The sequence below is a fragment of the uncultured Albimonas sp. genome (genome assembly GCF_963977235.1).
GTDB lineage: Bacteria > Pseudomonadota > Alphaproteobacteria > Rhodobacterales > Rhodobacteraceae > Albimonas.
In genome coordinates, this window is the sequence record NZ_CAXBOD010000003.1 from 55,854 (window position 1) to 111,909 (window position 56,056).

General features: G+C 71.8%; 49 protein-coding genes and 2 tRNA genes (2 of these 51 only partly in view). 32 read left to right on the forward strand and 19 right to left on the reverse strand.

The genetic code is table 11. The features are described from left to right. The 3 genes from AAC134_RS03915 to AAC134_RS03925 all read left to right on the forward strand — a co-directional run. A protein-coding gene (locus AAC134_RS03915; RefSeq protein WP_339947749.1) for an NAD-dependent succinate-semialdehyde dehydrogenase crosses the window boundary here: on the forward strand, positions 1-1,407 show its 3' portion. The gene continues 72 nt to the left of window position 1, outside the view; the window shows 1,407 of its 1,479 coding nt (coding positions 73-1,479); its start codon lies off the left edge, out of view; the stop codon is at positions 1,405-1,407. Between the two features lie 337 nt (positions 1,408-1,744). Further along, positions 1,745-2,311 carry a GNAT family protein gene (locus tag AAC134_RS03920; RefSeq protein ID WP_339947750.1) on the forward strand — a complete coding sequence of 189 codons (567 nt, stop codon included), beginning with the start codon at positions 1,745-1,747 and terminating at the stop codon, positions 2,309-2,311. Positions 2,312-2,402: 91 nt separating this feature from the next. After that, positions 2,403-3,275: a DUF1194 domain-containing protein gene (locus AAC134_RS03925; RefSeq protein WP_339947751.1), complete on the forward strand. Its 873-nt coding sequence runs from the start codon at positions 2,403-2,405 to the stop codon at positions 3,273-3,275. A gap of 25 nt (positions 3,276-3,300) precedes the next feature. On the opposite strand, the gene AAC134_RS03930 is transcribed toward AAC134_RS03925, so the two are convergent. The 3 genes from AAC134_RS03930 to AAC134_RS03940 form a co-directional block, all read right to left on the reverse strand. Continuing rightward, entirely contained in the window at positions 3,301-5,325 is a 2,025-nt protein-coding gene (locus AAC134_RS03930; protein ID WP_339947752.1) for a glycosyltransferase family 2 protein, read from the reverse strand. Between the two features lie 89 nt (positions 5,326-5,414). Beyond that, positions 5,415-6,956 carry a gamma-glutamyltransferase gene (locus AAC134_RS03935; protein ID WP_339947753.1) on the reverse strand — a complete coding sequence of 514 codons (1,542 nt, stop codon included), beginning with the start codon at positions 6,954-6,956 and terminating at the stop codon, positions 5,415-5,417. A 110-nt stretch (positions 6,957-7,066) separates the two neighbouring features. After that, positions 7,067-7,954, reverse strand: coding sequence for a cation diffusion facilitator family transporter (locus AAC134_RS03940; protein ID WP_339947754.1), 888 nt, complete (start codon positions 7,952-7,954; stop codon positions 7,067-7,069). Between the two features lie 209 nt (positions 7,955-8,163). On the opposite strand from AAC134_RS03940, the gene AAC134_RS03945 reads away from it, so the two are divergent. From AAC134_RS03945 to AAC134_RS03975, 7 genes are all read left to right on the forward strand, one after another. Then, complete coding sequence (locus tag AAC134_RS03945; protein WP_339947755.1) at positions 8,164-8,457, forward strand: hypothetical protein; 294 nt, start codon at positions 8,164-8,166, stop codon at positions 8,455-8,457. Positions 8,458-9,023: 566 nt separating this feature from the next. After that, positions 9,024-9,407 carry an AtpZ/AtpI family protein gene (locus AAC134_RS03950; RefSeq protein WP_339947756.1) on the forward strand — a complete coding sequence of 128 codons (384 nt, stop codon included), beginning with the start codon at positions 9,024-9,026 and terminating at the stop codon, positions 9,405-9,407. Between the two features lie 53 nt (positions 9,408-9,460). Then, positions 9,461-10,171 carry a F0F1 ATP synthase subunit A gene (locus AAC134_RS03955; protein ID WP_339947757.1) on the forward strand — a complete coding sequence of 237 codons (711 nt, stop codon included), beginning with the start codon at positions 9,461-9,463 and terminating at the stop codon, positions 10,169-10,171. Positions 10,172-10,248: 77 nt separating this feature from the next. Further along, the gene (locus AAC134_RS03960) at positions 10,249-10,485 is read left to right on the forward strand and encodes a F0F1 ATP synthase subunit C (protein WP_275765459.1); all 237 of its coding nucleotides are present in this window, start codon (positions 10,249-10,251) and stop codon (positions 10,483-10,485) included. Positions 10,486-10,651: 166 nt separating this feature from the next. Further along, the gene (locus AAC134_RS03965) at positions 10,652-11,236 is read left to right on the forward strand and encodes a F0F1 ATP synthase subunit B' (protein WP_339947758.1); all 585 of its coding nucleotides are present in this window, start codon (positions 10,652-10,654) and stop codon (positions 11,234-11,236) included. Positions 11,237-11,240: 4 nt separating this feature from the next. Then, the gene (locus AAC134_RS03970; RefSeq protein ID WP_339947759.1) at positions 11,241-11,726 is read left to right on the forward strand and encodes an ATP F0F1 synthase subunit B; all 486 of its coding nucleotides are present in this window, start codon (positions 11,241-11,243) and stop codon (positions 11,724-11,726) included. Positions 11,727-12,258: 532 nt separating this feature from the next. Beyond that, entirely contained in the window at positions 12,259-12,738 is a 480-nt protein-coding gene (locus tag AAC134_RS03975; protein ID WP_339947760.1) for a hypothetical protein, read from the forward strand. A gap of 86 nt (positions 12,739-12,824) precedes the next feature. On the opposite strand, the gene AAC134_RS03980 is transcribed toward AAC134_RS03975, so the two are convergent. Next, the gene (locus AAC134_RS03980; RefSeq protein WP_339947761.1) at positions 12,825-13,607 is read right to left on the reverse strand and encodes a cell cycle transcriptional regulator TrcR; all 783 of its coding nucleotides are present in this window, start codon (positions 13,605-13,607) and stop codon (positions 12,825-12,827) included. Between the two features lie 328 nt (positions 13,608-13,935). Here AAC134_RS03980 and AAC134_RS03985 point away from each other — a divergent pair, with 328 nt between their 5' ends. Beyond that, positions 13,936-14,163, forward strand: coding sequence for a hypothetical protein (locus AAC134_RS03985; RefSeq protein ID WP_339947762.1), 228 nt, complete (start codon positions 13,936-13,938; stop codon positions 14,161-14,163). 83 nt (positions 14,164-14,246) lie between these two features. Here AAC134_RS03985 and AAC134_RS03990 read toward each other — a convergent pair whose 3' ends face one another. Continuing rightward, complete coding sequence (locus AAC134_RS03990; RefSeq protein ID WP_339947763.1) at positions 14,247-15,245, reverse strand: NAD(P)H-quinone oxidoreductase; 999 nt, start codon at positions 15,243-15,245, stop codon at positions 14,247-14,249. A gap of 195 nt (positions 15,246-15,440) precedes the next feature. Here AAC134_RS03990 and AAC134_RS03995 point away from each other — a divergent pair, with 195 nt between their 5' ends. The 5 genes from AAC134_RS03995 to AAC134_RS04015 all read left to right on the forward strand — a co-directional run bounded on the left by AAC134_RS03995 (position 15,441) and on the right by AAC134_RS04015 (position 18,948). After that, complete coding sequence (locus AAC134_RS03995; RefSeq protein ID WP_339947764.1) at positions 15,441-15,803, forward strand: LysR family transcriptional regulator; 363 nt, start codon at positions 15,441-15,443, stop codon at positions 15,801-15,803. A gap of 68 nt (positions 15,804-15,871) precedes the next feature. Next, a complete protein-coding gene (gene modA / locus AAC134_RS04000; protein ID WP_339947765.1) occupies positions 15,872-16,681 on the forward strand; it encodes a molybdate ABC transporter substrate-binding protein in 810 nt (269 codons plus the stop codon). 7 nt (positions 16,682-16,688) lie between these two features. Then, positions 16,689-17,384 (forward strand): molybdate ABC transporter permease subunit, encoded by a 696-nt coding sequence (gene modB / locus AAC134_RS04005; protein ID WP_339947766.1) that lies wholly within the window; start codon positions 16,689-16,691, stop codon positions 17,382-17,384. Next, on the forward strand, positions 17,384-18,499 hold the full coding sequence (gene modC / locus AAC134_RS04010; protein WP_339947767.1) for a molybdenum ABC transporter ATP-binding protein: 1,116 nt from the start codon (positions 17,384-17,386) through the stop codon (positions 18,497-18,499). Before modB ends, modC begins: the two co-directional genes overlap by 1 nt. Beyond that, positions 18,496-18,948, forward strand: a complete 453-nt coding sequence (locus AAC134_RS04015) for an SAM-dependent methyltransferase (protein ID WP_339947768.1) — start codon at positions 18,496-18,498, stop codon at positions 18,946-18,948. Before modC ends, AAC134_RS04015 begins: the two co-directional genes overlap by 4 nt. 376 nt (positions 18,949-19,324) lie before the next feature. On the opposite strand, the gene AAC134_RS04020 is transcribed toward AAC134_RS04015, so the two are convergent. Then, on the reverse strand, positions 19,325-19,978 hold the full coding sequence (locus AAC134_RS04020) for a histidine phosphatase family protein (protein ID WP_339947769.1): 654 nt from the start codon (positions 19,976-19,978) through the stop codon (positions 19,325-19,327). Positions 19,979-20,015: 37 nt separating this feature from the next. Continuing rightward, positions 20,016-21,047, reverse strand: a complete 1,032-nt coding sequence (locus tag AAC134_RS04025; RefSeq protein WP_339947770.1) for an NADP-dependent oxidoreductase — start codon at positions 21,045-21,047, stop codon at positions 20,016-20,018. A 421-nt stretch (positions 21,048-21,468) separates the two neighbouring features. On the opposite strand from AAC134_RS04025, the gene AAC134_RS04030 reads away from it, so the two are divergent. Beyond that, a complete protein-coding gene (locus tag AAC134_RS04030) occupies positions 21,469-21,747 on the forward strand; it encodes a hypothetical protein (protein ID WP_339947771.1) in 279 nt (92 codons plus the stop codon). Further along, complete coding sequence (locus tag AAC134_RS04035) at positions 21,744-22,430, forward strand: RluA family pseudouridine synthase (RefSeq protein ID WP_339947772.1); 687 nt, start codon at positions 21,744-21,746, stop codon at positions 22,428-22,430. Before AAC134_RS04030 ends, AAC134_RS04035 begins: the two co-directional genes overlap by 4 nt. Before the next feature lie 304 nt (positions 22,431-22,734). On the opposite strand, the gene AAC134_RS04040 is transcribed toward AAC134_RS04035, so the two are convergent. After that, positions 22,735-25,836, reverse strand: coding sequence for an efflux RND transporter permease subunit (locus AAC134_RS04040; RefSeq protein ID WP_339947773.1), 3,102 nt, complete (start codon positions 25,834-25,836; stop codon positions 22,735-22,737). 10 nt (positions 25,837-25,846) lie between these two features. Next, positions 25,847-26,968 (reverse strand): efflux RND transporter periplasmic adaptor subunit, encoded by a 1,122-nt coding sequence (locus tag AAC134_RS04045; protein ID WP_339947774.1) that lies wholly within the window; start codon positions 26,966-26,968, stop codon positions 25,847-25,849. A gap of 607 nt (positions 26,969-27,575) precedes the next feature. Between AAC134_RS04045 and AAC134_RS04050 the strand changes: the two genes are divergently transcribed. The 7 genes from AAC134_RS04050 to AAC134_RS04080 all read left to right on the forward strand — a co-directional run bounded on the left by AAC134_RS04050 (position 27,576) and on the right by AAC134_RS04080 (position 34,112). Next, the gene (locus AAC134_RS04050) at positions 27,576-29,546 is read left to right on the forward strand and encodes a hypothetical protein (protein WP_339947775.1); all 1,971 of its coding nucleotides are present in this window, start codon (positions 27,576-27,578) and stop codon (positions 29,544-29,546) included. A 124-nt stretch (positions 29,547-29,670) separates the two neighbouring features. Continuing rightward, the gene (locus AAC134_RS04055; protein ID WP_339947776.1) at positions 29,671-30,189 is read left to right on the forward strand and encodes a PEP-CTERM sorting domain-containing protein; all 519 of its coding nucleotides are present in this window, start codon (positions 29,671-29,673) and stop codon (positions 30,187-30,189) included. Between the two features lie 261 nt (positions 30,190-30,450). Beyond that, positions 30,451-30,978: a carbon monoxide dehydrogenase subunit G gene (locus tag AAC134_RS04060; RefSeq protein WP_339947777.1), complete on the forward strand. Its 528-nt coding sequence runs from the start codon at positions 30,451-30,453 to the stop codon at positions 30,976-30,978. A 73-nt stretch (positions 30,979-31,051) separates the two neighbouring features. Continuing rightward, positions 31,052-31,540 (forward strand): (2Fe-2S)-binding protein, encoded by a 489-nt coding sequence (locus AAC134_RS04065; RefSeq protein WP_339947778.1) that lies wholly within the window; start codon positions 31,052-31,054, stop codon positions 31,538-31,540. A gap of 13 nt (positions 31,541-31,553) precedes the next feature. Next, positions 31,554-32,348, forward strand: a complete 795-nt coding sequence (locus AAC134_RS04070; protein WP_339947779.1) for a xanthine dehydrogenase family protein subunit M — start codon at positions 31,554-31,556, stop codon at positions 32,346-32,348. Positions 32,349-32,445: 97 nt separating this feature from the next. Continuing rightward, positions 32,446-32,521, forward strand: a tRNA-Ile gene (locus AAC134_RS04075). A gap of 157 nt (positions 32,522-32,678) precedes the next feature. Then, a complete protein-coding gene (locus AAC134_RS04080; RefSeq protein ID WP_339947780.1) occupies positions 32,679-34,112 on the forward strand; it encodes an NAD-dependent succinate-semialdehyde dehydrogenase in 1,434 nt (477 codons plus the stop codon). Between the two features lie 59 nt (positions 34,113-34,171). On the opposite strand, the gene AAC134_RS04085 is transcribed toward AAC134_RS04080, so the two are convergent. The 3 genes from AAC134_RS04085 to AAC134_RS04095 form a co-directional block, all read right to left on the reverse strand. Continuing rightward, positions 34,172-34,528: a hypothetical protein gene (locus tag AAC134_RS04085; RefSeq protein ID WP_339947781.1), complete on the reverse strand. Its 357-nt coding sequence runs from the start codon at positions 34,526-34,528 to the stop codon at positions 34,172-34,174. A 132-nt stretch (positions 34,529-34,660) separates the two neighbouring features. Further along, complete coding sequence (locus AAC134_RS04090; RefSeq protein ID WP_339947782.1) at positions 34,661-34,870, reverse strand: helix-turn-helix transcriptional regulator; 210 nt, start codon at positions 34,868-34,870, stop codon at positions 34,661-34,663. Continuing rightward, complete coding sequence (locus AAC134_RS04095; protein ID WP_339947783.1) at positions 34,861-35,274, reverse strand: hypothetical protein; 414 nt, start codon at positions 35,272-35,274, stop codon at positions 34,861-34,863. The genes AAC134_RS04090 and AAC134_RS04095 overlap by 10 nt, the downstream gene beginning before the upstream one ends. 321 nt (positions 35,275-35,595) lie before the next feature. Here AAC134_RS04095 and AAC134_RS04100 point away from each other — a divergent pair, with 321 nt between their 5' ends. The 4 genes from AAC134_RS04100 to AAC134_RS04115 all read left to right on the forward strand — a co-directional run bounded on the left by AAC134_RS04100 (position 35,596) and on the right by AAC134_RS04115 (position 40,650). Beyond that, positions 35,596-36,414, forward strand: a complete 819-nt coding sequence (locus AAC134_RS04100; RefSeq protein WP_339947784.1) for an SDR family oxidoreductase — start codon at positions 35,596-35,598, stop codon at positions 36,412-36,414. Between the two features lie 26 nt (positions 36,415-36,440). Continuing rightward, complete coding sequence (locus tag AAC134_RS04105) at positions 36,441-37,355, forward strand: SDR family NAD(P)-dependent oxidoreductase (RefSeq protein ID WP_339947785.1); 915 nt, start codon at positions 36,441-36,443, stop codon at positions 37,353-37,355. A 110-nt stretch (positions 37,356-37,465) separates the two neighbouring features. Beyond that, complete coding sequence (locus tag AAC134_RS04110) at positions 37,466-38,641, forward strand: acyl-CoA dehydrogenase family protein (protein ID WP_339947786.1); 1,176 nt, start codon at positions 37,466-37,468, stop codon at positions 38,639-38,641. Positions 38,642-38,850: 209 nt separating this feature from the next. Further along, the gene (locus tag AAC134_RS04115; protein WP_339947787.1) at positions 38,851-40,650 is read left to right on the forward strand and encodes a tetratricopeptide repeat protein; all 1,800 of its coding nucleotides are present in this window, start codon (positions 38,851-38,853) and stop codon (positions 40,648-40,650) included. A 138-nt stretch (positions 40,651-40,788) separates the two neighbouring features. On the opposite strand, the gene AAC134_RS04120 is transcribed toward AAC134_RS04115, so the two are convergent. After that, the gene (locus tag AAC134_RS04120) at positions 40,789-42,438 is read right to left on the reverse strand and encodes a CTP synthase (RefSeq protein ID WP_339947788.1); all 1,650 of its coding nucleotides are present in this window, start codon (positions 42,436-42,438) and stop codon (positions 40,789-40,791) included. A gap of 169 nt (positions 42,439-42,607) precedes the next feature. After that, positions 42,608-42,683: transfer RNA gene (locus AAC134_RS04125), tRNA-Val, on the reverse strand. Between the two features lie 247 nt (positions 42,684-42,930). Here AAC134_RS04125 and AAC134_RS04130 point away from each other — a divergent pair. After that, complete coding sequence (locus AAC134_RS04130) at positions 42,931-44,010, forward strand: acyltransferase (protein WP_339947789.1); 1,080 nt, start codon at positions 42,931-42,933, stop codon at positions 44,008-44,010. 37 nt (positions 44,011-44,047) lie between these two features. Next, positions 44,048-44,977 (forward strand): hypothetical protein, encoded by a 930-nt coding sequence (locus AAC134_RS04135; protein WP_339947790.1) that lies wholly within the window; start codon positions 44,048-44,050, stop codon positions 44,975-44,977. A gap of 82 nt (positions 44,978-45,059) precedes the next feature. Here AAC134_RS04135 and lon read toward each other — a convergent pair whose 3' ends face one another. From lon to AAC134_RS04150, 3 genes are all read right to left on the reverse strand, one after another. Then, the gene (gene lon, locus AAC134_RS04140) at positions 45,060-47,486 is read right to left on the reverse strand and encodes an endopeptidase La (RefSeq protein ID WP_339947791.1); all 2,427 of its coding nucleotides are present in this window, start codon (positions 47,484-47,486) and stop codon (positions 45,060-45,062) included. A gap of 387 nt (positions 47,487-47,873) precedes the next feature. Beyond that, positions 47,874-49,145 carry an ATP-dependent Clp protease ATP-binding subunit ClpX gene (gene clpX / locus AAC134_RS04145; protein ID WP_339947792.1) on the reverse strand — a complete coding sequence of 424 codons (1,272 nt, stop codon included), beginning with the start codon at positions 49,143-49,145 and terminating at the stop codon, positions 47,874-47,876. Between the two features lie 239 nt (positions 49,146-49,384). Continuing rightward, entirely contained in the window at positions 49,385-50,017 is a 633-nt protein-coding gene (locus AAC134_RS04150; RefSeq protein WP_339947793.1) for an ATP-dependent Clp protease proteolytic subunit, read from the reverse strand. Between the two features lie 396 nt (positions 50,018-50,413). Here AAC134_RS04150 and AAC134_RS04155 point away from each other — a divergent pair, with 396 nt between their 5' ends. Beyond that, positions 50,414-53,722 carry a nidogen-like domain-containing protein gene (locus AAC134_RS04155; protein WP_339947794.1) on the forward strand — a complete coding sequence of 1,103 codons (3,309 nt, stop codon included), beginning with the start codon at positions 50,414-50,416 and terminating at the stop codon, positions 53,720-53,722. A gap of 393 nt (positions 53,723-54,115) precedes the next feature. Here the strand turns inward: AAC134_RS04155 and AAC134_RS04160 are convergent, their stop codons facing one another. Beyond that, complete coding sequence (locus tag AAC134_RS04160) at positions 54,116-55,189, reverse strand: hypothetical protein (protein WP_339947795.1); 1,074 nt, start codon at positions 55,187-55,189, stop codon at positions 54,116-54,118. 261 nt (positions 55,190-55,450) lie between these two features. Further along, a protein-coding gene (tig, locus tag AAC134_RS04165; protein WP_339947796.1) for a trigger factor crosses the window boundary here: on the reverse strand, positions 55,451-56,056 show its 3' portion. It continues 744 nt past the right edge of the window; 606 of the gene's 1,350 nt are visible here — the last part of the coding sequence; its start codon lies off the right edge, out of view; it ends in the stop codon at positions 55,451-55,453.

Sequence of the window (56,056 nt, forward strand, 5' to 3'; positions counted from 1 at the left end):
GGGCGCTGGCGGGACGGCGACGGCGGGGCCTCGTTTCCGGTCACCAATCCCTCGACCGCGAAAGAGATCCAGGAGGTCGCCGACTGCTCGGTCGCGATGACGACCGAGGCGATCGACGCCGCCTATGACGCGCAGAAATCCTGGGCGAAGATGCTCGCCTCCGAGCGCAGCGCGCTGGTCGAGAAGCTCCATGACCTGATGGTCGAGAACGCCGACGACCTCGCCGCGATCCTGACCGCCGAGCAGGGCAAGCCCCTGGCCGAGGCCAAGGGCGAGATCATGTACGGCGCCAGCTTCCTCAAGTGGTTCGCCGAAGAGGGCAAGCGCGTCTACGGCGACACCATTCCCGCCGCCGCCCCTGGCAAGCGGATCATCGTGATGAAGCAGCCGGTCGGGGTCGTGGCCTCGATCACGCCGTGGAACTTCCCCAACGCGATGATCACCCGCAAGATCGGGCCGGCGCTGGCCTCGGGCTGCACCGTGGTCGCGCGGCCCGCAAAACAGACCCCGCTGAGCTGCACCGCCATCGCCGTGCTGGCCGAGCGGGCGGGCTTCCCGCCGGGCGTGTTCAACGTGATCACGTCCTCCTCGGCCTCGCCCATCGGCAAGGAGCTTTGCACCAACCCCAAGGTGCGCAAGCTGACCTTCACCGGCTCGACCGAGGTCGGCCGGATCCTGATGGAACAGTGCGCGGGCGACATCAAGAAACTGAGCCTCGAGCTCGGCGGCAACGCGCCCTTCATCGTCTTTGACGACGCCGATCTCGACGCGGCGGTCGAGGGGGCGATGGGCTCCAAGTTCCGCAACGCCGGTCAGACCTGCATCTGCGCCAACCGCATCTATGTGCAGAAGGGCGTCTACGACCGCTTCGCCGAGAAGCTGGCCGCCAAGGTCCATGACCTGAAGGTCGGCGACGGCTTCGCCGAGGGCGTGGCCGTGGGCCCGATGATCGACATCCCCGGCATGAAGAAGGTCGAGGAGCATGTGAAGGACGCGCTCGACAAGGGCGCCGAGATCGAGTTCGGCGGCTTCCCCCACGCGCTGGGCGGCAGCTTCTACACGCCCACCGTCCTGACCGGCGTGACTCAGGAGATGATGGTCGCGCGCGAGGAGACCTTCGGCCCCGTCGCCCCCCTCTTCGCCTTCGAGACCGAGGACGAGGTGGTGGCCATGGCCAACGACACCGAGTTCGGGCTCGCCTCCTACTTCTACTCCCGCGATATCGGCCGCTGCTTCCGCGTGGCCGAGGCGCTGGAATACGGCATCGTCGGCGTCAACGACGGCCTGCCCTCGACCGCGGTGGCGCCCTTCGGCGGCGTCAAGCAGTCGGGGCTGGGGCGCGAGGGCTCCAAGTACGGGATCGAGGACTTCCTCGAGATCAAGTACCTCAGCCTCGGCGGCATCTGAGCGGCGCGACCGTCGCACGCGGCGCGCTTTCCCGCGCGCCGCTTGCCCGGCCGGACCCTCCGGCCGGGATCGCCCCTGCCTCCCGCGGGAGTCCGCCGGCTCGCGGGCGCGGCCCCCACAGGCGCCCGCCCCGGGCCTGACCGGGGACCGTGCGCCAGCGGCGCCAGGCGCTGCGGCGCCCGTGTCGGCGCCGGATCCACGCAACGACAGACGCCCTCGGCCTCGCCGTCGAGCCAAGCGCGCCTATGTGAGTCCGGGGCGGGCGGCCGCGGGAGCCTGCCGGCAGCGCCGCCAGCCAGCCTTTCCCCCTCCGAACCGGCAACCGACCTTCGCACGCATGACCGTCTCATTCGACCTGCCGCTCGACACGCCTCGCCTGCGCCTTCGGGCGCCGGGCGCGGCTGACGCGTCGGCGCTGGACGCGATCTTCTCCGATCCGCTGGCGATGGCCGGCGCCGGCGGCCCGCGCTCCTCCGGTTTCGGCGAGTCCTGGGCGCTGGAGCAGCGCGCCTGCCTCGCGGCCAGCGCGCCCGCGGCCCTGGTCATCGAGCGGCGCGGGCGCGAGGGGCTGGCCGGGATCGCGGGCCTGAGCCCCGGAACTTCGGCCGAGGCGCCGCGGCTCGCGCTGCTGATCGCCCCCGCCCAGCGCGGCGAGGCCCTGGGCGCCGAGGCCGCCGCCGCGGTGCTGGTCGCCGCCTTCGCCCGGCCCGCAATCTCGCGCAGCCCGGTGACCCGCCGCCCCCTGTCGCGCCCGCCCGACCCTGACGAGACCCCCGCCCGGATCGAGGCGCTGGCCGCCCCCGGCAACGCGGCCTTGATCCGCACGCTCGAACGGGTGGGCCTGCGCTACGCCTCTCTCGACCTGCGCGCGGGCGTCCAGATCTACGCGCTGCACCGGCCCTGAGGGCCGCCGCCCGCTCTCGCCCGCGTGAGGCGGGGGCGCCCGGGCGGTCTGCGACGTTGCCCCCGGCGGGATCGGGCGCCTATCGTCGGACATGAGATTCAGCGTCGCGCGCCCCGCCCTCGCCCTGATCCTCGCCGCCGCCGCGGCGCTCGCCCCGCGCGCGCCCCAGGCGCAGACGCCCCTCGAGGTCGATGTCGAGCTGGTGCTGGCGGTCGACATCTCCCGCTCGATGGACATCGAGGAGCTGCGCATCCAGCGCGACGGCTACGTCGCCGCCCTTCGCGACCCGGAGGTGATCCGCGCCATCGAGGGCGGGCTGCTTGGCCGGATCGCGGTGAAATACTTCGAATGGGCGGGCCCCGGTCGGCGCGGCGTGGTCAGCGCGTGGACGCTGCTCGACGGGCCGGGCGCGGCGAACGCCTTCGCCGACGGGCTGGCGGCGGGGCCGATCTCGGCGGCGGTGGGCACCTCGATCTCGGGGGCCATCGACTACGCGCTGGACGCGTTCGAGGGCAACGGGTTCGAGGGGCTGCGCCGGGTCGTCGACATCTCCGGCGACGGGCCCAACAACGCCGGGCGCCCGGTGACCGCGGCGCGGGACGAGGCGGTGGCGGCGGGCGTGGTGATCAACGGGCTGCCGCTGATGATCAAGGCCAACGACGGGCCGTTCAGCCTGCGCGAGCTCGACATCTACTACGAGGACTGCGTGATCGGCGGACCGCTGAGCTTCGTGCTGCCGCTGTGGGAGCAGGGGAAGTTCCCCGAAACCATCCGGCGCAAGCTGATCCTCGAGATCGCGGCGCCGCGCCTTGCCCCCCCGCCTTCCATCGCGACGCCCGCGCGGCTGGCGCCGATCCCCGCGCAGCTCGGCCTCGGCGGCCAGGCCCGGGCGCCGCGGATCGACTGCCTGATCGGCGAGAAGCGCCGCCAACGCTGGATGGAGGGCGGCGGCTGGGAGTGGTGAGCCCCGGCCCCCGGGCCTCCAGCCTTCAGGCGCTTCGGCGCAACCTTCGCAGCGCCCGGAGTCTCGCAAGCCGCCGCGCCATGGCCGAGGGCTCGGCCCCCGTCGGGCGGGCCGGGCCGGCGCGCCGGATCGGCGCCGCCCCCTCGACCTCAGGGCCCGCGCCGTGGCCGGTCTTGTCCCAGTAGGCCGGCGCGGTCACGGATTCGACCAGCGCCTTGAACGCCGCCAGCGTCGCCAGCGGCCAGTAGAACGGCAGCAGCAGCGCGCGCGGCAGGCTCGACCGCCAGCCCGCCCGTCGCAGCCCCACCATCACCGAGGCGAGCAGGATCCCCTGCCCCGCGTGCATGAACCCCAGCAGCGACAGCACCACCCACCCCGGCTGGGCCAGCAGCGCCGAGCCGCCGGCCAGCAGCGGCCAGGCGAACAGCGCCGTCCAGAAGAGCGGCTGCGACAGGAACGCCGCCCCCGCGCCCACGAAATGCACCTGCATGCCGAGGAACCCCCGCCAGCCGAGGTCGCGCCACAGGCGCAGCGGGTCGCGCATGTGGATCTGCCAGGTCTGCAGGTAGCCCTTCTGCCAGCGCGAGCGCTGTCGCAGCCAGGCGCCGGCGCGGGTCACGGCCTCCTCGCCCGTGTCGGAGTCGATCATCCGGGTGACGAAGCCCGCGCGCGCCAGGCGCACGCCGAGGTCCGCATCCTCGGTCACGTTCCAGGCGTCCCAGCCGCCCAGCCGCTCGAGCGCCCGGCGGCGGATGAACAGCGATGTGCCCGCCAGCGGGATCGGCGCCCCCAGTCGGGTCAGCGCCGGCAGCACAAGGTGGAACCAGGCCGCGTATTCCATGGCGAAGCAGCGACTTACCCAACCCTCCGCCCCGTTGGAGATCTTCAGCCGCGCCTGCAGGCAGGCGACGCGCGGGGGCGAGCGGGCGAACCCCTCGACCGCCTTGCGCAACTGGTCTGGGTCGGGGCGGTCCTCGGCGTCGTAGACGCCCACGATGACGCCGCGCGCGAAGTCGAGCGCGTGGTTCAGCGCCCGAGGCTTGGTGCGCGGCCCGCCCGGCGGAGCGGGAATCACCCGCAGCCAGGGGGGCGGGTCGGCGGCGGCGATGGCGGCCACGGTCTCGGGATCGTCGGCCTCGACCGCGAGAATCACGTCCAGCCGCTCGGCCGGGTAGTCCAGTCGGCGCAGCGCGGCGATCAGGCCGGGGGCGGCCTGAGGCTCCTTGTAGAGGGCGATCAGCAGGGTGACGCAGGGCAGCAGCGTCGCCTCGGCCGCGGGGGGAGGATGCGGCGGCTCGGGCCGCATGAACAGGGCGGCGATGCGGACCGCCATGTTGGCGGCGTTGAAGACCAGCGCCACCAGAAACACCAGCGCCAGGGTCGGCCCGGGCGCGAGCGCCGCCGCGACCGGGACCGAGAGCAGCGCAAGGCCGAGCGCAAGCCGCGCCCGCGGCGACGAGAGCCCCTGCGCCGACAGGCTGCGCGGCGCCCGCCCTGCGGCGCGGGCCGCCCGCCGCTCCCCCGGCACGGCCATCAGCGCGGCGTCGAGCCCCGAGGGCGGGCAGATCGCCACCCGCAGGCGGATGTCGCGCGGCAGGTCGAAGGCCCGCCGCGCCGCCTCGGGATCGCGCATCAGGCGCATGGGATCGGGGCTGACCAGAGTCACCTGCCGCGGGTCGCCGGCATCGCGCCGCCACGGCACGGCCCGCCAGGTCACGATCGCCTGCAGCGGGGTTTCGGCCAGCAGCGCGGGATCGGGAGGCTCGGCCGCGAGGTCCACGGCCGCGATCCCCATCTGCCGGCCCAGCACGCGGGCCAGCGCCTCGGGCGAGACCAGGCCGTGGGCGGCCAGGATCTCCCCCAGCGGCGCGCCGGAGCGGCGCTGGCGGCGCAGCGCCACGGCGATCGACAGTTCGGAGGCCGCGCCCTCGCGCACCAGCAAGGCGCCCAGCCGCTCCGTCGGGGGACGGCGCGAGCGGTCGGACGGGGCGGCGGGGAGGACCTCATGCGGGTCGCCCCGCCGCACCGAGGGGGCGGGTGACGGGGACATGCCCGGTCGCAACCTCCGCGCAGACAAAGGGGTCGGAAGCGCGAAGGTCGCGGATCAGGGTTAAGTATGGGTAAAGCCGGCGGCCGGCCTCAGGCGGTCAGGACGGCGCCGTCGCGCCGGGAATCGGCGGCCGCCTCGACCGCGCCCCTGGCGTTGCGGCGCACCGCGTGAACGCCGCCGAAGAACAGGCTGTCCTGCGGCCAGGGACGAGCCGCGGGGAAGGCGCGCAGCAGGTCGGCCCGTTCAGACTCTGGGAAGCGGTCCTCGAAGTCGATCGAGGGGCCGGCGGGGGCGTCCGGATCGCCGGGGGGCGGGGCGTGCTCCACATGCAGGCGCGGGGCGGCGACGGCGCGGTCCAGCGCCTCGCCCCGGTCGGCGAGCCGGGCGATGGCCTGGGCCATGGCCGAGCGGATCCGGTTCGAGCCGCCCGAGCCCAGCGCCGCGACGCTGCCGTCGGGCCAGGTCATCACCGTGGGCGCCATCATCGAGGCGAGCCGCGTGTCCGGGCTCCAGCCGTCCAGCCCCAGCGGCAGCAGGTCCGCCTCGCCCAGCATGTTGTTGGCCATGGTCCCGGTTCCCGGCACGACCAGCCCGCAGCCCTCGCCGTTCGAGAGCGTCAGCGCCGCGGCCATGCCCGAGGCGTCGACGGCCGAGATATGGGTGGTCCCGCGCACCGACTGCGCGCGGACGGCCAGCGCCCGCAGCCGCTCGACCTCCGCCTCGCCCAGCAGGGCGAGGACGGCGGCCTCGCCCCCGGCCTCCAGCGCCTCGGCCCGCGCGCGGGCGACCAGGGCGAGCGCCCGGGCCCAGTCGACGGCCGAGGCGTCCGTCGGGGCCAGCCGCAGCGCCAGGGCGACCAGCGTGCCGCCAAGCGAGGGCTCGGGGTTCAGCAGCAGGCGCGCGGCGCCGCGCTCGGCCTGCAGCGGCTCGCGCCACAGGGGGCGGTAGGCGGCGAGGTCCGCGGCGGTCAGGTGGCCGCCGGCGGAGGCGGTCTCGGCGAGGGCTGCGGCGATCTCGCCCTCCTGGAACAGCCGCGGCCCCTCGTGGGCGAGGGCGTCGAGCGCGTCGGCCAGAGCGGGGTTGGCCAGCGTTTCGCCGGCGCGGGCCAGGGTCTCGCCGTCGGGGCAGAACAGGGCGCGGGCGGCAGGGGTGGCGCGGCAGATCGGGGCGATCACCTGCAGGACATCGGCCTGGAAGGCGGAGAAGGGCAGGCCCTTGCCCGCCGCCTCGATGGCGGGGCCTGCCAGTTCGCGCCAGGGCATGCGGCCGAAGCGGGCGTGCGCCTCGGCGAGGCCGGGGACGAGGCCGGGCGTGGCGATGGCGGCCGCGCCGATGTGGAAGCTTTGCCGGGCGCCGCCGAAGTCGGCCTCGACCTCCCGCAGGTCGCGGGCGTGCTCGGGCAGGCGACGGCGCGGGGTCTGCACGAAGCAGTCCAGCATCCGCGCGCGGCCCGAGGCCTCGCGCAGCGCGAGGAAACCGCCGCCGAACAGCCCCGCGAGCAGCGGCTCGGCCGCGCAGGCCGCCAGGGCCGCCGCGACCACGGCGTCCACGGCCGAGCCGCCTGCCCGCAGCGCCACTGCGCCGGCCTCTGCGGTCGCGGCATGGCCCGCGGCGATTGCAAAACGCGACATCCGGCCTGTCCCCCTGAGAAACCCCTCACCCGTTACGACCGCAGCCGCGCGCCGTCCAGCCCGGGCCAGCCCGGGCCAGCCCGGACGCCCCCGCGCGCGCCGCCCCCGCCTCAGACCGGGTCCTTGTGGACGATGACGTCGGCTTCGGGGAACGCGTCCAGCATCCGGTGGCGCAGCGCGGCGCCGATGTCGTGCGCCTCGCGCAGGGGGAGATCGCCCGGCAGCTCGATATGGATCTGCACGAACAGGCGCCGGCCGGCGGTGCGGGTCTTGAGGTCGTGATAGCCCGCCAGCCCCGGATGCGCGTCGGCGATCGCCCTGAGGCGGCGCACCGTCTCGGCGTCGGCGCCGTGGTCCATCAGCGCCCGCCAGCCGCGCCGCGCCACCCGGTAGGCCCCCGCCAGCAGCAGCCCCGCCGCCGCCAGCCCCACCAGCGAGTCGAGATCGGCGAACCCGAACCAGGCCGAGGCCGCCAGCGCCGCCATCGCGCCGAAGTTGGGCAGCAGGTCGGACATGTAGTGCAGCGAATCCGCCGCCACGACCGGGCTGCCGGTGCGCCGCGCCACCCGCAGCTGCCACCAGACCAGCGCCAGGGTCGCGACGATCGACACCGCCATCACCCCCATGCCCAGCGTCTCGCGCGCCAGCGGCGAGGGGGCGTCGGCCAGCAGCCGCTCGATCGCCCGCCAGCCGATCAGCAGGGCCGAGATCGCCACCAGCCCCGCCTGCCCCAGCGAGGCCAGGTCCTCGGCCGAGCCATGGCCGAAGGCGTGCTCCTCGTCCGCGGGCTTGGAAGCGTAGAGCACCGCGGCGAGCCCGGCCAGCGAAGCGACCGCGTCGATGGCCGAGTCCGCCAGGCTGGCCGCAACCCCCAGCGAGCCGGTCTCGCGCAGGGCCCACAGCTTGAGGCCCGCCAGCATCAGGGCCACGGCCACCGCCGCCGCCCCGGCCGAGGCCGCCAGCCTGTCGTCGCCCTTGATGTTGTGCCGGTCGCTCATGGCGCGGGGTCTATTGCCGTGGCTCGCGGCAGGCAACCGCGGCGTCGCCGCGGGCGGGGCGCCACCCGGGCGCCGCCCAACCCCGGCCCCGGAATCGCCCCCATCGGCGCGCAGCCTGCAACGGAATGGGGAGGGGTCGTGCGTGACAGGAGACGAGGGGGGCGAGCCTCGCCGCCCGGCCCGTCCGCATCCGAGCCGGAGGATCGACCATGTTCCACGCCTTCGTCAGCCGCCGCGGCGCCCTGCGCGCCGCTCTGGGAGGGGCCGGCCAGGTCTCGCCCGCCGACTTCGAGCCCGCCGCCTTCAAGACGGCGCCGTGGCCGCTGTGTCCCGCGGTCCCCGACGGCGAACCGCTCGCCCCCGAGGCCCCGACCGCCGCGGCTCTGGACCCCGAGACCGTCGTCTCGGCCCCGCCGCGCCGCGCGGTCTGCGCCGCGCCCAAGGCGCGCCTCTGCGGCCGCCGCGCGCCGCTGACCCAGCCTGGACGGTCCGACGCCGCCTGATCCGGACGGCTCCAACGGGCGCCGAACCGCGGGCTCGCGGTCGCCAACGGGTGCAAGTCGCCGTCGCGCCGGCGGGAGGATCCCGGCCGGGCCGACACCCTGAGCGCGGGGGCCGCAGACGGCTCCGCCCGGACGCGGCGTTCCGAAGCGGCCGCCCGCCCCCCTCGGCGCTACGCCCTCAGGCGGCGCGGACGCGGCTCGGGAGGGGCCGCGCACGGGATCGGAGGGACCTTCTCCGCGGCGCCTGCGAAAGCGCTGGAACGGCGTCTCGGGCGGCGCGAATCCTGCGAGGCTCGGACCCGGGGCGCGCCGGGGGGCCGCAAAGCGCTGCGCCGTGCGGTCGCATCAACGGATTTCTTCATTCTTTGCAAACACCTGGCCCGGATCGGGCCGAACCCTGCCCAGCTTGACACCCCCCCCTCCCCTTTCTAGTGTCCGCCCGACTGGCCAGAGGGCCGCGACGGACCGGCAGGAGGGGCCGCTGAGGGTGTGACCGGATCGTCCGGACCCGGACGACGGCGACGACACGCGGCGGACGCCGCGCGACAGCCACGACGGGGACAGACGTGACCGATCCCGACCCTCGGGGGGCCAGCCTCTCGGACATCGATGCGAAGCTCAAGGCGATCCGCGACCGGCGCAAGGCCGAGGCGCGGCCTCGCCGCGACGTCGCGCGATGGGAAGGGGCCGAGTTCGCGTGGCGAATGGTCATCGACCTGACCGCGGGCATCGCGGTGGGACTGGCGATCGGATGGGGGCTCGACGAGCTGTTCGGCACGGGCCCCCTGTTCATGATCGTTCTGGTCCTGGCGGGGTTCGCCGCAGGGATCAGGGTCATGCTGCAGTCCGCCAAGGAGCTGCAGCGCAAGAACCAGGCCCGGGCCGCAGAGGGCGGCCGGGGTTCAGACGAGGCTGAAGGCGCGCGCGCGCCGCAGGACGAGGGACGCTGAACGTGGCAGGCGGAGCTGAAGGCGCGAGCTCGGGCGGCATCGAAGCCCATCCCATGGACCAGTTCAAGGTGACGCCCCTCTTCGGGGACGAGAGCCTGGGTCTGTTCACGGTCACCAACCAGACGCTGTGGCTGGCGATCGGCGTGCTGATCGCCTTCGCCCTGTTCGCGCTGCCCACGCGCAACGCGACGCTGGTCCCCGGCCGGATGCAGTCGGTGGCCGAGAGCCTCTACATGTTCATCCGCAAGATGGTGGCCGACATCCTCGGCGAGGAGGGGGCCAAGTACTTCCCCTACATCTTCACCGTGTTCGTGTTCATCATGATCTCGAACGTGTCGGGGCTGATCCCGGCGTCGTTCACCACGACCTCGCATATCGCGGTCACCGGCGTGCTCGCCCTGACCGTGTTCATTTCGGTCACGGTGATCGGCTTCGTGAAGCACGGTCCGCACTTCATCACCCTGTTCTGGGTGAAGAGCGCGCCCACGGTGGCGCTGCGCTGCGTGCTGTTCCTGATCGAGCTGATCTCCTACTTCGTGCGACCCCTCAGCCACTCTGTCCGACTTGCGGGCAACATGATGGCGGGCCATGCGGTTCTGAAGGTGTTCGCCGCCTTCGTGCCGGCCCTGGGGCTCGCCGGCATCATCCCCATCGGGGCGATGACCGGCATGTTCGCGCTGGAACTGCTGGTGGCGTTCGTGCAGGCCTACATCTTCACGATCCTCACCTGCGTGTACCTCAACGACGCGCTGCACATGCACTGAGTTTCGACCGGCCGGGGCGGCGAGGTCGCCCCCCGGTCACCCTCAACGACTTCCAGGACTACGAAGGAGCCAGGACTATGGAAGGCGATATCGCGAACATGGGCCAGTACATCGGCGCGGGCCTCGCCACGATCGGTCTGGGCGGCGCCGGCATCGGCGTGGGCCACGTGGCCGGCAACTACCTGGCCGGCGCCCTGCGCAACCCGGCCGCCGCGGGCGAGCAGCAGGCGATGCTCTTCGTCGGCATGGCCTTCGCCGAGGCGCTCGGCATCTTCTCGTTCCTCGTCGCGCTGCTCCTGCTGTTCGCGGTGTGATCGGGACCCGGGCGCGCCGCGCCGGGGCCTGAGCCCCGGGGCCTGCGCGCGCCCCTGACGAACAACCGCGCGGCCGGATCTGCCGGCCGCGCGGCGCCAGTTTCCGCCCCGCCGCGCCGCCGCGCATCCGCGCGCCGCCCACGGGGCCCGAGCCCGGGAGAGACCGATGGGTCTGTTCTTCACAGCCGCGCAGGCCGCGACCGAGGCCGTAGGCGTCGGCATCGAGGAGGGCGTCGAGCACGGCGGCGATCACGGGTCGTCCGGCCTTCCCCAGCTCGATCTCGCCTCCTTCCCCTCCCAGATCTTCTGGCTGGTGGTGACGCTGGTCGTCCTTTACCTGATGTTCACCCGCGTGGTGCTGCCGCGCATCGGCGGCATCATCGAGGAGCGTCATGACGCCGTCGAGGACGACCTCGACCGCGCCGCCGACTTCAAGCGCCGCGCCGAGGAGGCCGAAGCCGCCTGGCAGAAGGCGCTGGCCGACGCCCGCTCCGAGGCGCAGTCGATCGCCGACGCGACCAAGGCCGAGATCCAGAAGGAGATCGACGCCGCCATCGCCAAGGCCGACGCCGAGATCTCGGCCAAGACCGCCGAGTCCGAGGCCCGCATCTCCGAGATCCGCGCCGAGGCGTCGGCCGCGGTGAAGGAAGTGGCCCAGGACGTCGCCGCGGCGCTGGCCGAGGCCGTGGCGCCGGGCGCCGCCGACCCGGCCTCGCTGAACGCGGCCGTGTCCAAGCGCGTGGAGGGCTGAAGCCATGTGGCATAACTCCAACTTCGTCGTCTTCGTCGCCTTCGTCATCTTCATCGGCGTCTTGTGGTACACGGGCGTTCACAAGAAGATCGCCGCGGCGCTCGACAAGCGCGCCCTGCGGATCAAGGAAGAGCTCGACGAGGCCCGCCGCCTGCGCGAGGAAGCCCAGTCGCTGCTGGCCTCCTACGAGCGCAAGCAGAAAGAGGTCGAGGGCCAGGTCGCCGACATCGTCGCCCACGCCCGCACCGAGGCCGAGGACGCCGCGGTCCAGGCCAAGAAGGACCTCGAGGTCTCGATCGCCCGCCGCCTGAAGTCGGCCGAGGAGCAGATCGGCGCCGCCGAGGAGAGCGCGGTGCGCGCCGTGCGCAACGAGGCGATCCGGGTTGCGGTCGAGGCGACCTCGGAGGTCCTCAAGGACGCGATGTCGCCCGAGGCGCGCGCGCGCCTGACCGACGAGGGCATCGCCACCGTGGGCGCCAAGCTGCACTGAGCCGCGCGCTCGAGGAGAGGAACAAGGGCCGCGCCTCCGGGCGCGGCCCTTTCCCGTTGTGAGGGAGGCGCCGCGTCGGCGGCCGCGCCCGGGACAACGGTTCGGCTCGCGGCGCGTTGCAGGCGGGGGCGGGTGTTGCGCAGGTCTCGCCGGCGTCGACGTGGGCCGGGCGGCGGAGGTTGCAGGCTCGGATTGCGGGGCTTGCGAGATCCGGAGTCCGCGGGCCCGGATCGGGCGGGGAGGGGCGAGGCGCCCCGGCGGAGCGGCCGGCGACGAGGGTTGTCGCCGCGCTCAGACGAGCTCCGACGCGCCCGGCGCACCCCGGCGCGGCTCGGCTTGGCTCGGCTCGGCTCGGCTCGGCTCGGCTCGGCTCGGCTCGGCTCGGCTCGGCGAGCGGGACCCGCATCCAGCCGGCCGCCGTTCAATTCTTTCTTAAGACTGTTCGCGTCAAAGTTTAGGCATCCCGCCGGTGCGGCGCGGCGCGATCCGCGCGCGGCCGGCGCAGACGGAGGCGCCTCGCGCGACGGGTTCCATGTCCAAGGCTGGTCTGATCGCGGCCATGACGGTCGCCGCCTGGTTTTTCGCAGCGCCCGCCGAGGCGGACGGCGGCTGGGAGCCCGTGCGCCTCTCGGACGCCAGCGAGTTGAGCGGGATCGCCGAGGACGGCCGCACCCGGTTCCACGCGGTCTGCCTGCGCGACGTCCGCGGCTATGCCTTCGCCCTGCGCGGCTATCCCGGCGACGCCCTGCCCCGCGACGGGAGCGAGACCTTCGGCCTGCGCATCGAGGTGCTGCTGAACCTGGGCAGCCGCAAGTTCGTGCTGCCCTTCGTGGCGAGCCTCGAGCAGGACAGCCTGTGGTCTTCGCCCCATGTCGAGGCGCGCCGGCTGCTCGACGCCATGGCCGCGGGCCAGCGGATGCGCCTGATCGGTCCCGACGGAGTCGCGGCGGATTTCTCGCTGGAAGGCACCGCCTGGGGGGTCGCGGCGATGCGCCAGACCTGCGGGCACTGACCGCCGACGAAGCCGCCCCTTCAAACGCGAAACGCCCGGCCGCGAGGCCGGGCGTTCGACGCCGAGCGCGCCTGCCGGGGCGGCGATCAGCGGGGCTGGTCGTCCTCGTCGTCGTCGTCGGACCCGCCGCCGGGCAGGTTGAACAGCGCGTCGGGGTCCAGCGTCTCGCGCGGGTCGACGCGGCGGTTGTCCTCGTCGTCGCGGGAATCGACCAGCGAGAAGTTCTCGAGCCCCGAGATGTTGGAGGGCATCCGCGGCTCGGGCCGGGCGGCGAGGCTCTCGTCGGTCGAGAGCAGGGACATCCGCTCCTCGTGGGACATGACCTCCTCACGCTCGCGGCGCTTGCGCTCGGCGGCCTTGCGCACGGCCTCGTCGAGCTCGGACTGCGAGCAGAGGCCCACGGCGACCGGGTCGACGGGCTGGATGTTCTGGGCGTTCCAGTGGGTGCGGTTGCGGATCGACTGGATCGTCGGCTTGGTGGTGCCCACCAGCTTCGAGATCTGCCCGTCGGACACCTCGGGGTGGTAGCGCACCAGCCAGGCGATCGCGGCCGGACGCTCCTGCCGCTTGGAGAGGGGCGTGTAGCGGGGACCCTTGCGGCGGGCCTCGCCTTCCATGGCCTGGGTGCGTTTCAGGCGCAGGCGCAGGGTCGGGTCCTTCTCGCAGCGGTCGATCTCGGACTGCGCCAGCTGATTGTTCGCCACCGGGTCGAAACCCTTCATGCCCTGGGCGACCTCGCCGTCGGCGATGCCGTTGACCTCAAGCTCATGCAGACCGCAGAAAGAGGCGATCTGGGTAAAGGTCAGGGTCGTGTTGTCCACCAGCCAGACGGCGGTGGCCTTCGGCATCAGCGGCAGCGAATCGCTCATCGGTTTCAGGTCCTCTCCCGGCAAGACGTCATCCTCGGTTCCGAAGAACCCGGCCGCATCCGGTTTCCCGGCGGCCGACCCTGTTCTGATAGGGAGGACGCTGTGATATAGTCGCTTTGCGACGCCGAGGAAAGGCCCCCCTGCCATCGCAGACCGGTCCCGCCGCCGCGACAGATCGGACAAGCCGCAGCCGCAGGATGTTCACGATGGGTTGAGATTCAACCACCGATGTGGAACATCAAAGTGGGAGGCGATAGGGTTACGCAACGTCGTCTTGCCGCGTATCCGTCGCCCCGCTTGGGATGAAACCAAGGGATTGTCCCGCGCCATGTGGCCGCAGACCGTCCCGCAGATACCACGGGACGCCTGCTTGAGTCGCACTCCCAACCAGCCAGCCGCTTCCCACGGCGAGACCGACGACGAACGCGCCCGCCGACGTCTCGCGCTCATCCGGGTGTTGATCTGGGCCCAGCGCGAAGCCGACGCGATGGATCTTCCCGAGCCGTCCGAACGCCTGCGCGAGGCGATCGCCGCCATCCATCCGCCCGAAGACTGAGGCCGCCGCGCGCCCTCGCGCCGCGGCCCCTCCGCTCAGCCCCCTGCCCGGCCCCTCGCTCAGCCCCCCGCTCAGCCCCCCGCTCAGAGCGTCAGGACGATCTTGCCCATGTGGGCCGAGCTCTCCATCAGCGCGTGGGCCTTGGAGGCCTCCTCGAGCGGGAAGCGCGCGTGGATCACCGGGGCGAGGCGGCCCGAGGCGACCAGCGGCCAGACCTCGGTCTCGATCTCGCGGGCGGTCTCGGCCTTGAAGGCGACCGAGCGGGGGCGAAGGGTCGAGCCGGTGATCTTCAGGCGGCGGATCATCACCTGGGCGAAGTTCACCTCGGCCTTGGGGCCGCCGAGGAAGGCGATGAAGCTCAGCCGCCCGTCGTCGGCCAGCGCCTTGATGTCCCGGTTGATGTAGTCGCCGCCCACCATGTCCAGGATCACGTCGACGCCGCGGCCGTCGGTCAGGGCCTTCACCTCCTCGACGAAATCCTGCTCGCGGTAGTTGATCGCGGCCTCGGCCCCGAGCTTGCGGCAGAACTCGGCCTTCTCGGCGTTGCCCACGGTGGTGAACACGCGGCAACCCCGAGCGGTCGCCAGCTGGATCGCGGTCGAGCCGATGCCCGAGCTGCCGCCGTGGACCAGGAAGCTCTCGCCGCCCGTCAGGCCGGCGCGCTGAAAGGCGTTGATCCAGACGGTGAACACCGTCTCGGGCAGGCAGGCGGCGGCCTCCATCGACAGGCCCTCGGGGACCGGCAGCGCGTGATCGGCCGGGGTGGTCGCGTATTCGGCGTAGCCGCCGCCGGGCAGCAGCGCGCAGACCTTGTCGCCCACTTTCCAGCGGCCGACGCCCTCGCCCAGCGCCGCGACCGTGCCCGCGGCCTCGAGCCCCGGCAGGTCCGAGGCGCCCGGCGGCACCGGATAGTTGCCGGCGCGCTGCAGGGCGTCGGGGCGGTTCACGCCGGCGGCGGCGACGCGGATCAGGATCTCGCCGGCGGCCGGAGTCGGCAGGGGGCGGGTCCCGGGGACCAGCACCTCGGGGCCGCCGAATTCGGAGATCTCGACCACGCGCATCGTTTCGGGAAGGTCTGACATCGGGGGCTCCTCCAAGATCCCTGGGCGCGGGGAACAGGCCCCGCGGCTTCTCTGGGCGCGCCGCCGGGCGGCGCGTGTGGCGTCTTGCGCCCATCCATCGCCGCTGGCGCGCCGCGGGGCAAGGGCGCAGCGGCGGCGAGGCGCGCTCGCCCCCCGTCTTGCCCCGCCCCGCCCGGCCGGTCCATCCTCCGCCCCATGTCCCAGCCGCCCCGCTTTCGCATCCGCATCGTCTTCGGCCCCGACGCGATGATCGGCCCCGGCAAGGCCGAGCTGCTCGAGCGGATCGCGGCCACCGGCTCGATCGCCGGCGCGGGCCGCGAGATGGGGATGAGCTACAAGCGCGCCTGGCAGCTGGTCGAGACGCTCAACGCCATGTTCCGCGAGCCGCTGGTCCGCAGCACCCGCGGCGGCGCCCGCGGCGGCGGCGCGGCGGTGACCGAGGCGGGCCGCGCCGTGCTGGCCGAGTATCGCGCGCTCGAGGCCCAGGCCGAGGCCGCCGGCGCCCCCCACGCCGCCCGTCTGCAGGCGATGATGCGGACCGCCCCCGGCGAAACATGACGCTTGCGCCGTCTCGCGCCCGCACCGATATTCCCGGTGAACCATATCGCCCTGCTCCGGAGGCCGCCATGCCCGTCCGCCGACCCCGCCCCCGCCCCCGCTTCGCCGCCCTCGCGCTGGGCGCGGCGCTGGCGCTGGCCGCGGCGGCGCCAGCGGCACGGGCGGGCGAGACCACGGTCTTCGCCGCCGCCAGCCTGAAGAACGCCATGGACGAGATCGCCGCGGCCTTCGCCGCGGAGACGGGCGACACGGCGCGGGTCTCGCTCGCCGCCTCCTCGGCGCTGGCCCGCCAGATCCAGCAGGGGGCGCCGGCGGAGGTCTTCGTCTCGGCCAACACCGCCTGGATGGACCGGCTGGAGGCGGACGGCCTGCTGGTCGAGGGGACGCGCGTGGACCTGCTGCGCAACACCCTGGTGCTGGTCGCCCCCGGCGCCGACGCGGCCCCCGTCGCGCTTTCCGATCTGGCCGCCCTGATCGGCGAGGGCCGGCTCGCCATGGCGCTGGTCGAGGCGGTCCCCGCCGGCATCTACGGCAAGGCCGCGCTGCAAAGCCTGGGCCAGTGGCAAGCCCTCGCCCCCCGCGTGGCGCAGACCGACAACGTGCGCGCCGCGCTCGCGCTGGTGGCGGCGGGCGAGGCGCCGCTGGGCGTGGTCTACGCCACCGACGCGGTCGCCGAGGACCGGGTGAGCGTCGTCGCCACGTTCCCCGAGGACTCGCACCCGCCCATCGTCTACCCCGTCGCCCGCCTGGCCGGGCCCGAGAACCCCGCCGCCGACCGGTTCCTCGCCTTCCTGCAGGGCCCAGCGGCCCGCGTCGCCTTCGAGCGCCAGGGCTTCGCGGTGATCCCGCCCCCCCGCGCCCCCGGCGCGGACGGCTGAGCCGCCGGTGAGCTGGCTCCCCGGTCCCGAGGCGCTGGCGGCGCTGACCCTCTCGCTGAAGGTCTCGGCCTGGGCGACGGCGGGCTCGCTGCCCTTCGCGCTGCTGGCGGCCCATGCGCTGGCGCGCTGGCGGTTTGCGGGGCGCGGGCTGCTCAACGTGCTGGTGCACCTGCCGCTGGTGCTGCCGCCGGTGGTCACCGGCTGGCTGCTGCTGATGACCTTCGGAACCCGCGGCCCGGTCGGCAGCCTGCTGGCCGAGCTCGGCATCGTGCTCGCCTTCCGCTGGACCGGCGCGGCGCTGGCGGCCGCGGTGATGGCTTTCCCGCTGATGGTCCGCGCCATCCGCCTGTCGATCGAGGCGGTGGACCCCGGGCTCGAGCAGGCCGCCGGCACGCTGGGCGCCTCGCGCGCCTGGGTCTTCGCCACCGTCACCCTGCCGCTGATCCTGCCGGGGATCGTGGCGGGCGCGGTGCTGGCCTTCGCCAAGGCGATGGGCGAGTTCGGCGCCACGATCACCTTCGTCTCCAACATCCCCGGCGAGACGCGCACCCTGCCCAGCGCCATCTACGCCTTCCTCCAGACCCCGGGCGGCGAGTCCCAGGCCCTGGCGCTCGCCGGCGTCTCGGTCGCCGTCGCCATGGGCGCGCTGCTGGTCTCGGAATGGGTGGCGGTCCGCGTCGCGGCGCGGGTGCGGGGCGCCTGATGCTCTCGGTCTCCCTCCGCCACCGCTTCGGCGCCTTCGCCCTCGATGCGGCCTTCGAGGCGCCGCCGGGGATCACGGTCCTGTTCGGCCGCTCCGGCTCGGGCAAGAGCAGCATCGTGAACGCCGTCGCGGGCCTCTTCGCCCCCGAAGAGGGCCGGGTCGAGGTCGACGGCCGGGTCCTGCTCGACACCGCCCGCGGCGTGACCCTGCCCCCCCACCGCCGGCGCCTGGGCTACGTCTTCCAGGAGGGGCGGCTGTTCCCCCACCTGAGCGTGCGGCGCAACCTCCTCTACGGCCGCTGGTTCGCGCCGCGCCGCGCGCCCCGGGCCGAGGTCGACCGCGTCGTCGAGATGCTGGGCCTCGGGCCCCTGCTCGAGCGTCGCCCCGGCGCCCTCTCGGGGGGCGAGAAGCAGCGGGTGGCGATCGGGCGCGCGCTGCTCGCCTCCCCCCGCCTGATCCTCGCCGACGAGCCGCTGGCCGCGCTCGACGAGGCGCGCAAGGCCGAGATCCTCCCCTATTTCGAGCGTCTGCGCGATGAGGCGGCGGCCCCGATCCTCTACGTCTCCCACTCCGCGGCCGAGGTGGCGCGGCTGGCGACCACCGTGGTGGCGCTGCAGGACGGACGGGTGATCCGTCAGGGGCCGGCGGCGGAGGTGCTGGGCGACCCCTCGGTGGCCCCCACAGGCGTGCGCGGCGTGGGCGCGGTGCTCGAGGCCCGCGTCGTCGCCCATCACGCGGACGGTCTGAGCGAGCTCGACGCCGCCGGCGACCGCCTGTTCCTGCCCCGCGTCCCGCAGGCCGTCGGGGCGGCGCTGCGGGTGCGCGTGGCCGCCTCCGAGGTGATGCTCTCGCTCGAGGCGCCGCGCGGGATCTCGGCCCTCAACGTGTTGCCCGGCGTGGTCGAGGCGGTGCACCCCGGTCAGGGCCCCGGCGCCATCGTCTCGGTGCGCACGCGGGCGGGGGTGGTGCTGGCCCGCGTCACCCGCCGCTCGGCCCAGTCCCTGGCGCTGGCCCCCGGCCTGCCCGTCCACGCCATCGTCAAGACGGTGGCCATCGCGCCCGAGGACGTGGGAGGAGAGGGCGCGCCCCAAGCCGTCCAGGAGACCGCCCGATGATCGACGCCCCCCTCCCCTTCGGCGCCGTCCGCCCCGGCGAGCGCACGATCGAGCCGCCCCGGACCGCCGACGCCCAGCTGTGGTTCCTCGGCCGCATCCGCACCCCCTGGGCCGAGCCCCGCGACTGCCCCAAGCGCGGCGACCCCGAGGCCGGTCCCGAGTGCCGGATCGAGCTCGCCCCCCGCTGGGCGCCCCTGCTCGAGGGCGTGGCGGAGCGCGAGCGCCTGCTGGTCCTCTACTGGATGCACCTCGCCCGCCGCGACCTCGCCACCCAGCGCCGCCGCGGCGAGAGCCCGGTGCGCGGGACCTTTGCCCTTCGCTCCCCGATGCGCCCCAACCCCATCGCCGCCTCCGAGGTCAGCCTCGTGCGCATCGAGGCCACGACCCTGTTCGTCCGCGGCCTCGACTGCGTCGACGGCACGCCGGTGATCGACCTGAAGCCCGCCTGACGCCCCCCTCGCCGCCAACGCCGCTCCCACCCGCGGCTCCCCGGAACGCTCGCCACGCCCCTGGCGCCCCGCCAGCAGCCGCCGCAAAGCGCCTGTTCTCCGGAGCCGTCTCTCGCTGATGCCGTAAGGAGCGACTCGTCCGCCCCGGTCCAGGATCGCGCAGCGACCCCGAAGGGGCTTGTCCTTGACCGGGTCGGGCGAGTCGCTCAGGCATCACCAGCGAGAGACGGATCCGGAGGACAGGCGCGGCCCTGTTCTTGGGTGAGTCAGGAGCCCGCCGGAGGCTCCCGCCTTCACACGTCCAGGCGAGCCCCCGACCCGGGCGCCCCGCAACCAGGCCCGCCCGCAGGGCGCCTCCCGTCCCGTCCCTGGTCCGTCAGGACCAGGTGATCAGGTCCGGCTGGTCATCGAGATGCGGCGTCTCGTTGAAGCTCAGCAGGCTCAGCCGTTCCGCCCGCCCGGCCAGCCGGGTGAAGGAGCTGTTCTTCACCTGCATCTGCAGCCGCGCCGCCATCTCGGGGGGCGAGTGCAGGATCGTGCGCACCATCTGCCCGATGGTCCCGCCCGAGGAGACGCAGAACACCGGCCGATCCGTGCCCTCGGCCGCCTGCCGCAGCGCGTCGGCGACGTTCGCCTCATAGTCCACGAAGGACTGCGAGCCGTCGATCTCGCCCCGATGCCACGACATCAGCGCCTGGACCATCGCGCGGTAGTAGGTCTTGCGCTCGGCCTTGTCGGGGGCCGGATTGCCGCCCGCGATCCAGTCGCGCAGCAGGCTGTCGGCGTCGTTCTCGTTGAAGCCCGAGTGCACGATCGGCTCCGGCGCGCCGCCGAGGCCCTCGGCCAGCGCCTCCGCGGTCTCGCGCTGGCGTTTCAGCGTGCCGACCATCATCCGCGCCGGGCGGATGTCCCGGGCGGCCAGCCACTCGCCCAGCATCCGCGCCTGGCGGATGCCGTGGTCGGAGAGCTTGTCGTAGTCGTCGGCCCCGAACGAGGCCTGCCCGTGGCGGATCAGCCAGACATGGCTCATGCGCGCGTCCCCCTCTGCAAAGGCGATCGGAGGCCGATCACGACGGATCGGCGCCCACGCGCACCAGCTGCTTGCCGAAGTTCTCGCCGCGCAGCAGGCCGAGGAAGGCTTCGGGGGCGTTCTCGAGCCCTTCGGTGACCGTCTCGCGGAACTTCACCTTGCCGGAGTTCACCAGCGGGCCGACCTCCTCGAGGAAGGCGGGCAGCATGTCGATGTGGTCGGTGACGATGAAGCCCTGGGCGCGCATCTTCTTGACCAGCAGCGAGCGCCAGATCCACGGCAGCTGGTTCTGGTCGCCCATGGTGTTGCCGGAATAGAGCGAGATCATCCCGCAGATCGCGATGCGCCCGAACTCGCGCATGTTGGGGACCACGCCCTCGAGCGTCTTGCCCGCGACGTTCTCGAAATAGCAGTCGAAGCCGCCCGGCGCGGCCTCCTTCAGCAGCTTCGCCATCTCCTTGCCGTCCGCCGCGGCGCGGTGGTCGATGCAGGCGTCGGCGCCGAGCTCATCGGTGACGTAGGCGCACTTGTCGGGCCCGCCGGCGACGCCGACCACGGTCATGCCCTTGATCCTGGCGAGCTGGGTGACCAGCGCGCCCACGGCGCCCGAGGCGGCGGAGACGCAGATGCTCTCGCCCTGCTTCGCGTCGAGTATCCGGTTCAGGCCGACATAGGCGGTGTGCCCGGGCATGCCCAGCACGCCCAGCGCGGTCGAGATCGGCGCGATCGCCGGATCGACCTTGCGCACCCCCTGACCGTCCGAAACCCCGTGCGTGGCCCAGCCGAGCCGTCCCACCACGATGTCGCCCGGCTTGTAGTCGGGGTGGTTGGAGTCGATCACCTCCGAGACGGTGCCCCCCTCCATGGTGCCGCCGATCTCGACCGGCTTGGCGTAGGAGGGGCCGTCGTCCATCCGCCCGCGCATGTAGGGATCGAGCGACAGCCACACCGTGCGCGCCAGGAACTGGCCCGGCCCCGGCGAGGGCGTCTGCGCCTCCTCGAGGCTGAAGTTGTCGACGGTGGGCCAGCCATTTGGACGGCTGGCGAGGGCGACGCGCTGCATGGACATGAGAGGCTCCCTGGGGCTCGCGCGGCATACCCGCGCGTATGTTCTGGTCGGGCGGATAATGGCGATGGCGAGGGCGCGGATCAAGGCGCGCGTCCCGCCCCGCCGACGGCGCCGCGGCGGGGGAGGCAGGGAGGCGCCGCGTCGGACCAGGCGCCGGTGGCGAGGTCCCGCTCGCGGCGCATTGCGGGCGCGGCGCGTATGGCGCGGGTCTCCAGCGGCGGCGTCGGGCAACGCCCCGGGGGTCGGCTCGGGGTGGGAACCGGGGCCGCCCACGCCCCCGCCGCGCGCTCGCCGCCAGCGGGGGCGCGGGGTGCAAGCGCGCCGGTCGCGCCTCCGGCAATGCCTGCGCCCCTTGACCCTTCCGCTCCCGGGAGGGGAGAGAAGGCGACCGCAGCGCCTTGCCCGACCCGGAGTCCGCGCCATGCCCACCGCCTCGCCCGGCCCCAACGCCGCCGCTCCGCTCGTTGCGCCGAAGGCGGCGGCCGAGGGCTGGCGGCCGCCCTGTGTCGACCGCGGCCGTCTGGTGCAGGCGTTCCTCGCGCAAGGGCTGATCGAAGACGTCGTGCCCGCCTCCATCCCCGTGCTGCTCGGCGAGGGGCTTCCCCCGTCCGGCCCGGGCGCGCAGACGGCGCTCGTCCACGCGCAGACCTGCGCCGTCGCCCCGGGCCTCGTCCCGTCACGCAGCCGGGCGCCCAGGTGAGCGGCTTCGTCCTGCCGCCATTGCGGCCGCTGCGCTATGAGCCGCCGCCGGGGCTGCCGGTGATCCATGTCGACGACCAGCTGCTGGCGGTGGACAAGCCCTCGGGCCTGCTGACGGTGCCGGGGCGGGAGGCGGAGCTCGCCGATTGCGTGGCCGCCCGGGCCGAGGCCGCCTATCCCGGCGCCCGCATCGTGCACCGGCTGGACATGGACACCTCGGGCGTCCTGGTGCTGGCCCGCACGCCTCACGCCCAGCGCCACCTGGGCCTGCAGTTCGAGCGTCGCCATGCCGCCAAGCTCTACGAGGCCATCGTCGCGGGTCAGCCGCAGGCGGATGCCGGAACCGTCGATCTGCCGCTCGCCACCGACTGGCCGCAGCGCCCGCGCCAGCGCCCGGACCCCGCCGGGCGCCGCGCCGTCACCGACTGGGAGGTGATCGAACGGCTGGCCGAGCCCGCGCCCGACGGCGCGGCGCGCCTCGCCCTGCGGCCGCTGACCGGGCGCAGCCACCAGCTGCGCGCGCACCTGCTCTGGCTCGGCCACCCGATCCTGGGCGATGCGCTCTATGCAGACGACGGGGTGTTCGCCGCGGCGCCGCGGCTGATGCTCCACGCCCGAAAGCTGGACCTGCGCCACCCGGTGGGCGGCGCGCCACTACAACTCGAGGCCCCCTGCCCGTTCTGACGCGCCCGCCCATCCCGCGCGTGACGCAACCCAGCGCGCCCAAGGCGCGACGCAACCCAGCGCGCCCAAGGCGCGACGCAACCCAGCGCGCCTAAGGCGCGACGCAGCCAAGCCCGCCCGCAGGGCGCCTGCAGTCCGATTGCCGAAGGCGCCGGGACCTTCCCGCCGTGCGGGGGGGCGCGCCCGGTTCGCCGCTCAAACCCAAGGGGCAGGCATCCGAGCCCAGGGCCGGCGGGCGCGTCAGAATCGGTCGCGGCGACGCTCGCCATGGCTGAAGCGGGCGGCGGCGGAGAAGGTCTCGACCCTACTCCGCCGGCGTGCGCGGATCCTGGGCCAGCGCCTGCTCCAACTCCTTCGCGACGGCGGTGCGGGGGCGGGTGAAGCGGACCAGCAGGTCGTAGAGCACCGGCGTCAGGAACAGCGTCAGCACCGAGGCCGCGCCGAAGCCGCCGATGATCACCCAGCCGATCGCCGCCCGCGCCTCGGCGCCCGCGCCGGTCGAGACCACCAGCGGCAGGGCGCCCAGCAGGGTCGAGATCACCGTCATCATCACCGGCCGCAGACGGGCGACCGCGCCCTCGAGCGCCGCCTCGCGCACCGAATAGCCCTCGTCGCGCAGCTGGTTGGCGAACTCGACGATCAGAATCCCGTTCTTGGCCATCAATCCGACCAGCAGCACCAGACCCACCTGCGTGTAGATGTTGAGCGACTGCCCGGTCAGCCACAGCGTGGCCAGCGCCCCGGTCAGCCCCAGCGGCACCGTCATCAGGATCACGAACGGGTCCACGAAGCTCTCGAACTGGGCGGCCAGCACCAGATAGACGACCAGCACCGCGAAGACGAAGGTCCACACCGCCCCGCCCGAGGTCTCCTGGAACTCCCGGCTCTGGCCGTCGAAGGCGATCTGCGCCTCGGGGGGCAGCACCTGGGCGGCGGCGGCCTGCACCGCGTCGATGGCCGCGCCCAGGTCCATGCCGTCCGCCAGCGAGCCGGAGATCTCGATGGCCGGCAGTCGGTTGAAGCGCGCAAGCTCGGGCGAGGCCGAGCCCTCCGAGGATCGCACCAGCGCCGAGATCGGCACCAGCGCCCCGGTCGAGCCCGAGCGCACATACATCGAGCCGAGATCCTCGGCCGTGCGCCGCACATCCTCGCGCGCCTGCAGGATCACCGGGTATTCGCGCCCGCGCTCGATCCAGCCGGTCACCTCGCGGCCGGCGAAGAAGGTCTGCAGCGTGGCGCCGATGTCCTCGATCGAGATCCCGAGGTCGTCGGCCAGCGCCCGGTCGACCTCGATGCGCAGCTCGGGCTGGGTCTCCTCGTAGTCGGTCTCGAGGTTCTCGAGCCCCTCGATCCCCTGCATCGCCTCGAGGAGCGTGACGCTCCATTCCTGCACCGACAGGAAGTCCGGCCCCAGCACCTTGACCTGCAGCGGCGTGCGCGAGCCGCGCAGGCCGAGGCCCGAGGGCTGGATCGGGAAGGCCCGCGCGCCGGGGATCGAGGTCATCTGCGGGATCAGGCTCGAGACGATGTCCTGGGACGCGCGCCGGCCGCTCTTCCAGTCCGAGAGGCGCACGACCACGAAGGCGCGATGCGTCTCGCCGCGGAAGCCGACGATGGAGAAGATCCGCGTGGCCTCGCCGCTTTCCAGAAGGGGCTGCAGGCGCTCTTCGACCTCGCGCACCTCGCGGTCGGTGTAGGCGACGGTCGAGCCCTGCGGCGCGGTGACCGAGACGAAGAACACGCCGCGGTCTTCGCGGGGCGAGAGCTCGCGCGCCACCTGCCCGCTGAGCCAGCCGGCCGAGCCCGCGATGACCAGCGCCAGCGCCACCACCACCAGCGGAAAGCCCAGCACGGCGCGCAGGGCGGCGCGGTAGACGGCCTCGGTCCGCCCCAGCAGCCAGTTGACCGCCCGCTCCAGCATGCCGCCGGAGCCCCGGCGCAGCACCCGGTGGCAGAGCACCGGCGTCAGGGTCAGCGCCACCAGGGTCGAGAAGGCCACGGCCACGGCCATGACGATGCCGAACTCGGTGAACAGGCGCCCCACCTGCCCGTCGAGGAACGAGATCGGGATGAACACCGAGATCAGCGTGATCGAGGTGGCGATGACCGCGAACACCACCTGATCGGCGCCGCGCAGGGCGGCCGCGGCCGGCGGCTCGCCCCGCTCCACCCGGCGCTGGATGTTCTCGAGCACCACGATCGCGTCGTCGACCACGATGCCGATGGCCAGGATCAGCGCGAACAGCGTCAGGATGTTGATCGAGAAGCCGAAGGCGTAGATGCCGGCCACCGCGCCGATCAGCGCCACCGGGATCACCACCGCGGGCGCCAGCGTGGCCAGCGGACTGCCCAGGAAGAAGAAGATCACCAGCACCACCAGCCCCACCGCGATGGCGAGCGTGGTCAGCACCTCCTCGATCGAGGACTGGATGAACACCGCGTCGTCGGAGGAGACGAAGATCTCCATCCCCGGCGGCAGCGTCGCCTGGATCCGCTCCAGCTCGCCGCGCACCGCCTGCGAGATGGCGATGGTGTTCGCCTGGCTCTGTCGCGCCACGCCAAGGCCGATGGCGTTGCGCCCCTCCGAGCGGACCAGCGTCTCGTCGTTCTCCGAGCCCACGAAGACGGTGGCGACCTCGCCCAGGCGCACCGGGGCGCCCTCGACCATGGCCACGACCAGCTCGCGGAACTCGTCGGGGGTCTCGAGCCGGGTGGCGGCGCGGACCTGGAACTGGCGCCACAGCGACACGACCTCGCCCGCCGGCAGCTCGACGTTGTTGGTGCGCAGGGCGGTGGCGATCTCGGTCGCGGTCAGCCGCCGCGCGGCCATCGCCGAGGGGTCGAGCGCGATGCGCATCGCGTAGCGCCGGTTGCCCCAGATGGTGACCGCGCTGACGCCTTCCAGCGTCGCCAGCCGGTCGATGATGTAGCGCTCGGCATAGTCGGTGATCTGCGGGGGCGTGTGCCGGTCCGAGACGATGGACAGGCGCATCACCGGGTCGGCGTCGGAGTCGTTCTTGTAGATCCGCGGCTCTTCGGATTCCTCGGGCAGGCGGGAGATCACGCGCCCGACCGCGCCGCGGATGTCGTTGGCCGCCGCGTCCACATCGCGCGAGGTGACGAAGGTCACCACGATGCGGCTGTCGCCCCGCTCGGACGAGCTTTCGATGCGGTCGACCCCGGCGACGCCGGCGACCGCGCTCTCGATCACCTCGGTGATCTGGGTGTCGACGACCGAGGGCGCCGCGCCCCGCCAGTTGGTCGAGATGGTGACGGTGGCCGCGTCCACGTCGGGCAGCTCGCGCACCGGCAGGCGGGTCAGCGAGACCAGGCCGATCACGATGATCAGCAGCGACAGCACCGCCGCGAAGACCGGGCGGCGAATGAAGAAGCCGGGGAGCGACATGGCGGCCCCCTCAGCCGGCCGAGACGGGGTCGGCCGCGCGGGCCTCGGGCGCCGCCGCGCCGGCGTCGGAGCGGGGCTCCTCGCCCAGCACCCGCACCGGGGCGCCGTCGCGCACCTTCTGCAGGCCGCGCACCACCACCCGCTCGCCGGCCTCCAGACCCTCGAGGATCTCGGCCGCGCCGGCCCGGCGGCCGCCGATGGTCACCGCGCGGCGCTGCACGGTGTCGTCGGGGGCCACGACATAGAGGTGGACCTCGCCCGCCTCGGTCACCAGCGATTCCTCGGGCGCCAGGACCCCGGGGCGGGAGCCCATCACCAGGTCGACCTGCATGAACACGCCCGCAGGCAGGCGCAGGCCGGGATTGTCGAAGCGCGCGCGCACCAGGAACGCGCGCGAGACCTCGTCCACGCGCCGGTCGATCGCCTCGACCACGCCCGTGAAGGTCTCGTCGGGGAAGATCCGGGTGCGGGCGCGCACCGGAGCGCCGGTCTCGACGTCGCCGAAGAAGCGCTCGGGCACCCGGAACTCGACGTCGAGCTGGGAGATGTCCTCGAGCGTCGCCAGCGGGGTCGAGGAGGAGACCACCGCCCCCTGGTCGACCTCGGCAAAGCCGATCACGCCGGCGAAGGGGGCGCGCAGGACCATGTGGCCCAGATCGGTGCGGGCGGCGTCCAGCCGCGCCTCGGTCCGCAGCATGGCGGCCTTGGCGGAATCGTAGGTCGAGGCGGTGATCCGCCCCTGGTCCTGCAGCGCCACGGCGCGGTCGAAGGCGGCGCGGGCCTCGGCCAGCTCGGCCTGCGCCACGGCGAGCGCCGATCGCTCGGCGCCGTCGTCGAGCGTGGCCAGCGGATCGTCCGCCTCGACCGGGTCGCCGTCGCGGAACTGGATCGCGGTCACCCGCCCCCCGACCGAGAAGCGCAGCTCGACCGAGCGCAGCGCCCGGCCGGTGCCGACGGCCGAGACCACGCGCTCGACCTCGCCGGCGGTCGCCTCCGCCACCACCACGCCGGGGGCGGGACGGCTGCGGACGGCCTGCTCGACCTCAGGCTGCTCCGCCTGCTGGTAGATGAACCAGCCGGCGCCGCCGGCGAGCGCGGCGAGAACAAGGAGCTGCTTTGCGATCGAGGCCATTCAGGGGGTCCGGAAAGTCCATGGGCGCCGGGCCGGCGATTCCGGCCGGCGTCGGAGCGGACTCAAGCGCGCTACGCCGCGTCGCGGCAAGGGCAATCTTGGCGCCGCGCCTTCGCATTCGCGCGAGCGGGGGGCCCCGCGACACGCCCCGCGACTCACGCCCGTCGCCCCCGCCGCGCCCTCCGGGGGGCGAAAACGCCCCGGCCCGCCCCGCGGGACCCTGAAAAACCCGGTCGAAGCGGCCGGCCCCTGACCCGCCCTGCCCGCGCGATGAGCTGCCTGTTTCCATTCATCTTTCGCGGCCCACGACCTGGCGACAGGCGGCCGCGTTCATCCTCTCGAGACCCGATCAACCATGAGGAGGCTTTCACGTGCCGTTAATCGAAGATATGAAGGCTTCGTTCAGTCGTGGTGTCCAGCGCCGTGACCGCGCAGCTTTCGATCCGGGGCAGGTCGAAACGGCAGCGTCGGTCGGCGCATCTGCAAGCGTCAGCGTCAGTGGTCGAGTTTTCGCCATCGGGGGGGTCCCGGTGGCGTTGGGGACATGCGCGCGCCTGCTTTCCGGGTGAAAGACTGTGGCGCGGCATAGCGATCATGGGGATCTGCTGTGACCTACGGCTCTTACAATTACGGCTCCGGCTCGGGGTCGCACTCAAGCTATTCGTCGTCAAAAAGTTACGGCGGCCATGATTCTTGGGGATCCAAGGGCGGCTACGGCGGCTATTCGAGCGGCGGGGGCGGCTCGAAGGACTACGGCGGGTCAAAGGGCGGCTACGACAGCTGGGGCGGCTCGAAGGGCGGCTATGGCGGGTCCAACGACTACTGCGGCTCGAAGGGCGGCTGGGGCGGCAAGGACGACCACGGCTGGGGCGGCTCCAAGGGCGGCTATGGCGGGTCCAGCGATTACTGCGGCTCGAAGGGCGGCTGGGGCGGCAAGGACGACCACGGCTGGGGCGGCTCCAAGGGCGGCTGGGGCGGGTCCAGCGACTACTGCGGTTCGAAAGGCGGCTGGGGCGGCAAGGACGACCACGGCTGGGGCGGCTGGGGCGGCTGGGGCGGCAAGGGCGACTGCGGTCCCGACCCCGAGCCCGAGTTCGAGATCGGCGACGAGGGCGGGACCTGCCACTTCACCCTCGAGGCCGGCGGCCTGACCCTGATCGTCACGGTCACCGAGTTCGGCAACGCGCTGAAGTTCGACATCAAGCTCGCCGACGACAGCGCCAAGGTCGGCGACCTGCGCGGCCTGTTCTTCAATCTCGACGCGGCGGACGGCGCCGAGCTGTTCATCCTCTCGGGCGACGACGTCACCGACTCCAAGTTCGGCGACCGCAACGTCGATGACCTGGGCAACGGCGTGAACGTCCGCGGCCCCGGCGCGGGCTATGACGTGGGGGTCGAGTTCGGCTCCTCCGGCATCGGCAAGGACGACATCCGCTCCACCAGCTTCATCCTGGCCAACGCCGACGGTCCGCTGACCCTCGACGACCTGGACGACAACGCCGTCGCCGCCCGCCTGACCTCGGTCGGCCCGGAGGGCGGCTGCCGCAACGACTCGCTCAAGATCATCGGCGAGACCGGCGACCTCGACTGCGACACCTTCAACAACGCCTCCCCGCCCGAGCCGGCAAACGACGAAGCCGGCGTCTGCGCGGGCGAGAGCGTGACCATCGACGTGCTCGCCAACGACCTCGATCCCGGCGAGACCGACTTCACCGCCGAGGAGAACTGGGGCCTGTCGGTCGCGGCGGTGTTCACCAACACCGGCGCGCAGTATTTCTCCGACCTCGCGCCGGGCGAGTGGATCACGCTCGACAGCGGCGCACGGGTGTCCCTGGTCGACGGCGAGCTGGTCTACGACTCCGCGGGCGCCTTCGACGGCCTGCTGATCGGCCAGAAGGCCACCGACACGTTCGAGTATGCGGTCTACGATTCGGACGGCGCCCCGGGCTTCGCCGAGGTCAGCGTCTCGATCTGCGGCTCGCTGAACCTGATCGACACCATCGACAACGGCGCCCCGATCACCGTCACGATGGACATCGACCAGATCCTGTCGCCGCTCACCTCGCTTCTGACCAACACCGTCGCGCTCGACTTCGAGGGGGCCTTCGACGCGCTCGACGGCAGCTACACCAACGCCTACTGCATCGATCGCTCGACGCCGGCGAACCTGCTGCTGACCGACGCCCGGGTCTTCGACACCACCGATCCGGACAGCCTTCCGGCCGGCCTCGTCGACAAGCCCGAGATGCTGGACGAGGTGAACTGGCTCCTGAACCAGGACTTCGAGAGCGTCTACTCGATGAACGACGTGCAGAGCGCGATCTGGGCGCTGGTCGACGACGCCGGCGGCATCGACACCAACCGCGCGCCGGGCGTGCAGCTGAGCGCCAACGCCCAGACGATGTACGACGCAGCCCTCCTGCAGGACGGGTTCGTCCCGGATGCGTCCGATCCGAACGCCAATGTGAAGGGCATGATCTTCCTGCCCGTCGACGGGGCGGGCGAGGCCAACGGGCAGGCGTTCATCGTCGGCTTCGAGCTGGAGACATGCCTCTGCGACGGCGACGCCCTTGTCTGAGGGGCGCGGGGCCGGGCGCCGCAGCAGGGCGCCCGGCGCAGGCGGAACACCGATATCAGGAAGGAATCGGGCCTTGACGATACGTTCGGCGATTCTCGCGGCTCTTGTCATTCTCTCGCCGGCAATGGCGTCCGCGACTCCCCTTGCCGTCTACCAGATCCCGGCGATCGACGGCGTGCAGAACGGCGACGCCAGCGACTACGGACGGTTTGACGAGACGGTCCTGTCCAGTTTCGCGCGGAGCTGGAAGCTGGACAACTTCGACGAGGCCGGCCTCGATCCGGCCTATGACCTCGCCTATGACGTCACGATCGACTCCTATTTCTACGACGCGACGGAGTCGACGGACGTGCAGTTCTACGTCAGCACGGTGGAAGGCGACGTCAGCACGGCGGTCCTGACCCTGTTCGCGGGGACGTTCAACACCTCCGGTTCGGGGGCCTTCGGCATTGTCGAGACGTTCACGGCCCTGGGACAGACCGAGTACTTCCTGAACGTGGTCGGCGGGCAGTGGAAAGGCACGATGGACTTCTTCCTGACCGCCGCCCCCGCGAGCCCGGTGCCCGCCCCGGCCGCCCTGCCCCTGCTTGCGGCCGGTCTCGGCGGGCTGGCGCTGCTGCGCCGGCGGCGCGGCCGCGGCTGAGACGCGCCAAGGCGGCCCGCAAGGCGACACGCCCGCCCCGCGCCGCGGGGCGGGCGTTTTGCTGCGTCGCCCCGGAGGGTCGTTTCTGCTCCGGACCGTCCACGGGGGCGTTTTCTTCTGCATCGCCCCGGGCCGGGCGTTTTCTTTTGCACCGCAACGTCCGCCCTAGGGGGTTGCGCCAGCCCCGGTCGAGGGTCTTATCTGTGTCGCCCGGACGGGTCCGTTTCCATGGCCGCCGTCCGACCGAACAAGGAGAGCGATGTGGAACTGAAGGGGTCTCGCGTCATCGCCGCGCCCCGCGCCGCCGTCTGGCTGGCGCTGAACGACCCGGACGTGCTGGGCGCCTGCATCCCCGGCTGCCAGGAGCTGTCCGGCTCCCCCGAGGACGGCTTCGCCGCCACCGTCGTGCAGAAGGTCGGCCCGGTGAAGGCCACCTTCAAGGGCGAGGTCACCCTCCAGGACGTCGTCGAGGGCCAGAGCTACAGGATCGTCGGCGAAGGCAAGGGCGGCGCCGCCGGCTTCGCCAAGGGCGCCGCGGCCGTGAGCCTGACCGAACTGAGCGAAACCGAGACGCAGCTCGACTATGACGTCGAGGCGAAGGTGGGGGGCAAGCTCGCGCAGCTCGGCTCCCGCATCATCGACGGCTTCGCCAAGCAGATGGCCGACAAGTTCTTCGGCAACTTCCAGAAGGTGGTCGAAGGCGGCGACAAGGACGAGGCCGGTCCCGAGGACATGCTCGAGGCCCCGGCCGAGGAGAAACGCGGCTGGCTCAAGAAGCTGATCGGCTGAGAGCCGGCCAGCCGGCCGAGCCCGGCGCGGATACGAGCGAGCGAAACGCCAGCAAGACGGGGAGAACGCGGCGATGCCGACGATTTCGATGACGGTGAACGGCAAATCCGTTTCCGGCGAGGCGGAGGGGCGCACCCTCCTGGTCAGCTTTCTGCGCGAGACGCTGGGCATGACCGGGACCCACGTGGGCTGCGACACCTCCCAGTGCGGCGCCTGCGTGGTGCACGTCGACGGGAACAGCGTGAAGTCCTGCACCATGTTCGCGGCCGAGGCCGAGGGCGCGCAGGTGACCACGATCGAGGGGATGGCCAATCCCGACGGCTCGCTGGGCGTGATCCAGCAGGCCTTCCAGGACAACCACGGCCTGCAGTGCGGCTTCTGCACCCCGGGCATGGTGATGACCGCGGCCGACCTTCTCAAGACCAACCCCAACCCCTCCGAGAAGGAGGTGCGGGAGTATCTGGAAGGGAACCTGTGCCGCTGCACGGGCTACCACAACATCGTCAAGTCGATCCTCGCCGCCGCCGCCACGCTGCGTGGCGAGCAGGTCGCGGCCGAGTAAGGGGGACGCGCAGATGTATGCCTTCGACCTCGTCAAACCCAAATCGCTCGCCGAAGCCATCGAGGCTCTGCAGGCCGATGAGGCCCAGCCGCTGAGCGGCGGCCAGACCCTGATCCCGACCCTCAAGCAGCGCCTGGCGATGCCCGGCTCGCTGGTCAGCCTTGCGGGCATCGCCGAGCTGGTCGGCATCTCCGCCTCGGGCGGGGTGCTGTCGGTGAAGGGCGCCTCGACCCACGGGATGGTGGCCGGTCAGACCGACTTCCCGGGCCTCGCGGCGCTGGCGCAGAAGATCGGCGACCCGGCCGTGCGCCACCGCGGCACCATGGGCGGCTCGATCGCCAACAACGACCCGGCGGCCTGCTACCCCTCGGCCGCGCTGGCCTGCGGCGCGACCATCGTCGTGGCCGGCAAGGGCGGCGCGCGCGAGATCGCGGCCGACGACTTTTTCCAGGGCCTGTTCGCCACCGCGCTCGAGGAAGGGGAGATCGTCACCGAGATCCGCTACCCGATCCCGCAGGCCTCGAACTATCAGAAGTTCGAGCAGCCGGCCTCGCGCTTCCCGCTGGTGGGCGTCTTCGTCGCGAAGTTCGCCGACAAGGTGGGCGTGGCGGTGACCGGCGCCGGCGAGAACGGCGTCTTCCGCTGGAAAGAGGCCGAGGCGGCGCTGGCGAGCAACTTCTCGGCCGACGCGGTCGAGGGGCTGAGCGTCTCGGCCGACGGCCTGATGGGCGACATCCACGCCACGCCCGAGTATCGCGCTCACCTGATCAAGGTGATGACCCGGCGCGCCGTGGCCGCCTGCGCCTGAGCGCGCGACCCTTCGGGCCGCCGGCGATCCCGGCGGCCCCTTTGCGATGCATTGCGCCCGCGCGGAGCGGCGGCTATCGAAGGGACGCCGCGCGTGGGGGCCCGTAGCTCAACGGTCAGAGCAGACCGCTCATAACGGTTTGGTTGCAGGTTCGAATCCTGCCGGGCCTACCAGCGCAAGCCGGATGCGCCCCGCCCCGCCGACGCCCCGCCCCGCCGACGCCCGCCCCGGGCGTTGTTCTCGCGGCGCGGACACCTACCTCAGGACCTGCGAGCGCGCCCGACGGCGCGGCCAGCCGGACCTGCTCTCCGAAACCGGGAGGACCCCCCGATGAACTATCCCGATACCCAGCTGCTGATCGATGGCGAATGGCGCGGCGGCGTCGAGGACCGCTGGATCGACGTGCTCGATCCGGCCACCGACGAGGTGGTCGGCCGCGTGGCCCACGCCACCCGTCCCGACCTCGACGCGGCGCTGAAGGCTGCCAAGCTGGGGTTTGCGACCTGGTCGGGCATCTCGGCCTATGACCGCGCCAAGATGATGCGCAAGGCCGCCGACAACCTGCGCGCCCGCGCCGACGAGATCGCCTACATGATGACCCGCGAGCAGGGCAAACCGCTCGCCGAGGCCAAGGGCGAGGCGCTGGCCGGCGCCGATGTCATCGACTGGTTCGCCGAGGAGGCGCGCCGCACCTACGGGATGATCATCCCCGCCCGCGCCCCCGGCGTGACCCAGATGGCGATGAAGATCCCCGTCGGCCCCGTGGCCGCCTTCACGCCCTGGAACTTCCCGATCAACCAGGTGGTGCGCAAGCTTTCGGCCGCGCTCGCCACCGGCTGCTCGATCATCGTCAAGGCGCCCGAGGAGACCCCGGCCTCTCCCGCCGCCCTGATCAGGGCTTTCCAGGATGCGGGCATCCCCGCGGGCGTGATCAACCTGGTCTACGGCGTCCCCGCCGAGATCTCGGAGTATCTGATCGCCCACCCGGTGATCCGCAAGGTGACCTTCACCGGCTCGACCCCGGTGGGCAAGCTGCTGGCGGGCCTCGCCGGGCAGCACATGAAGCGCGCCACGATGGAGCTGGGCGGCCACGCGCCGGCCATCGTCTTCGACGACGCCGACCTGTCGGCGGCCACCAAGCAGCTGGTCGCCTTCAAGACCCGCAACGCGGGGCAGGTCTGCATCTCGCCGACCCGCTTCCTGGTGCAGGAGAAGGTCTACGACAAGTTCGTCGCCGACTTCACCTCGGCCTATGGCGCGATGGTGGTGGGCAACGGGCTCGAGAAGGACAGCCAGATGGGCCCGCTGGCCAACGAGCGGCGGATCCCGACCATCGACGCGATGGTCAACGACGCCCGCGAGCGCGGCGCCGAGATCACCACCGGCGGCGAGCGGATCGGCAACGTGGGCAACTTCTACAAGCCCACCGTGATCGCCGGCGCGCCGCTGGATTCCAAGATCATGAACGAGGAGCCCTTCGGCCCCGTCGCCGTGATCAACCGCTTCAAGGACTTCGACGAGGTGATCGAGGAGGCCAACCGCCTGCCCTACGGCCTCGCGTCCTACGCCTACACCGGCTCGGGCACGACGGCGCAGAAGCTGGGGATGCAGATCGAGGCGGGCATGACCTCAATCAACCACATCGGCCTCGCGCTCCCCGAGGTGCCCTTCGGCGGCATGAAGGACTCGGGCTACGGCTCCGAGGGCGGCTCCGAGGCGGTCGAGCCCTACCTGGTGCAGAAGTTCGTCACCACGATGGCCTGAGCGGGCCGGCATCGCCTGAAGACAAGCGCCCGGCGGGACACCGCCGGGCGCTTTCCGTTTCAGGCCTGCCCTTGCGCGTAGAGGTCGGGGCGCAGGTCACGTGCGCGCCAATCCTCGGGCAGCCCGTCGTCGTGATAGGCGAAGACCTCCAGCAGCACGTCGCCGGCGTCGGGAAACACCACGCAGCCGAAGCGATCGGGCCGGTCGTCGAGGGAGAAGGACACGCGACCGCTCGAGGCCTGAGCCTGCGTGAGCATCGCGGCCGGGATCGGCGCGCCGAGCGTGAACAGGGAATAGGCCCCATGCCCGGTCCATTCGTAGCTCAGCCGCCGCGCCCCGGCGACACGGGCGGCGAGATCCGGGTCCGCCAGGGACAGGATCATCGTGAGCAGCGTCTTTTCGGATGCGTCGTCCATTCCCGCGGGTTCCTGGCTGGCGCCGGCCGAAACGATGCCTCGCCCTCGCGTCGCGGCGCAAGGCGCCTCGCCTGCGATGCCGAACGCCCGGCGGAGAGATCCGCCGGGCGTTTCGCGTTTCAGCGGGGCGCGTCAGTCCCCGTCGTCCGCCAGCGCGAACAGGTCGTGGACGCTGGTTCCCAGAGCGCGGGCCAGCTTCAGGGCCAGCACGGTCGAGGGCACGAAGACCCGGTTCTCGACCGTGTTGATGGTCTTGCGCGAGACGCCCACCCGCTCGGCCAGCTGCGCCTGGGTCAGGCCGGCTTCCTTGCGCCGTTCGGCCAGGCAGGTGGTCAGCTCCATGCCCTGCCCCGCAGGTCCAGCGCCACGAAGCCCAGCAGGTAGGCCGCGGCGGTCAGCGTGCCCATCGCCGCGTAGGCCACCGGATAACCCACCCAGCCCTGCGCCAGCGCCACCGCAAAGAGGGGGTAGAGCATCAGCCCCACCCAGAAGCCGAGCTGCTGGGCGCGGCGGTTGTCGACGACGTAGCCCTCATCCATGGCCTGCCGCGCCTGGCAACGCCCGGCGCTTCGCGCAGCCGCCGTGATGACCAGCGCCGAGGCCAGCCCGCACACGCCCGGCAGCCAGAACGGCAACGGATCGGGCCGCCCCTGCGCCAACGCCAGCACCGCGTAGAGCAGGCAGACCGCCCCGGTCAGCCCGAGGACGACGATCCGCGTTGCGGAAATGAACTCGCTTGAAGCCATGTTGGTCTCTCCTGTAACCTGTGGGTTACATATGACGAGTCGCACGAGTAACGTCAAGGTTACATTTTCCAGTCACGCGGCCGCAGGTTCCGGCCCCCGCAAAGAACCCCTGCCGCGCCTCACCCGCACGCCGGCGGCGCACGGTCATGCCCTCCGCCACAGCGCCCCGCGCGGCGCCGTCGGCCACGCGACAAAATGCGGTCCCTACGCGTCGCCTAGCGGAACGCATCGCCATTGCACCCCGCCGCCCGCCCGGCGATAGTGCGCCCAACCGAGCGCAGGCGGCCAGCAGAGCCGCCCGACCCCCAGGGGAGGATCCGAATGACCATCGCACGCGACCCGCGCTTTGATTTTACCGGCCGGAAAGTATTCGTCGCCGGCGGTACCAGCGGCATCAACCAGGGCATCGCCGAGGCCTTCGCGGTCAACGGCGCCACGGTGGGCGTGTTCTCGCGCAGCCAGGAGAAGGTGGACGCGGCGGTCGAGCGTCTGAAGGCCCTCGGCGACGCCCCTGCCTTCGGCATGGCCGGCGACGTGCGCAAGCCCGAGACGGTCGAGGCCGCGCTCAAAGCCTTCCACGAGGCGCATGGCGAGATCGACGTGCTGGTCTCGGGCGCCGCTGGCAACTTCCTCGCGCCGGCGGCCGAGATGTCGCCCAACGCCTTCGCCACCGTGATCGGCATCGACCTCAACGGCACCTTCAACGTGCTGCGGCTGGGCTATCACTACGCGGCCAAGCCCGGCTGCTCGATGGTGGTGATCTCGGCCCCCCAGTCGACGCGCCCGACGATGTACCAGGCCCACGCCTGCGCGGCGAAGGCGGGCATCGACCAGCTGATCCGCACGCTCGCGCTCGAGTGGGGGCCCCAGGGGATCCGGGTCAACGGCATCGTGCCCGGCCCCATCGCGGGCACCGAGGGCGTGGACCGCCTCTTCAACACCGACGAGGCGCGCCAGCGCCTGCTCGACAAGACGCCGCTGCGGATGATGGGCGGGCTCGAGGACTGCGCCAACATGGCGATGGTGCTGTCCACGGACCTGTCGAAATACGTCACCAGCGCGATCATCCCCGTCGACGGCGGCTCGACCGTCGCCGGCGGGTCCGACTACGGCTCCGACGTCTCGCGTCGGAACGCCTGATCCATCAGCACCGAGGAGATCTCCTTATGAGCGGACTTCTGGACGGCAAGGTCGTCGTCGTCACCGGCGCGGGCGGCGGCATCGGCCGCGACCTGGCGCTCGCCTGCGGCAAGGCCGGGGCCAAGGTCGTGGTCAACGACATCGGCGCCTCGATCACCGGCGAGGGCGGCGACGCCGGCCCCGCCCAGCAGGTCGCCGACGAGATCAAGGCCGCCGGCGGCGAGGCCGTGCCCAACACCGACTCGGTCGCCGAGGCCAAGGCCGCCAACGCCATCATCCAGCAGGCCGTAGACACCTACGGCCGCGTCGACGGCGTGATCAACAACGCCGGCATCCTGCGCGACCGCATCTTCCACAAGATGTCCGAGCCGGAGTGGGACGCGGTCATCAAGGTGCATCTCTACGGCGCCTACTACATGTCCAAGGCCGCCGGCGCCCATTTCAAGGAGCAGGAGTCGGGCGCCTTCGTGCACATGACCTCGACCTCCGGGCTGATCGGCAACTTCGGGCAGGCCAACTACTCGGCCGCGAAGCTGGGGATCGCCGCGCTGTCGAAGTCGATCGCGCTGGACATGCAGCGCTTCAACGTCCGCTCGAACTGCATCGCGCCCTTCGCCTGGTCGCGCATGATCGCCTCGATCCCCGTGGACACGCCCGAGCAGGCCGCACGCGTCGAGAAGATGAAGCGCATGACCACGGCCAAGATCGCGCCGCTGGCCGTCGCGCTGCTCTCGGACAAGGGCGAGGACGCCAACGGTCAGATCTTCGCCGTGCGCGCCAACGAGATCTTCCTGATGAGCCAGCCGCGCCCGGTCCGCTCGGTCCACACCGCCGAGGGCTGGACCCCCGAGAGCGTGATCGAGACCGCGCTGCCCGCCCTGAAGGGCAGCTTCTACGACCTCGACCGGTCCGGCGACATCTTCACCTGGGATCCCATCTGATCCCGGCCCCGGCCCGCCCCCTGGGGCGGGCCGCCCCCGGACGCGATCCCATGCGCCGGCCGCCGCCGACGCATCGCAACGCGCCCCAAGACACCTCACGGGAGATGACCATGGCCAACGCCGGCGTCGACGACGACATCTTCGAAGCCCTGCTCGACACCGTTTCGCGCTTCGCGCGCGAGCGCCTGATCCCCGCCGAGGAGACGGTGGAGGAGACCGACGAGATCCCCGCCGACATCGTCGCGGAGATGAAGGAGATGGGCCTCTTCGGCATCTCCATCGGCGAGGAGCACGGGGGCCTCGGCCTCTCGACCCTGCAGGAGGCCAAGCTGATCGAGGCGCTGTGCTACGCCTCCCTCGTCTTCCGCTCGCTGATCGGGACCACGGTGGGCATCGGCTCCCAGGGCATCGTGATGGACGGGACCGACGCGCAGAAGGCGGAGTGGCTGCCCAGGCTCGCCACCGGCGAGGCGATCTCGGCCTTCGCGCTGACCGAGCCGGACTATGGCTCCGACGCCTCGCGCATCAAGACCTCGGCCCGGCGCGAGGGCGACGACTTCGTCATCAACGGCACCAAGCGCTACATCACCAACGCGCCCTACGCGACGGTGTTCACGGTGATGGCGCGGTCCAACCCCGAGATCTCGGGCGCGCGCGGCATCTCGGCCTTCATCGTGCCCGCCGACACGCCCGGCATCACGGTCGCCACGCCCGACCGCAAGATGGGCCAGCGCGGCGCCAAGACCGCCGACGTGATCTTCGAGAACGTGCGCGTCCCCGCCTCCGCCATCGTCGGGGGGCCCGAGAACGAGGGCAAGGGCTTCGTCACCGCGATGAAGGTGCTGGACCGCGGCCGGGTGCATATCTCGGGCATGGCGACGGGCACGGCGCAGCGGATGCTGGACATGGCCACCGACTACGCCATGGACCGCAAGACCATGGAGAAGCCGATCGCCGAGCATCAGCTCGTCCAGGCGATGCTGGCCGACTGCCAGACCGAGATCTACGCGATGCGCTCGCTCGCCCACATGGCGGCCGTCCTCTACGACACCAAGGGCGCGGCCCCGATGGAGGCCGCCTGCGCGAAGTATTTCACCACCGAGGCCGCGGGCCGGATTGCGGATCGCTGCGTGCAGATCTTCGGCGGCGCCGGCTACATGGCCGAATACGCGATCGAGCGGCTGTATCGCGACGTGCGCCTGCTGCGCATCTACGAGGGCACCAGCCAGATCCAGCAGACCACCATCGCCAAGGGCCTGGTCAAGCGCCGCGCCGAGCAGCGCTGAGCGCCTGAGCGCGTCGAAGACCAAGGGGGCGGGCGCGTCGGCGCTCGCCCCTTTCGCGTTCCGGCCCCCCCTTGCCCCGCATTCGCCTCGCGGTCTCGTCATCGCGACCGCCCGCCGCTTGATGCGCGCCCGCCGCGGGGTGTATCCATGCCAGGACGGGTCGCCGACGGGGAGAGCGGCCGGATCTTTACGTCTTATAGGGTGAATTCATGAAGCGCATCGCCAGCCGTCTTCCGGTCGTCGCCATCCTGGCGGCCCTCGCCGCCGCGACGGCGCCCGGAGCGCCGGCGCAAGCCGCCTCGATGGACCCTTTCCTGGAGCAGCAGCAGACCGAGCAGGCGCTGAACCAGGCGGTGATGCTCTATGGCCAGGGCGCGTTCGAGGAGGCCGAGGCGGTCACCCGCAACTACCTGCGCTTCGATCCCAGCTCGCCCAAGGCGCATGAGGTGCTGGGCGCGGTGCTCGCCAAGCAGGGCAAGGTCGAGGAGGCGATGGAGGCCCTGGACATGGCCGTCCGCCTCGATCCCAACCAGCCCGCCCCCCACGTGAACCGGGCGGTGCTGCTTCTGGGGATGGACAAGGTCGACGAGGCCCGCGAGGCGCTGGAGACGGCGGTCGAGCTCGACCCCGCGATGCTCCCCGCACGCGAGCGTCTGGGCCGGGTCTACGAGATCCTGGGCCGCTACGACGAGGCCATCGCGCAGTACGAGGCCTATGTGGCCGCCTCGCCCGAGAGCGACGAGCCCGGCGTGCGCCTGAATCTCGCGAACCTCTACAACGCCCGCGGCAACCACGACCGGGCGCTGGCGGTGCTGTCCCCCTGGCAGCGCGACCGGACGGTCGACAGCGCCGTGCAGCGGGTGCTGGGCGACGCGATGCTGGGCCAGGGGCGCGCCGACGCGGCGGTCCGCCAGTTCCGCTTCGCCATCGACGTCGACCCCGAGAACCCCGCCAACCGGCTGGGCCTGGGCATGGCCCTGCGCGAGTCGGGCAGCCACCGCCAGGCCATGGAGCTGTTCGAGGAGCTGGTCGCGACGCTGCCCGACTCCCCGATCCCGGTGATGCAGGTCGCCGAGACCCAGCTCGTCATGGGCGACGTCGAGGCCGCCAAGGCGACCTTCCGCAAGGCCATCGAGATGGCCGACCAGCCCGGCGGGATCGAGCAGCGCTATGCCGCCGTGCTGATCGGCCACGGCGAGGCGGAGGCCGCCGCAGAGGTGCTCGAGGCCGCGGTCGAGCGGGACGGCGCCGACCCGCGCCGCCTGGCCGCGCTCGCCGCCGCCTACGGGGCCGCGGGCGACGCCGAGCGCCAGGAGGCCGCCCTCGCCCGCGCCCGGCAGGAGTTCCCCGAGGACCCCGGCAGCTTCATCCGACTGGCGATGTTCGAGCGTGACGCGGGCGACGCCGAGGGCGCGCTCGCCGTCGCGGCCGAGGGGCTCGAGGCTCACCCGTCAGAGCCGGTGCTGCTGCGCCTGGCGGCCATCGCCTCGCGCGATCTGGGCCACGACGACGAGGCGGTGCGCTACGGCGAGCGGCTGCTGCGCCTGGAGCCCAACAGCGTCCCCGACCGGTTCATCTACGCCACCCTGCTCGACCGCGCCGGCATGGACGGCCCCGCCGCGCAGTTCTACCGCCAGGTGGCCGAGCGTCAGCCCGACAACTGGGCGGCGATGAACAACCTCGCGCTCGTGCTCACGCGGCTGAGCCGTGACCAGGAGGCGCTGACCTACGCCCGCCGCGCCGCCCAGTTGCAGCCCGACAACCCCGCGGTGGCGCACACGCTGGGTTACGTCCTCTACAAGGTCGGCTCGCTGGGCGAGGCCGAGAAGCTGATGGAGAAGGCGGTCGGCGCCCTGCCCGAGGTGGGCGAGATCCGCTATCACTACGGCTACATCCTGCTCGCTCGCGGCCGCAAGGACGACGCCCGCGAGCAGCTGGAAAGGGGCCTCGAGCTGGACCCCGAGAACGCCGAGGCCCCCAAGGCCAAGGACATGCTGCTGAACATGTGAGGCCGGCCCCGGGCCGATCCCAAAGGCCCCGCGGCGCCCCCGCGGGGCCTTTTGCGTTGCGCTCCCCGGGGGGGCGAAACGGCAACGGCCCCGCGAGAAGGCTCGCGGGGCCGTTTCGCAGGCGCGGGCGGAGGGCCGTCAGACCAGGCGGGACTGGCGGACGGCGGCCTCGACGAAGCTGCGGAACAGGGGGTGGGGGTCGAAGGGCTTCGACTTCAGCTCGGGGTGGAACTGCACGCCGACGAACCAGGGGTGGTCGGGCAGCTCCATGATCTCCGGCAGGCGGCCGTCGGGCGAGAGGCCCGAGAAGCGCACGCCGCAGCCCTCCAGCCGCTCGCGGTACTTGATGTCGACCTCGTAGCGGTGGCGGTGCCGCTCGGCGATGTCGGTGTCGCCGTAGATCTCGGCGACCCGGCTGCCGGGCGTCAGCACCGCGTCATAGGCGCCCAGCCGCATGGTGCCGCCCTTGTCGTCGGCCACGTCGCGCTTGATCGTGCGGTTGCCCTCGACCCACTCGGACATGTGGAAGATCACCGGCTCGAAGCGCGCGTTGCCGCCCTTGGCCTCGTGGTCGAACTCCTGGGAGCCGGCGTTCTCGATCCCCAGAAGGTTCCGCGCCGCTTCGATCACCGCCATCTGCATGCCCAGACAGATGCCGAGATAGGGCACCTTGCGCTCGCGCGCGAAACGGGCGGCGTTGATCTTGCCCTCGGTGCCCCGCTCGCCGAAGCCGCCGGGCACGAGGATGCCGTGGAAGCCTTCGAGCTTGGCCGGCGCGTCGTCCGCCTCGAACACCTCGGCGTCGATCCACTCCACGCGGACCTTCACCCGGTTGGCGATGCCGCCGTGGGTCAGCGCCTCGTTGATCGACTTGTAGGCGTCTTCGAGCTGCGTGTACTTGCCCACGATGGCGATGCGCACCTCGCCGTCGGGGTTGTGCACCGCGTCAGCCACGTCCAGCCACTTGTCCAGGTTCGGGCGCGGGGCGGGAGAGATGCGGAAGGCGTCCAGCACCGCCTGGTCCAGCCCCTCCTCATGATAGACCAGCGGCGCCTCGTAGATCGAGTTCAGGTCCAGCGCCGCGATCACCCGCTCGGGGCGCACGTTGCAGAACAGGGCGAGCTTCTCCCGCTCCTTCGGGGGGATCGGGGTCTGCGCACGGCAGACCAGCACGTCGGGGGCGAGGCCGATCGAGCGCAGCTCCTTGACCGAGTGCTGGGTGGGCTTGGTCTTCAGCTCGCCCGCCGCCGCGATCCAGGGCAGCAGGGTGAGGTGGATGAAGATGCAGTCCCCCGCCGGCTTCTCCTGAGAGAACTGGCGGATCGCCTCGAAGAAGGGCAGGCCCTCGATATCGCCGACGGTGCCGCCGATCTCGCACAGCATGAAGTCGACCTCATCCTCGCCGATGCGGATGAAGTCCTTGATCTCGTTGGTGACGTGGGGAATGACCTGGATGGTCTTGCCCAGGTAGTCGCCGCGCCGCTCCTTGTCGAGAACGTTCTGGTAGATGCGGCCCGAGGAAATCGAGTCGGTCTTGCGCGCGGCCACGCCCGTGAACCGCTCGTAATGGCCCAGGTCGAGGTCGGTCTCGGCCCCGTCGTCGGTGACGAAGACCTCGCCATGCTCGAACGGAGACATCGTTCCGGGGTCGACATTCAGATAGGGATCGAGCTTGCGCAGCCGGACGGAGTATCCGCGCGCCTGCAGAAGCGATCCCAGCGCCGCCGACGCCAGACCCTTGCCGAGCGACGACACGACGCCGCCGGTGATGAAGATGAAGCGCGCCATTTGAAGCGGGTTCCCGTGGTCGATCCTGCGACGGCCGGAGGGGCGCTGGTCTGCGCCCGTCCCTCATGCACGGGACTCACGAAATACAGTATTTCGTGGCCCGCCACAAGGCGGCCGCAAGGTGAGGTGTCCTTGATGAGCCGGGCCCCAGCACGGGGCCGCCGGCGGATGGTGGGCGGTGACGGGATCGAACCGCCGACATCCTCGGTGTAAACGAGGCGCTCTGCCAGCTGAGCTAACCGCCCGGTCGCGCGAGGGGATAGGCGAAGCGGCGCGGGGCGTCAATGCGGCGGCGCGCCGGGCCGCCCGCGCAGAGGGCCGTTGCGGCCGCCGCTCCGGAATGACCCGGACGTCCGGCCCCGGCGCGGGCCCGACGCCGGCGCCTCCGCCGGGTCATGCTGCCAGACGCCGCACAACCCCTGCGGCGCCATGACTTGGACGGCGCCGGGCCCGCTGCTAGAGGTTGGCGGTTGGACGCAATCGCAGGCTCGCATGACCCATCCCCCGGCCGCTTCGGGCTACGTTCCGTCGCTCGACGGGCTGAGAGCCGTCTCGATCCTCGTGGTCTTCGTCAGCCACGTCGGCTTTGGCGACATCGTTCCCGGCGGGTTCGGCGTCACCGTCTTCTTCTTCCTGTCGGGCTACCTGATCACCACCCTGCTGTGCCGGGAGTTCGCGGCCTACGGGCGGATCTCGCTGCGGGCGTTCTACCTGCGCCGGCTGGTGCGCCTGGGGCCGCCGCTGATCGTGACGCTGGCCTTCGCCACCGCGCTGGGCGCGGCCGGGCTGGTGGGCGGGGCCTACGATCCGGGCATCCTGATCAGTCAGATCTTCTTCTACTACAACTACTATGTGCTCGCCGCGGGGGGCAGCTGGATCTACGGGCTCGAGATCCTGTGGTCGCTGTCGATCGAGGAGCATTTCTACATTGTCTGGCCGGCGCTGTTCATGGGGCTGGCGCTGGCGGATCCGAAGACGGCGCTGCGCACGCTGGCGGGGCTGCTGGTCGCGGCGCTGGTCTGGCGCGTCGTGCGGCACCTGGTCTTCGGCGCGGACGAGTGGACCATCTACATCTCGACCGACACGCGCTTCGACAGCCTGATCTACGGCTGCCTGCTGGCCTTCGCCCAGTGGCGAGGCGCCGCCGCGCGGCTGTTTCCCGACGGCTTGGGGCGCAACCTGCTGATCCTCGCCAGCCTCGTCCTGCTGCTGGCGAGCTTCGTGATCCGCGACCCGACCTTCCGCTCGACCCTGCGCTATTCGCTGCAGGGCGTCGCGCTGATCCCGATCTTCCACTACGCGGTGACGCGCCCGGAGCTGTGGGTCTTCCGCCCCCTGAACTGGGCGCCCGTGCGCCGGCTGGGGGTCTACTCCTACACGTTCTACCTGGTGCATTTCGTGCTGGTCGGCGTGGTCACGACCCTCGGCCTGGGGGAGCCGCGCTCGATCGCGCTGTTCGTGCTCGCGGGCGGAGGGTCGACGCTGTTCGCCGCGGCGGTGCATCGCTGGGCGGAGCGGCCGTTGAAGCCGCTGCGCGCGCGCCTCACCGGACATGACGAGCGGCGGGCCTGAGAGGATGGCCCGGCCTCGCAGGCGAGCCTCCAGGCGGATGCTGGCGGCGGCGCTGGCGCTGGTCGTGGCGCTGCTCGGGCTCGAGGCTGTCCTGCGCTGGGGCGTGGGGATGGGCGATCCGCCCATCGCGCTGCGCGACGCGGCGGTCGAGTACCGGCTCGCGCCCGCGGCCAGCTATCGTCGCTGGGGCAACCGGATCGAGATCAACAGCCAGGGCCTGCGCGCGCCGGAGTTCGACGCCACACCCGCCCCGGACGAGCGTCGGGCGCTGCTGATCGGCGACAGCATCGTCTACGGCAATCACTTCCTCGACCAGCCCGAGACCGTGGCCTACCGGATGACGCAGGCCCTGGCCGAAGCGCCGTCGCTCTCGGGCTGTGTCCCGCTCGCGATCCCGATGGCGACCTCGAGCTGGGGGCCGGTGAACGAGGCGGCGATGCTGGCCCGCGAGGGAGCCTATGGCGCCGAGGCGGCGCTGATCGTGGTCTCGGCCCATGACATGCTGGACGTGCCCGACGGCGCCTCGGTGGTGCCCTACCGGCTGGCGCCGAGCTGGACGGCGATCGGCGACGCCCTGACCGCGGTCTATGAGCGCCACGCCCCGCGCTGGCTGCAGGCGCCGCCTCCCCCTCCGGCGCCGGCCGAGCGGCGCAAGGCGATGACCCTCGCGGCGCTGGACGCGATGCAGGCGCAGCTGACCGCCGAGGGGGCCTGGGTCGCCCTCGTCTATCACCCCATGAAGGGCGAGGCGGCGAAGCCCTCCTCGGAGTTCAAGCGGGGGTTCGAGAACTGGGCGCGGCGGCAGGGCGTGCCCTTCGTCGACCTGGGCGAGATCCCCGGGCAGGAGATGGGATACCGCGACGGGCTCCACCCCGACGCAAGAGGCGCGGCCGCGATCGCCGAGGCGCTGGCCGAGGTGGCGGCAGCGCGAATGCGCGGATGCGAGGCCGGCGCCGCGCGTCCCTGAGAGCGGGCCCGGGTTAGGGTCCTGGCGCGCGAAAAGGGGCGGCCCGCCGGGCCGCCCCTTTTCAGTTCTCGTTTGCCGCGGATCAGTGCGGGCGCACTTCCGTCGCGCGGGGCTCGGAGGCGCGGGCGGCGGCCTCGGCTTCGGCCTCGGTCCACTCGGTCGGCTCGGGCTGGCGCGTCAGGGCCTGGCGCAGGACCTCGGTCACGTTCTCGACCGGGATGATCTCGAGCCCCGTCTTCACGTTGTCGGGGATGTCGGGCAGGTCCTTCACGTTGTCCTTGGGGATCAGCACCGTCTTGATGCCGCCCCGCAGGGCCGCCAGCAGCTTCTCCTTCAGGCCGCCGATCGGCAGCACGTTGCCGCGCAGGCTGACCTCGCCGGTCATGGCGATATCCTTGCGCACCGGGATCTGAGTCAGCACGGACACGATCGAGGTGACCATGCCGATGCCCGCCGAGGGCCCGTCCTTGGGCGTCGCGCCGTCGGGCACGTGCACGTGGATGTCGATCTTCTCGAACACCGGCGGCTTGATCCCGAGGTCCACCGACTTCGAGCGGACGTAGGACGAGGCCGCGTCGATCGACTCCTTCATCACGTCGCCCAGCTTGCCGGTGGTCTTCATCCGGCCCTTGCCCGGCAGCTTCAGCGCCTCGATCGACAGCAGGTCGCCGCCGACCTCGGTCCAGGCGAGGCCGGTCACGACGCCGATCTGGTCCTCCTCCTCGGCGAGGCCGTACTTGAAGCGCGGCACGCCCAGGTGGTCGGCGATCTTGGCCTCGGTGACGTGCACCGACGTGGCGCCGTCCTTGACGATCTCGGTGATCGCCTTGCGGCAGGTCTTGGCGAGCTCCCGCTCGAGGTTCCGCACGCCCGCCTCACGGGTGTAGCGGCGCACGATCTCCAGCAGGGCGGCGTCGTCGATCTGATACTCGCCGGGCTTCAGCGCGTGGGCCTTCATCTGCTTGGGCAGCAGGTGACGCTTGGCGATCTCGAGCTTCTCGTCCTCGGTGTAGCCGCTGATCGTGATGATCTCCATCCGGTCCAGCAGCGGACGCGGCATGTTGTAGGAGTTCGCCGTGGTCAGGAACAGCACGTTCGAAAGGTCGTATTCGACCTCCAGGTAGTGGTCCATGAAGGTCGAGTTCTGCTCGGGATCCAGCACCTCGAGCATCGCCGAGGCCGGGTCTCCGCGGAAGTCCTGGCCCATCTTGTCGATCTCGTCGAGCAGGATCAGCGGGTTGACCGACTTGGCCTTCTTCATCGACTGGATGATCTTGCCGGGCATCGAGCCGATGTAGGTCCGACGGTGGCCGCGGATCTCCGCCTCGTCCCGGACGCCGCCGAGCGAGATGCGGATGAACTCGCGCCCCGTGGCCTTGGCCACCGACTTGCCGAGGCTGGTCTTGCCCACGCCCGGAGGGCCGACGAGGCACAGGATCGGCCCCTTCAGCTTCTGGCTGCGCTGCTGCACGGCCAGGAACTCGACGATCCGCTCCTTGACCTTCTCGAGGCCGAAGTGGTCGTCGTCGAGAATCTTCTGGGCGTTGTGCAGGTCCTTCTTCACGCGGGTGCGCTTGCCCCACGGGATCGACAGCATCCAGTCGAGGTAGTTGCGCACCACGGTCGATTCCGCGGACATCGGCGCCATCTGGCGAAGCTTCTTAAGCTCGGCCATCGCCTTGTCCTTGGCCTCGGACGAGAGCTTGGTCTTCTCGATCCGGTCCTCGTACTCGCCGACCTCGTCGCGGCCGTCCTCGCCCTCGCCGAGCTCGCGCTGGATCGCCTTCATCTGCTCGTTGAGGTAGTACTCGCGCTGGGTCTTCTCCATCTGGGTCTTGACCCGGCTCTTGATCTTCTTCTCGACCTTGAGCACCGAGATCTCGCCCTGGATCAGGCCGTAGATCTTCTCCAGCCGCGCCTCGACCGACAGCGTCTCAAGCAGGGTCTGCTTCTCGGAGAGCTTCACCGAGAGGTGGCCCGCGATGGTGTCGGCCAGGCGCGAGGGGTTCTCGACCTCGGCGATCGAGCCGAGCGCCTCGTCGGGCACGGACTTGTTGAGCTTGACGTATTTCTCGAACTCGTCGGACAGCGAGCGGGTCAGCGCCTCGACGGCGGCCGGGTCGCCGGTCTCCTCGGTCAGGATCTCGGCGGTGGCCTCGAAATACGGCTCGGTCGAGGAGAAGTCGGTGATGCGCGCGCGCTTCTGCCCCTCGACCAGCACCTTCACGGTGCCGTCGGGGAGCTTCAGCAGCTGCAGCACATTGGCCACCACGCCCGAGCGGTAGATGTCGTTCTCGTCGGGGTCGTCCTCGCCCGGGTCGGTCTGCGAGGCGAGCAGGATCGACTTGTCGGTCCGCATCACCTCTTCGAGCGCGCGCACGGATTTGTCGCGGCCCACGAAGAGGGGGACGATCATGTGGGGGAAGACCACGATGTCACGCAGCGGCAGGACCGGGAGGGTCACCTTGCCGGCGTCGGAAGCGGGGGCGCTCGTGGGAGTCTCGGACATGGTTCTTCCTTTTCGGCGGATCACCCGGTCCCGGCACGCGGCGACGGGGGGATCCCGGGAGGGAATCGTCGCCCACCCGGGGCGGCGCGACGATATTTGAAGGTGGATCGCAAGGGGGCCGGAATCAAGGAGTCGAAGGTCGCGACCCTCGGCGCGGGCGGGCATTCATATTGTTTCCCGTCAGGCGACACGGCCGCCGCAGGGCGGGGCCTCGCTCGCCGCCCGCCTGGCCGCGCCGCTGCCGAGACCGATTCCGCGCGCGTCCGGCGGCCAGGGGCAAGGCTCCCGCGGCGCCACCCGGAAGCGACCCCGCGGGATCAACCGGAAACGACAACGGGAGCGCCCGACAGGACGCTCCCGAAACGATCAGACCCGTTGGCGCGCAGATCAGGAGGCCGAAGCCTTTGCGTCCTTCTCCTGCTTCTCGGCGTAGATCAGCAGCGGCTTGGCGCGGCCCTCGACGACCTCGTCGTTGACCACCACCTCCTCGACGCCCTCGGAGCCGGGCAGGTCGAACATGGTGTCGAGCAGCACGTTCTCGAGGATCGAGCGGAGGCCGCGGGCGCCGGTCTTGCGCTCGATCGCCTTGCGGGCGACCGAGGACAGGGCCGAGTCGGTGAAGGAGAGCTTCACCTCCTCCATCTCGAACAGGCGCTGGTACTGCTTGACGAGCGCGTTCTTGGGCTCGGACAGGATCTGCACCAGCGCCGGCTCGTCGAGGTCCTTGAGCGTCGCGATCACCGGCAGACGGCCGACGAACTCGGGGATCAGGCCGAACTTCAGCAGATCCTCGGGCTCGAGCTCCATCAGCACGTCGCCGATGCGGCGGTCTTCCTCGGAGCGCACTTCCGCCCCGAAGCCCATGGCCGAGCCGCGGCCCCGCTGCGAGATGATCCGGTCAAGCCCCGCGAAGGCGCCGCCGCAGATGAACAGGATGTTGGTCGTGTCCACCTGCAGGAACTCCTGCTGGGGATGCTTGCGGCCGCCCTGCGGGGGCACGGAGGCCACCGTGCCCTCCATGATCTTCAGCAGCGCCTGCTGCACGCCCTCGCCCGAGACGTCGCGCGTGATCGAGGGGTTGTCCGACTTGCGCGAGATCTTGTCGACCTCGTCGATGTAGACGATCCCGCGCTGCGCCCGCTCGACGTTGTAGTCGGCGGACTGGAGCAGCTTGAGGATGATGTTCTCGACATCCTCGCCGACATAGCCGGCCTCGGTCAGCGTGGTCGCGTCGGCCATCGTGAACGGCACGTCGAGGATGCGGGCGAGCGTCTGCGCGAGCAGGGTCTTGCCGCAACCGGTCGGTCCGATCAGCAGGATGTTCGACTTGGCCAGCTCCACGTCCTGCTGCTTGGCGGCGTGGTTGAGGCGCTTGTAGTGGTTGTGCACGGCGACCGACAGAACGCGCTTGGCCACCATCTGGCCGATCACGTAATCGTCGAGCACCTGGCAGATCTCGGTCGGCGTCGGCACGCCGTCGGACGATTTCACCAGGGAGGTCTTGGTCTCCTCCCGGATGATGTCCATGCACAGCTCCACGCACTCGTCGCAGATGAACACGGTGGGTCCCGCGATCAGCTTGCGCACCTCGTGCTGGCTCTTTCCGCAGAAGGAGCAGTAGAGCGTGTTCTTCGAGTCCTGTCCGGTCGGCTTGGTCATCCAGTTCTCCCGCCCCGTGGTTCGCGCCACGGGGTCACCGTAGGTCCTCGAACCTTAAGGGATCGCTATCTCAAGCGGCGAATCCCGGCGTTTCGCCCATTCCTGCATGCCGCGGCGGCGGAGGCAAGGGCGAAGCCCATGCAATTCCGACGCGAGCCGACGACGAAACCGTGATCGCGCCGTCGCTTGCGCCCGCGCGTCGGGCCCCGCCGCGGCGGAGGGGCCCGACGTCGCGCCGATCAGGCCGAAGGGGTCTCGGTCTCGGCGCGGCTGGTGACGATGTCGTCGATCAGCCCCCACTCCTTTGCGGTGCCGGGGCTCATGAAATTGTCGCGCTCCAGCGCCTTCTCGACCGTCTCGTAGTCCTGGCCGGTGTGGGCGACGTAGATCTCGTTCAGGCGACGCTTCAGCGCCTCGGTCTCGCGGGCGTGGATCAGGATGTCGGTCGCCTGGCCCTGGTAGCCGCCCGAGGGCTGGTGAACCATGATCCGGCTGTTGGGCAGCGAGAACCGCATGTCCTTGGCGCCCGCGGTCAGCAGCAGCGAGCCCATCGAGGCCGCCTGCCCCACGCACAGCGTCGAGACCTTCGGCCGGATGTACTGCATGGTGTCGTAGATCGAGAGGCCCGACGTCACCACTCCCCCGGGGGAGTTGATGTACATCGAGATCTCCTTCTTGGGATTCTCGGCTTCCAGGAACAGCAGCTGCGCCACGATCAGCGTCGACATGCCGTCGTGGACCGGGCCCGAGACAAAGATGATCCGCTCCTTGAGAAGGCGCGAGAAGATGTCGTAGGCCCTCTCGCCCCGGGCGGTCTGCTCGACCACCATCGGGACCAGGGTGTTCATGTAATGCTCGACGGGGTCCTTCATGGGTCGGCCTTTCGGGTGCGGCGCGCCGCGCGGAGCCGGCGGCGGGATCAGGGCGGGGGCCGTCGCGCGGACCCGGAGGGGGCGCGGCGAAGGCCGCAGAAAAACTCGCCTCCCTGTCCTATGCGCTCGACCGACCGGCTTCAAGGGCGGGCCGGGACGGCGCCGGGTCGGGGCGGCAGGGCGGCCACGGGGTCGGGGCGCGACCCTCCTCCCCCGCCGTTCATCGGACGTGCAGACAGGTTGCGATCATGGCCCGGCGCGCTTTAACAGATCGTTATTCGATAACCCGCTAGACGGCGGAAGCGATCCGCGCGGGGCGTCCCTTCGCCGCCGCCGGACACGCCCTCCGCGACAGGCTGCGCGCGGACGGCGACGGCTTTGACGAGGAGGCGGACGATGGCGGGTTCCACCCTGATCGAGGACGCGGGCGCGCTGCCCGGCGGCGTGCTGATGGTCGGGCTCGGCGGCGAGGCCGGCTTTGGCGAGCAGAGCGTCGCGCGGGCCGACGACGGCTATTCGCCCTTCCTGGATCTGTCGGAGGTCTTCGCCTCGGGGCTGAGCTTCTTCGGCGAGACCTTCAACGGGCTGTTCGTCAACACCAACGGCGCGGTCACCTTCGCCTCGCCGCTGGCGAGCTTCACCCCCTTTGCGATCACCGCCGGCTCGGTCGCGGGCCTGTTCCCGTTCTTCGCCGACGTCGACACCCGCGGCGGCGAGACGAGCGCAAGCCCCGGCGGCGCGTCCAGCGGCGCGAACCTCGTCTGGCACGACCTCGACGCCGAGACCGGGCGCCTGACGGTGACCTGGGACGACGTCGGCCACTACGAATCCGATGTCGCGCGCGCCAACGCCTTCCAGCTGATCCTCGAGGACGCCTCGGATCAGGAGGGGCGCGCTGCGGGCGACTTCAACATCATGTTCCGCTACGAGAATATCGACTGGACCACGGGCGACGCCTCGGGCGGCGAGGGGGGGCTGGGCGGCGTCCCGGCCCGCGCCGGCTGGACCGCGGGCGACGACGAAACCTACTTCGAGCTTCCCCAGTCGGGCGACCAGACCGGGATGCTGGGGCTGGAGAGCGCCGCGGGCAACACCGGCGATCCGGGCGTCTGGTACTGGGAGGTCCGCGAGGGCGCGATCGCGACCGCCGTCTCCGTCTCGGCGCCCCGCAGCGTCGCGGAAGGCGACGAGGGCGCCGCGACGGTGACCTTCACCCTGACCCGCTTCGGGGACCTCTCGAAGGAGGTCGAGGTGGACTGGACCCTGCGCGGCGACACCGGCTCGGGCCGGGCGCTGAGCTCGGCCGACGTCGAGGGCGCGCTGCCCCGCTCCGGCACGGCGACCTTCGCCGCCGGCGCCTCGGAGGCGGTGGTCGAGCTTGCGGTTCTGGGCGACCTCGCGCCCGAGCGCAACGAGCTGGTCGAGATGCGCCTGACCGCCGCGCGCAACCTGACCGACGACGACCCGGTGGTGATCGCGGAGGATCGCGCCTCGGTAGAGGTGCTCGACGACGACGCCCTGCCCCCGCCGCCGCCCCCGTTCACCGCGCGGCTGTGGGGCGACCCCCACCTGACCACGCTCGACGGGCTGGGCTACGACTTCCAGGCGGTCGGGGAGTTCGTGCTGGTGCGCGGCGTCGGCGCCGACGATCCGCTGAAGGTCCATGTGCGGACCGAGGCGCTGACCGACGCCGTCTCGGTGATCACCCAGGTGGGGACCCGGCTCGGCGAGGCGCGGGTCACCATCGACCTGCACCGCGAGCAGGCGCTGTGGGTCGACGGCAAGGCCGCCAGACTGCGCGAGGGCGACGGCCCGCTGAGCGTCGGCGACGGCAAGGTCTATCTCAACAACGGCGTCTACACGCTGGTCCAGGCCAATGGCGAGCAGCTGCGCGTGGGCCTGTTCGAGACCAACCTCAACGTGCAGGTGTTCCTCTACGAGGACCGGGGGGCGGGCACGACCCGCGGGCTGCTGGGCAACTTCAACGGCGACCCGAGCGACGATCTGCAGGCCAATGGCGCGCCTCTCCTGCTGCCGGTGGATTTCGACCTGCTGTATGGCGACTTCGCGGACGCGTGGCGGGTGCGCGACTCGGGCTCGCTGCTCGACTACGGCGCGGGCGAGACGACGGCCGACTACACCGACCGCGATTTTCCGGGCGCGACGGTGACGCTCGACGACCTGCCCCCGGCGCTGGTCGCCTGGGCGACGACGCAGGCGCAGGCGGCGGGGATCACCGACGCCGCGGCGCTGCAGGCCGCGATTCTCGACATCGCGCTGACCGGCGACCTGAACTTCGCCTCCGGCGCGAAGGGCGTCTCGGGCGCGGCCACGACCGCGGCCACCGCCCCCACCGGCGCGCCGGCGCCCACCTCCACGCTGCTGCTGACCCGCACCGGCAACGACCCGGCAGAGGGGGACGCGGGCTCGATCCTCGTCGACTACGTGGTGACGCGGGGCGGCGACCTGAGCGGCGCGCTGGACGTCGACTACCGCGTTTCCGGGACGGCCGACTTCCTCTCGGGCAACGGCACGGTCAGCTTTGCGGACGGCGAATCGGAGAAGACGATCTCGGTCGAGATCGCCTCCGACGAGATCGCGGAGCTCGACGAGACGGCGACGGTGCGCATCTCCACCGCGGCGCCGGGGGTGATGGTCCTCGCCTCGACCCGCACGGCGCGGGTGCTCAACGACGACGGCGACGTCGGCTCGATCTTCACGCTCGAGGCCAAGCGCGACACGCTGCGCGAGGGCGACGGGGACGAGACCCTCGCGAAGTTCATCGTGACGCGCGGCGGCGACACGGCCGAGGCGGGCAGCGTCTTCTACCAGATCATGACCGGCGAGGGCCGCGTGGGCGGGGGCGACCTCGACGTGGCCGCGCTGACCGGACGGATCGACTTCGAGGCCGACGAGGCGACGCGGCGGCTGGAGGTCGCGGTCAAGGGCGACGGGCTCGCCGAGGCCGACGAGCTGCTGGTGGTCAAGCTGACCTCGGCCGAGGGCGGCGTTCTGGGCGAGACGACCCGCGCCCGCACGACGCTGCGCGACGACGACTCCGCGGGCGGACCCAAGGACGACCGGATCAAGGGCGACGCCGGCGACAACCGCATCGAGGGCGGTCGCGGCGACGACCGCCTGAAGGGCGGCCAGGGCGACGACAGGCTGATCGGCGACCAGGGCCGCGACCGGCTGACGGGGGGCGACGGGCGCGACCGGCTGGACGGCGGCGCGGGCAAGGACCGGCTCGACGGCGGCGGCGGGCGCGACCGGCTGACGGGCGGCGCGGACAACGACAGGCTCGAGGGCGAGGGCGGAGACGACCGGCTCGAGGGCGGCGCGGCGAACGACCGGCTGGTCGGCGCCGGCGGCGACGACGTGCTGCGCGGCGGCGCCGGGCGGGACGTCCTGCAGGGCGGCGGCGGCAATGACCGGCTGGACGGCGGCCGGGGCGCAGACCTGCTGATCGCCGGCGGCGGGCGCGACCGGATCGAGTTCGACCGCGGCGACGGCCGCGACGTCGTCAAAGGCTGGGAGAACGGCGAGGACCGCTTCGTCATCGACATCAAGGGCCTCTCGTTCCGCGACCTCGACATCGAGCAGCATCGCAAGCACGCGGTGGTCGACTACGGCAAGGGAGAGTTCACGCTGCTCAAGACCGACGCCGACGATCTGAACCGCGCCGACTTCCTATTCGCCGGCTGACCGGGCGGGCAGCCGGCAGGCGGGCGAGACCGTCTGCCGGCTGGGAAGGGGGCCCTGCCCGCGCGTCCTTCGCCTCGCTGGGCAAAGGGGGCGATGTCGACGCCGGTCCCGCCCATCGGGAAGCCTGTCGGCGGGCGAGGGCGATGAGCCGCGACGACCGGGGAGACCGACGGCTGGCGGGGACCGAAGCGGTCGCCCCGCAAGGGCTGCCACGAACACCGCCTCACCCGAAATCGGGTCCTGGGGGTCGCAGCCTCGGCGGATCGGAACAGCGGCCTTGCAGGACGGGGATTGCGCCCGGCGCCCCGCGTCAGCGGATCGCGACGGGGGCCGCGCCAATGGCGGGGCCTCGCCGGATCAGCCCCTGGCAGCGGCCGGCAGGGCGAGGCGCGCTCAGAACTCCAGGCCGCCGCCGACGCTCCAGCCGAAGATGTCGTCGCCTGTCAGGACCGAGAGGCGCAGGCTGAGACCCTCGACCCCGAGGCCGGCCGCCGCCTCGCGGTCCACGATCTCCATGCCCACGCCGAACTCGGCGATCCAGTCGACGCCCAGCGCGCTCGCGCCCTCGCCGCCGATGAAGGTGCCGGCGCCGAACAGGATCCAGCGCAGCTCCCGCCCGAAGGCGCTGTGGCGCGTGGGGCCGTCAAGCTCGCCGTGCAGGGTCATCACGCCAAAGCTGGTATCGCCCTCCAGCACCCGGTTCGAGGCGGAGTAGGTCGTGCCGAACACCCAGTTCAGGCGGCTGGTCGCGGTGACGTTCACGTCTCCGGGCAGCGCGGTCAGATACTCCAGCCGAAGGGCGGGACCATACAGGATCTCCTGCGCGTCCCAGTTGAACAGCAGGTCGTCGGTGGCCCGGTCGAGCCGCGCGGCGCCGGGGCCCGAGAACTCGGTGTCGTCCTGCACCATGCCCCAGCCGAGCGTGGCCACCGGGGTGACGGTGAAGCCGGGCGCCACGTCGTAGGCCACGCCGATGCCGCCGATCGCGGTCCAGGCGTCGATCCGGTTCTTCGGCGTCGCCTCGAAGGCGGTGCCGCGGAACAGGACGCCGTAGTCCGTCTCGGCGGTGAACCAGCTCAGCGTACCCTCGACATAGAGGTCGCCGCCCAGCAGCTCGACCTCCTCGAAGCGGTGGCTGGGCGAGGCGGCGAAGCGCCCGACATCGACGTCGGAGGCGCCGGTGTTGGAGATCGAGAAGCTCGAGGCGTTGACGCCCGGCAGCGCCGCGAACCCGGTCAGCCCCAGCACCTGCTTGCCGAAACCGTCGTCCTGCGCGGCCTGGCGGATCGCCTCGCGGACCGCTGCCGCGGACTGGGCGACGGCCGGAGCGGCCGAAAGAGCCAGCAGCGCGCCCGCCAACGCCAGGAGCCCCGCGTTCCAGAGGCGAGCCCCCCACGGCGCGGCCCGCCCGGGCGCCTGGGACCCGCGGTCGAGGGTCGGGGGAGCGAAGCGCGGCGCGTCAACCATGGCAGGTCCTTTCTGGATCGTGCGCCGGCCGGAGTCGCAGGCGACGGCGGGCGTCCGGGCCCGCAGCCTCACTTTAGGACACGCGCGAAAGAAGGCATCCCGCAATGCAACTCGATCCCGAGGGGCGGCGCCCGAAGCCCGCGAGCGTCGCCCAAAGGCCGCAGTCGCCCCGCAAGGGTCGCGAATGCAAACGGCCCGCCCCGAAAAGGGCGGGCCGCTGGGATCGGTCGTGGCGCGGCCCGCAGCGGGGCCGGCGTCGGATCAGGCCGTGGCGGCCTCGTCCTCGGCGTCCATCGCCTCGAGACGGGACTGCAGCTCGTCCTTGGAGACGGAGACCTCGGTGACCTGGGCCAGCTCGAGGATGTAGTCGACGACCTTGTCCTCGAACAGGGGCGCACGGATCTGCTGCATCGCGCCCTCGTTCTGCTTGACGTATTCGAAGAACGCCTGCGGGGGCACGTTCATCTGCTGCGCCTGGCGCACGATCCGCTGCATGATCTCCTGCTCGGAGACCTGGATCTCGTGCTTGGTGCCGGTCTCGGCCAGCAGCAGGCCCAGGCGGACGCGGCGGGCGGCGAGGGTCTTGTGCTCCTCGGTCGGGTCGATCTCGGCGTGATCGTGACCCTGAACCTCGGGGTTCTCCTCGTGCCACAGCTGGTGGGCGATCTGCTTGGCCTCGACCTCGAGCAGCGAGGGCGGCAGGTCGAAGGTCACCATCTCGTCCAGCGCGTCGAGCAGCTTGCGCTTGACCAGCGCGCGCGAGGCGACGTTGTACTCGTTGGCCAGCTGCTCGCGGACCTGGGTCTTGAGCCCCTCAAGGTCCTCGGAGCCGAACTGCTTGGCCAGCTCGTCGTCGATCTTGGCTTC

Coding starts and splice junctions, on each gene's coding strand:
- AAC134_RS03920 (WP_339947750.1), top strand. CDS start 1,745: ATGACCGTCTCATTCGACCTGCCGCTCGACACGCCTCGCCTGCGCCTT.
- AAC134_RS03925 (WP_339947751.1), top strand. CDS start 2,403: ATGAGATTCAGCGTCGCGCGCCCCGCCCTCGCCCTGATCCTCGCCGCC.
- AAC134_RS03930 (WP_339947752.1), bottom strand. CDS start 5,325: ATGTCCCCGTCACCCGCCCCCTCGGTGCGGCGGGGCGACCCGCATGAG.
- AAC134_RS03935 (WP_339947753.1), bottom strand. CDS start 6,956: ATGTCGCGTTTTGCAATCGCCGCGGGCCATGCCGCGACCGCAGAGGCC.
- AAC134_RS03940 (WP_339947754.1), bottom strand. CDS start 7,954: ATGAGCGACCGGCACAACATCAAGGGCGACGACAGGCTGGCGGCCTCG.
- AAC134_RS03945 (WP_339947755.1), top strand. CDS start 8,164: ATGTTCCACGCCTTCGTCAGCCGCCGCGGCGCCCTGCGCGCCGCTCTG.
- AAC134_RS03955 (WP_339947757.1), top strand. CDS start 9,461: ATGGACCAGTTCAAGGTGACGCCCCTCTTCGGGGACGAGAGCCTGGGT.
- AAC134_RS03960 (WP_275765459.1), top strand. CDS start 10,249: ATGGAAGGCGATATCGCGAACATGGGCCAGTACATCGGCGCGGGCCTC.
- AAC134_RS03965 (WP_339947758.1), top strand. CDS start 10,652: ATGGGTCTGTTCTTCACAGCCGCGCAGGCCGCGACCGAGGCCGTAGGC.
- AAC134_RS03970 (WP_339947759.1), top strand. CDS start 11,241: ATGTGGCATAACTCCAACTTCGTCGTCTTCGTCGCCTTCGTCATCTTC.
- AAC134_RS03975 (WP_339947760.1), top strand. CDS start 12,259: ATGTCCAAGGCTGGTCTGATCGCGGCCATGACGGTCGCCGCCTGGTTT.
- AAC134_RS03980 (WP_339947761.1), bottom strand. CDS start 13,607: ATGAGCGATTCGCTGCCGCTGATGCCGAAGGCCACCGCCGTCTGGCTG.
- AAC134_RS03985 (WP_339947762.1), top strand. CDS start 13,936: ATGTGGCCGCAGACCGTCCCGCAGATACCACGGGACGCCTGCTTGAGT.
- AAC134_RS03990 (WP_339947763.1), bottom strand. CDS start 15,245: ATGTCAGACCTTCCCGAAACGATGCGCGTGGTCGAGATCTCCGAATTC.
- AAC134_RS03995 (WP_339947764.1), top strand. CDS start 15,441: ATGTCCCAGCCGCCCCGCTTTCGCATCCGCATCGTCTTCGGCCCCGAC.
- modA (WP_339947765.1), top strand. CDS start 15,872: ATGCCCGTCCGCCGACCCCGCCCCCGCCCCCGCTTCGCCGCCCTCGCG.
- modC (WP_339947767.1), top strand. CDS start 17,384: ATGCTCTCGGTCTCCCTCCGCCACCGCTTCGGCGCCTTCGCCCTCGAT.
- AAC134_RS04015 (WP_339947768.1), top strand. CDS start 18,496: ATGATCGACGCCCCCCTCCCCTTCGGCGCCGTCCGCCCCGGCGAGCGC.
- AAC134_RS04020 (WP_339947769.1), bottom strand. CDS start 19,978: ATGAGCCATGTCTGGCTGATCCGCCACGGGCAGGCCTCGTTCGGGGCC.
- AAC134_RS04025 (WP_339947770.1), bottom strand. CDS start 21,047: ATGTCCATGCAGCGCGTCGCCCTCGCCAGCCGTCCAAATGGCTGGCCC.
- AAC134_RS04030 (WP_339947771.1), top strand. CDS start 21,469: ATGCCCACCGCCTCGCCCGGCCCCAACGCCGCCGCTCCGCTCGTTGCG.
- AAC134_RS04040 (WP_339947773.1), bottom strand. CDS start 25,836: ATGTCGCTCCCCGGCTTCTTCATTCGCCGCCCGGTCTTCGCGGCGGTG.
- AAC134_RS04045 (WP_339947774.1), bottom strand. CDS start 26,968: ATGGCCTCGATCGCAAAGCAGCTCCTTGTTCTCGCCGCGCTCGCCGGC.
- AAC134_RS04055 (WP_339947776.1), top strand. CDS start 29,671: ATGGCGTCCGCGACTCCCCTTGCCGTCTACCAGATCCCGGCGATCGAC.
- AAC134_RS04065 (WP_339947778.1), top strand. CDS start 31,052: ATGCCGACGATTTCGATGACGGTGAACGGCAAATCCGTTTCCGGCGAG.
- AAC134_RS04070 (WP_339947779.1), top strand. CDS start 31,554: ATGTATGCCTTCGACCTCGTCAAACCCAAATCGCTCGCCGAAGCCATC.
- AAC134_RS04080 (WP_339947780.1), top strand. CDS start 32,679: ATGAACTATCCCGATACCCAGCTGCTGATCGATGGCGAATGGCGCGGC.
- AAC134_RS04085 (WP_339947781.1), bottom strand. CDS start 34,528: ATGGACGACGCATCCGAAAAGACGCTGCTCACGATGATCCTGTCCCTG.
- AAC134_RS04090 (WP_339947782.1), bottom strand. CDS start 34,870: ATGGAGCTGACCACCTGCCTGGCCGAACGGCGCAAGGAAGCCGGCCTG.
- AAC134_RS04095 (WP_339947783.1), bottom strand. CDS start 35,274: ATGGCTTCAAGCGAGTTCATTTCCGCAACGCGGATCGTCGTCCTCGGG.
- AAC134_RS04100 (WP_339947784.1), top strand. CDS start 35,596: ATGACCATCGCACGCGACCCGCGCTTTGATTTTACCGGCCGGAAAGTA.
- AAC134_RS04105 (WP_339947785.1), top strand. CDS start 36,441: ATGAGCGGACTTCTGGACGGCAAGGTCGTCGTCGTCACCGGCGCGGGC.
- AAC134_RS04110 (WP_339947786.1), top strand. CDS start 37,466: ATGGCCAACGCCGGCGTCGACGACGACATCTTCGAAGCCCTGCTCGAC.
- AAC134_RS04115 (WP_339947787.1), top strand. CDS start 38,851: ATGAAGCGCATCGCCAGCCGTCTTCCGGTCGTCGCCATCCTGGCGGCC.
- AAC134_RS04120 (WP_339947788.1), bottom strand. CDS start 42,438: ATGGCGCGCTTCATCTTCATCACCGGCGGCGTCGTGTCGTCGCTCGGC.
- AAC134_RS04130 (WP_339947789.1), top strand. CDS start 42,931: ATGACCCATCCCCCGGCCGCTTCGGGCTACGTTCCGTCGCTCGACGGG.
- AAC134_RS04135 (WP_339947790.1), top strand. CDS start 44,048: ATGCTGGCGGCGGCGCTGGCGCTGGTCGTGGCGCTGCTCGGGCTCGAG.
- lon (WP_339947791.1), bottom strand. CDS start 47,486: ATGTCCGAGACTCCCACGAGCGCCCCCGCTTCCGACGCCGGCAAGGTG.
- clpX (WP_339947792.1), bottom strand. CDS start 49,145: ATGACCAAGCCGACCGGACAGGACTCGAAGAACACGCTCTACTGCTCC.
- AAC134_RS04150 (WP_339947793.1), bottom strand. CDS start 50,017: ATGAAGGACCCCGTCGAGCATTACATGAACACCCTGGTCCCGATGGTG.
- AAC134_RS04155 (WP_339947794.1), top strand. CDS start 50,414: ATGGCGGGTTCCACCCTGATCGAGGACGCGGGCGCGCTGCCCGGCGGC.
- AAC134_RS04160 (WP_339947795.1), bottom strand. CDS start 55,189: ATGGTTGACGCGCCGCGCTTCGCTCCCCCGACCCTCGACCGCGGGTCC.